The organism is Streptomyces sp. NPDC005811 (assembly GCF_040630405.1).
GTDB lineage: Bacteria > Actinomycetota > Actinomycetes > Streptomycetales > Streptomycetaceae > Streptomyces.
Genome location: NZ_JBEXXK010000003.1, coordinates 227,453 through 282,807 on the forward strand (window position 1 = coordinate 227,453; position 55,355 = coordinate 282,807).

53 protein-coding genes and 1 riboswitch (1 of these 54 cut by a window edge) are annotated in these 55,355 nt (G+C 73.9%); of the genes, 35 read left to right on the plus strand and 18 right to left on the minus strand.

Annotation, left to right across the window (positions count from 1 at the left end):
- The 3 genes in view from ABZ490_RS04740 to ABZ490_RS04750 are tightly spaced (at most 10 nt apart) and all read left to right on the plus strand, a layout consistent with a single transcriptional unit that may run on beyond the window.
- Positions 1-79, plus strand: the final stretch of a protein-coding gene (locus ABZ490_RS04740; protein ID WP_358984096.1) for a hypothetical protein. The gene continues 251 nt to the left of window position 1, outside the view; only the last 79 of its 330 coding nucleotides appear in the window; its start codon lies off the left edge, out of view; the stop codon is at positions 77-79.
- On the plus strand, positions 79-1,326 hold the full coding sequence (locus ABZ490_RS04745) for an amidohydrolase family protein (protein WP_358984099.1): 1,248 nt from the start codon (positions 79-81) through the stop codon (positions 1,324-1,326). The genes ABZ490_RS04740 and ABZ490_RS04745 overlap by 1 nt, the downstream gene beginning before the upstream one ends.
- Before the next feature lie 10 nt (positions 1,327-1,336).
- Positions 1,337-2,935 (plus strand): GMC family oxidoreductase N-terminal domain-containing protein, encoded by a 1,599-nt coding sequence (locus tag ABZ490_RS04750; protein ID WP_358984102.1) that lies wholly within the window; start codon positions 1,337-1,339, stop codon positions 2,933-2,935.
- Here ABZ490_RS04750 and ABZ490_RS04755 read toward each other — a convergent pair.
- Genes ABZ490_RS04755 through ABZ490_RS04765 form a run of 3 tightly spaced genes read right to left on the minus strand, consistent with a single transcriptional unit; the run spans position 2,916 to position 5,362 of the window.
- Complete coding sequence (locus tag ABZ490_RS04755; RefSeq protein WP_358984105.1) at positions 2,916-3,650, minus strand: alpha/beta hydrolase fold domain-containing protein; 735 nt, start codon at positions 3,648-3,650, stop codon at positions 2,916-2,918. The two genes, ABZ490_RS04750 and ABZ490_RS04755, sit on opposite strands and share 20 nt — an antisense overlap.
- Positions 3,640-4,359, minus strand: a complete 720-nt coding sequence (locus ABZ490_RS04760; protein WP_358984108.1) for an enoyl-CoA hydratase/isomerase family protein — start codon at positions 4,357-4,359, stop codon at positions 3,640-3,642. Before ABZ490_RS04760 ends, ABZ490_RS04755 begins: the two co-directional genes overlap by 11 nt.
- Before the next feature lies 1 nt (position 4,360).
- A complete protein-coding gene (locus ABZ490_RS04765; protein WP_358984111.1) occupies positions 4,361-5,362 on the minus strand; it encodes a ferredoxin--NADP reductase in 1,002 nt (333 codons plus the stop codon).
- Positions 5,363-5,455: 93 nt separating this feature from the next.
- Here ABZ490_RS04765 and ABZ490_RS04770 point away from each other — a divergent pair, with 93 nt between their 5' ends.
- From ABZ490_RS04770 to ABZ490_RS04800, 7 genes are read left to right on the plus strand one after another with little or no spacing between them, the layout of a single operon-like run.
- Complete coding sequence (locus ABZ490_RS04770) at positions 5,456-7,018, plus strand: AMP-binding protein (protein WP_358984114.1); 1,563 nt, start codon at positions 5,456-5,458, stop codon at positions 7,016-7,018.
- A gap of 37 nt (positions 7,019-7,055) precedes the next feature.
- Positions 7,056-8,234: an amidohydrolase family protein gene (locus ABZ490_RS04775; protein WP_358984117.1), complete on the plus strand. Its 1,179-nt coding sequence runs from the start codon at positions 7,056-7,058 to the stop codon at positions 8,232-8,234.
- A gap of 5 nt (positions 8,235-8,239) precedes the next feature.
- Positions 8,240-9,682 (plus strand): FadD3 family acyl-CoA ligase, encoded by a 1,443-nt coding sequence (locus tag ABZ490_RS04780; protein ID WP_358984120.1) that lies wholly within the window; start codon positions 8,240-8,242, stop codon positions 9,680-9,682.
- Positions 9,679-11,256 carry a methylmalonyl-CoA mutase family protein gene (locus tag ABZ490_RS04785; protein ID WP_358984123.1) on the plus strand — a complete coding sequence of 526 codons (1,578 nt, stop codon included), beginning with the start codon at positions 9,679-9,681 and terminating at the stop codon, positions 11,254-11,256. The genes ABZ490_RS04780 and ABZ490_RS04785 overlap by 4 nt, the downstream gene beginning before the upstream one ends.
- Positions 11,256-11,678 carry a cobalamin-dependent protein gene (locus ABZ490_RS04790; protein ID WP_358984126.1) on the plus strand — a complete coding sequence of 141 codons (423 nt, stop codon included), beginning with the start codon at positions 11,256-11,258 and terminating at the stop codon, positions 11,676-11,678. Before ABZ490_RS04785 ends, ABZ490_RS04790 begins: the two co-directional genes overlap by 1 nt.
- On the plus strand, positions 11,663-12,619 hold the full coding sequence (locus ABZ490_RS04795) for a TIGR03564 family F420-dependent LLM class oxidoreductase (protein WP_358984129.1): 957 nt from the start codon (positions 11,663-11,665) through the stop codon (positions 12,617-12,619). Before ABZ490_RS04790 ends, ABZ490_RS04795 begins: the two co-directional genes overlap by 16 nt.
- A complete protein-coding gene (locus tag ABZ490_RS04800) occupies positions 12,616-13,653 on the plus strand; it encodes a CoA transferase (protein ID WP_358984131.1) in 1,038 nt (345 codons plus the stop codon). The genes ABZ490_RS04795 and ABZ490_RS04800 overlap by 4 nt, the downstream gene beginning before the upstream one ends.
- A gap of 4 nt (positions 13,654-13,657) precedes the next feature.
- Here the strand turns inward: ABZ490_RS04800 and ABZ490_RS04805 are convergent, their stop codons facing one another.
- Positions 13,658-14,425, minus strand: a complete 768-nt coding sequence (locus ABZ490_RS04805) for an SDR family oxidoreductase (protein ID WP_358984134.1) — start codon at positions 14,423-14,425, stop codon at positions 13,658-13,660.
- 47 nt (positions 14,426-14,472) lie between these two features.
- Here ABZ490_RS04805 and ABZ490_RS04810 point away from each other — a divergent pair, with 47 nt between their 5' ends.
- Positions 14,473-15,858, plus strand: a complete 1,386-nt coding sequence (locus tag ABZ490_RS04810) for an acyl-CoA dehydrogenase family protein (RefSeq protein WP_358984137.1) — start codon at positions 14,473-14,475, stop codon at positions 15,856-15,858.
- The gene (locus ABZ490_RS04815; protein ID WP_358984140.1) at positions 15,855-16,913 is read left to right on the plus strand and encodes a phosphotransferase family protein; all 1,059 of its coding nucleotides are present in this window, start codon (positions 15,855-15,857) and stop codon (positions 16,911-16,913) included. Before ABZ490_RS04810 ends, ABZ490_RS04815 begins: the two co-directional genes overlap by 4 nt.
- A gap of 52 nt (positions 16,914-16,965) precedes the next feature.
- On the opposite strand, the gene ABZ490_RS04820 is transcribed toward ABZ490_RS04815, so the two are convergent.
- Positions 16,966-17,733 (minus strand): SDR family oxidoreductase, encoded by a 768-nt coding sequence (locus ABZ490_RS04820; RefSeq protein ID WP_358984143.1) that lies wholly within the window; start codon positions 17,731-17,733, stop codon positions 16,966-16,968.
- A 54-nt stretch (positions 17,734-17,787) separates the two neighbouring features.
- Here ABZ490_RS04820 and ABZ490_RS04825 point away from each other — a divergent pair, with 54 nt between their 5' ends.
- Both ABZ490_RS04825 and ABZ490_RS04830 read left to right on the plus strand, forming a co-directional pair.
- On the plus strand, positions 17,788-19,218 hold the full coding sequence (locus ABZ490_RS04825; protein WP_358984146.1) for an AMP-binding protein: 1,431 nt from the start codon (positions 17,788-17,790) through the stop codon (positions 19,216-19,218).
- On the plus strand, positions 19,211-20,341 hold the full coding sequence (locus tag ABZ490_RS04830; RefSeq protein ID WP_358984149.1) for a thiolase family protein: 1,131 nt from the start codon (positions 19,211-19,213) through the stop codon (positions 20,339-20,341). The genes ABZ490_RS04825 and ABZ490_RS04830 overlap by 8 nt, the downstream gene beginning before the upstream one ends.
- 15 nt (positions 20,342-20,356) lie before the next feature.
- On the opposite strand, the gene ABZ490_RS04835 is transcribed toward ABZ490_RS04830, so the two are convergent.
- From ABZ490_RS04835 to ABZ490_RS04855, 5 genes are all read right to left on the minus strand, one after another.
- A complete protein-coding gene (locus tag ABZ490_RS04835) occupies positions 20,357-21,157 on the minus strand; it encodes an acyl-CoA thioesterase domain-containing protein (RefSeq protein WP_358984152.1) in 801 nt (266 codons plus the stop codon).
- 11 nt (positions 21,158-21,168) lie between these two features.
- Complete coding sequence (locus tag ABZ490_RS04840; RefSeq protein ID WP_358984155.1) at positions 21,169-21,939, minus strand: acyl-CoA dehydrogenase family protein; 771 nt, start codon at positions 21,937-21,939, stop codon at positions 21,169-21,171.
- 2 nt (positions 21,940-21,941) lie between these two features.
- Complete coding sequence (locus ABZ490_RS04845) at positions 21,942-23,084, minus strand: acyl-CoA dehydrogenase family protein (RefSeq protein WP_358984158.1); 1,143 nt, start codon at positions 23,082-23,084, stop codon at positions 21,942-21,944.
- Positions 23,081-23,491, minus strand: a complete 411-nt coding sequence (locus ABZ490_RS04850) for a nuclear transport factor 2 family protein (protein WP_358984161.1) — start codon at positions 23,489-23,491, stop codon at positions 23,081-23,083. Before ABZ490_RS04850 ends, ABZ490_RS04845 begins: the two co-directional genes overlap by 4 nt.
- Before the next feature lie 72 nt (positions 23,492-23,563).
- The gene (locus ABZ490_RS04855) at positions 23,564-24,028 is read right to left on the minus strand and encodes a pyridoxamine 5'-phosphate oxidase family protein (RefSeq protein WP_358984164.1); all 465 of its coding nucleotides are present in this window, start codon (positions 24,026-24,028) and stop codon (positions 23,564-23,566) included.
- Positions 24,029-24,109: 81 nt separating this feature from the next.
- Here ABZ490_RS04855 and ABZ490_RS04860 point away from each other — a divergent pair, with 81 nt between their 5' ends.
- The 16 genes from ABZ490_RS04860 to ABZ490_RS04935 all read left to right on the plus strand — a co-directional run bounded on the left by ABZ490_RS04860 (position 24,110) and on the right by ABZ490_RS04935 (position 39,056).
- Positions 24,110-26,218: an ABC transporter permease gene (locus ABZ490_RS04860; RefSeq protein ID WP_358984167.1), complete on the plus strand. Its 2,109-nt coding sequence runs from the start codon at positions 24,110-24,112 to the stop codon at positions 26,216-26,218.
- Positions 26,199-26,909 (plus strand): ABC transporter ATP-binding protein, encoded by a 711-nt coding sequence (locus tag ABZ490_RS04865; RefSeq protein ID WP_358984170.1) that lies wholly within the window; start codon positions 26,199-26,201, stop codon positions 26,907-26,909. Before ABZ490_RS04860 ends, ABZ490_RS04865 begins: the two co-directional genes overlap by 20 nt.
- Complete coding sequence (locus tag ABZ490_RS04870; RefSeq protein WP_358984173.1) at positions 26,906-27,610, plus strand: ABC transporter ATP-binding protein; 705 nt, start codon at positions 26,906-26,908, stop codon at positions 27,608-27,610. The genes ABZ490_RS04865 and ABZ490_RS04870 overlap by 4 nt, the downstream gene beginning before the upstream one ends.
- Before the next feature lie 55 nt (positions 27,611-27,665).
- Positions 27,666-28,151 (plus strand): hypothetical protein, encoded by a 486-nt coding sequence (locus ABZ490_RS04875; protein WP_358984176.1) that lies wholly within the window; start codon positions 27,666-27,668, stop codon positions 28,149-28,151.
- A complete protein-coding gene (locus ABZ490_RS04880) occupies positions 28,114-28,434 on the plus strand; it encodes a hypothetical protein (protein WP_358984180.1) in 321 nt (106 codons plus the stop codon). The genes ABZ490_RS04875 and ABZ490_RS04880 overlap by 38 nt, the downstream gene beginning before the upstream one ends.
- A gap of 146 nt (positions 28,435-28,580) precedes the next feature.
- Complete coding sequence (locus tag ABZ490_RS04885) at positions 28,581-28,703, plus strand: putative leader peptide (protein ID WP_358984183.1); 123 nt, start codon at positions 28,581-28,583, stop codon at positions 28,701-28,703.
- Between the two features lie 145 nt (positions 28,704-28,848).
- A complete protein-coding gene (locus tag ABZ490_RS04890) occupies positions 28,849-29,745 on the plus strand; it encodes a glutathione S-transferase C-terminal domain-containing protein (protein WP_358984185.1) in 897 nt (298 codons plus the stop codon).
- Positions 29,746-29,810: 65 nt separating this feature from the next.
- Positions 29,811-29,920: riboswitch (SAM riboswitch) on the plus strand.
- Between the two features lie 368 nt (positions 29,921-30,288).
- Positions 30,289-31,266, plus strand: a complete 978-nt coding sequence (locus ABZ490_RS04895) for an amino acid ABC transporter permease (protein WP_358984188.1) — start codon at positions 30,289-30,291, stop codon at positions 31,264-31,266.
- Positions 31,267-31,367: 101 nt separating this feature from the next.
- Positions 31,368-32,132, plus strand: coding sequence for an amino acid ABC transporter ATP-binding protein (locus ABZ490_RS04900; protein ID WP_358984336.1), 765 nt, complete (start codon positions 31,368-31,370; stop codon positions 32,130-32,132).
- 88 nt (positions 32,133-32,220) lie between these two features.
- Positions 32,221-33,246: an ABC transporter substrate-binding protein gene (locus ABZ490_RS04905; RefSeq protein WP_358984191.1), complete on the plus strand. Its 1,026-nt coding sequence runs from the start codon at positions 32,221-32,223 to the stop codon at positions 33,244-33,246.
- Positions 33,247-33,287: 41 nt separating this feature from the next.
- The gene (locus ABZ490_RS04910; protein WP_358984194.1) at positions 33,288-34,037 is read left to right on the plus strand and encodes a GNAT family N-acetyltransferase; all 750 of its coding nucleotides are present in this window, start codon (positions 33,288-33,290) and stop codon (positions 34,035-34,037) included.
- A 77-nt stretch (positions 34,038-34,114) separates the two neighbouring features.
- Positions 34,115-34,180, plus strand: a complete 66-nt coding sequence (locus ABZ490_RS04915; RefSeq protein WP_322724904.1) for a putative leader peptide — start codon at positions 34,115-34,117, stop codon at positions 34,178-34,180.
- A 72-nt stretch (positions 34,181-34,252) separates the two neighbouring features.
- The gene (locus ABZ490_RS04920; RefSeq protein ID WP_358984197.1) at positions 34,253-35,443 is read left to right on the plus strand and encodes an LLM class flavin-dependent oxidoreductase; all 1,191 of its coding nucleotides are present in this window, start codon (positions 34,253-34,255) and stop codon (positions 35,441-35,443) included.
- A gap of 22 nt (positions 35,444-35,465) precedes the next feature.
- The gene (locus ABZ490_RS04925; protein WP_358984199.1) at positions 35,466-36,839 is read left to right on the plus strand and encodes an NtaA/DmoA family FMN-dependent monooxygenase; all 1,374 of its coding nucleotides are present in this window, start codon (positions 35,466-35,468) and stop codon (positions 36,837-36,839) included.
- The gene (locus tag ABZ490_RS04930) at positions 36,836-37,918 is read left to right on the plus strand and encodes an LLM class flavin-dependent oxidoreductase (protein ID WP_358984202.1); all 1,083 of its coding nucleotides are present in this window, start codon (positions 36,836-36,838) and stop codon (positions 37,916-37,918) included. Before ABZ490_RS04925 ends, ABZ490_RS04930 begins: the two co-directional genes overlap by 4 nt.
- Complete coding sequence (locus tag ABZ490_RS04935) at positions 37,911-39,056, plus strand: LLM class flavin-dependent oxidoreductase (protein ID WP_358984205.1); 1,146 nt, start codon at positions 37,911-37,913, stop codon at positions 39,054-39,056. Before ABZ490_RS04930 ends, ABZ490_RS04935 begins: the two co-directional genes overlap by 8 nt.
- Here ABZ490_RS04935 and ABZ490_RS04940 read toward each other — a convergent pair.
- The 5 genes from ABZ490_RS04940 to ABZ490_RS04960 form a co-directional block, all read right to left on the minus strand.
- Positions 39,038-40,117: a phosphotransferase gene (locus ABZ490_RS04940; protein WP_358984208.1), complete on the minus strand. Its 1,080-nt coding sequence runs from the start codon at positions 40,115-40,117 to the stop codon at positions 39,038-39,040. The two genes, ABZ490_RS04935 and ABZ490_RS04940, sit on opposite strands and share 19 nt — an antisense overlap.
- The gene (locus ABZ490_RS04945; protein WP_358984211.1) at positions 40,114-40,875 is read right to left on the minus strand and encodes an ABC transporter ATP-binding protein; all 762 of its coding nucleotides are present in this window, start codon (positions 40,873-40,875) and stop codon (positions 40,114-40,116) included. Before ABZ490_RS04945 ends, ABZ490_RS04940 begins: the two co-directional genes overlap by 4 nt.
- A complete protein-coding gene (locus ABZ490_RS04950) occupies positions 40,872-41,633 on the minus strand; it encodes an ABC transporter permease (protein WP_358984214.1) in 762 nt (253 codons plus the stop codon). Before ABZ490_RS04950 ends, ABZ490_RS04945 begins: the two co-directional genes overlap by 4 nt.
- The gene (locus ABZ490_RS04955) at positions 41,630-42,667 is read right to left on the minus strand and encodes an ABC transporter substrate-binding protein (protein WP_358984218.1); all 1,038 of its coding nucleotides are present in this window, start codon (positions 42,665-42,667) and stop codon (positions 41,630-41,632) included. Before ABZ490_RS04955 ends, ABZ490_RS04950 begins: the two co-directional genes overlap by 4 nt.
- A gap of 109 nt (positions 42,668-42,776) precedes the next feature.
- Positions 42,777-43,697, minus strand: coding sequence for an ABC transporter substrate-binding protein (locus ABZ490_RS04960; RefSeq protein ID WP_358984221.1), 921 nt, complete (start codon positions 43,695-43,697; stop codon positions 42,777-42,779).
- Positions 43,698-44,075: 378 nt separating this feature from the next.
- Here ABZ490_RS04960 and ABZ490_RS04965 point away from each other — a divergent pair, with 378 nt between their 5' ends.
- Positions 44,076-44,960 (plus strand): rhodanese-like domain-containing protein, encoded by an 885-nt coding sequence (locus ABZ490_RS04965; RefSeq protein ID WP_358984224.1) that lies wholly within the window; start codon positions 44,076-44,078, stop codon positions 44,958-44,960.
- Here ABZ490_RS04965 and ABZ490_RS04970 read toward each other — a convergent pair.
- Positions 44,866-46,368, minus strand: coding sequence for an MFS transporter (locus tag ABZ490_RS04970; protein ID WP_358984227.1), 1,503 nt, complete (start codon positions 46,366-46,368; stop codon positions 44,866-44,868). The genes ABZ490_RS04965 and ABZ490_RS04970 overlap by 95 nt on opposite strands.
- 193 nt (positions 46,369-46,561) lie before the next feature.
- Complete coding sequence (locus ABZ490_RS04975; RefSeq protein WP_358984230.1) at positions 46,562-47,647, minus strand: M12 family metallopeptidase; 1,086 nt, start codon at positions 47,645-47,647, stop codon at positions 46,562-46,564.
- A 96-nt stretch (positions 47,648-47,743) separates the two neighbouring features.
- Here ABZ490_RS04975 and ABZ490_RS04980 point away from each other — a divergent pair, with 96 nt between their 5' ends.
- Positions 47,744-49,879 carry a LuxR C-terminal-related transcriptional regulator gene (locus ABZ490_RS04980; RefSeq protein WP_358984233.1) on the plus strand — a complete coding sequence of 712 codons (2,136 nt, stop codon included), beginning with the start codon at positions 47,744-47,746 and terminating at the stop codon, positions 49,877-49,879.
- A 13-nt stretch (positions 49,880-49,892) separates the two neighbouring features.
- Here the strand turns inward: ABZ490_RS04980 and ABZ490_RS04985 are convergent, their stop codons facing one another.
- Positions 49,893-52,457: a CHAT domain-containing tetratricopeptide repeat protein gene (locus tag ABZ490_RS04985; protein ID WP_358984340.1), complete on the minus strand. Its 2,565-nt coding sequence runs from the start codon at positions 52,455-52,457 to the stop codon at positions 49,893-49,895.
- Positions 52,458-52,724: 267 nt separating this feature from the next.
- Between ABZ490_RS04985 and ABZ490_RS04990 the strand changes: the two genes are divergently transcribed.
- From ABZ490_RS04990 to ABZ490_RS05000, 3 genes are all read left to right on the plus strand, one after another.
- Positions 52,725-54,137: a S8/S53 family peptidase gene (locus ABZ490_RS04990; protein ID WP_358984236.1), complete on the plus strand. Its 1,413-nt coding sequence runs from the start codon at positions 52,725-52,727 to the stop codon at positions 54,135-54,137.
- 82 nt (positions 54,138-54,219) lie between these two features.
- Positions 54,220-54,795 (plus strand): sigma-70 family RNA polymerase sigma factor, encoded by a 576-nt coding sequence (locus ABZ490_RS04995; RefSeq protein WP_358984239.1) that lies wholly within the window; start codon positions 54,220-54,222, stop codon positions 54,793-54,795.
- A 5-nt stretch (positions 54,796-54,800) separates the two neighbouring features.
- Positions 54,801-55,346, plus strand: coding sequence for a hypothetical protein (locus ABZ490_RS05000; protein ID WP_358984242.1), 546 nt, complete (start codon positions 54,801-54,803; stop codon positions 55,344-55,346).
- The last annotated feature ends 9 nt before the right edge of the window (positions 55,347-55,355 follow it).

A 55,355-nucleotide genomic window follows, 5' to 3' on the forward strand; every position in this document is an offset into this window, starting at 1 on the left:
GGTGGAGGCCTGGGGCCAGCCGCGCGTCCCCGACAGCGGCCCGTCGAGCATCGACGCCGTCGTCGAACCGGCCGTGTGATGAAACGGCCCCCGGAGCCACCGGTCCTGCTGCGGGCCGCCCGTCTCCTCGACGTCGACAAGGGGGAACTGGTCGAGCCCGGCGAACTGCTGGTGGTCGGCGACCGGATCGCCGAGGTCGGCCGGCCCGCCAGGCTCCCCGAGGGCACGGTGGTGCGCGACCTCGGGGACGTCACCCTGCTGCCGGGCCTGATGGACATGGAGGTCAACCTCTTCCTCGGCGGCCCCGACCACCGCAGCCCCCTCATCCCGGTCCAGGAGGACCCCGCCGTACGGACCCTGCGCGCGGTCGCCAACGCCCGCCGCACCCTCCACCACGGCTGGACGACCGTACGCAACCTCGGTCTGTTCGTGCAGACCGGGGGCGTGCTCCTGGACGTGGCGCTGAAGAAGGCGATCGACCTGGGCTGGGTCGACGGACCGCGCATCGTGCCCGCCGGACACGCCATCGCACCGACCGGCGGCCATCTCGACCCCACCATGTTCCAGGCGTTCGCGCCGGGCGTGCTGCCGCTGACCGTCGAGGAGGGCATCGCCAACGGCGTCGCCGAGGTCCGCAAGGCGGTCCGGTACCAGCTCAAGTACGGCGCCCGGGTGATCAAGGTGTGCGCCTCCAACGGCGTCATGTCGCACACCGGACCGGCCGGCGCCCAGCAGTACTCCGACGAGGAACTGCGCGCGATCGTCGACGAGGCGCACCGCGCCGGGGTGAAGGTCGCCGCGCACTGCATGGGCGACACCGCGATCCGCGCCGCCGTCGAGGCCGGCATCGACTGCATCGAGCACGGCTTCCTCGCGAGCGACGCCACCCTCGACCTGATGGCCGAACGCGGCACCTTCCTGGTCGCGACGACCTATCTCACCGAGGGCATGGACACCGCCCACGCCGACCCGGAACTGCGGGCCAAGGCCGCCCAGGTCTTCCCGCGTGCCCGGGAGTCCACCGCCCGGGCGATCCGGCGCGGCGTCAAGGTCGCCCTCGGCACCGACGCCCCGGCGATCCCGCACGGCCGGGGCGCCAAGGAACTGCTCGCCCTCGCCGACCGGGGCATGCGGCCGCTCGACGCGCTGCGCGCCGCGACCGCCGTGGCGGCCGAGCTCATCGACGCCGACGACCGCGGACGGCTCGCCGAGGGACTCCTCGCGGACGTCGTCGCCGTCCCCGGCGACCCGCTCGCCGACCTCTCGGTCACCGAACGGGTGTGCTTCGTGATGAAGGACGGGCGGGTGTACCGCGACGACCAGTGAGGAGAGACGGATGTACGACTACGTCGTCGTCGGCGCCGGATCGGCGGGCTGTGTGCTCGCCGACCGGCTCTCGCGCGACCCCGGGACCAGCGTGCTGCTCGTCGAGGCGGGCGGCACCGGCCGGCACCCGTATCTGAGGATCCCCAAGGGCGTCGGGAAGCTCTTCGGCGACCCCGCCTTCTCCTGGCACTACCGCACCCGCCCGCTCCGGGAGGGCGGGAACCCGGAGGTGTGGGTGCGGGGCAAGGTGCTGGGCGGTTCCAGCGCCGTCAACGGCATGGTCTACAACCGGGGGACCCGCGCCGACTGGGACGGCCTGGCGGAACTCGGCAACCCCGGCTGGGGCTGGGACGAGATCCTGCCCGTGTTCCGCGCGCTGGAGGACAACGCGTTCGGCGCCACCACCACCCGGGGCGCGGGCGGCCCCCTGCATGTGTCGGGGGTGCGCGACCCGGATCCCCTGTGCGACGAACTCCTCGCCGCCGGCGCCCGGTTCGGCCTGCGGACCGTCCCCGACGTCAACGAGGAGGACGGCGAGCGCATCGGGTACGCCATGGCCACCATCAAGGCCGGCCAGCGCTTCAGCGCCGCCCGCGCCTTCCTCGGCCCGGCCCGTTCCCGCCCCCAGCTGACCGTCGCCCACCGCACGACGGCCCTGCGCGTGCTGTTCGACGGCGACAAGGCCGTCGGCGTACGGGTCCGCACCGCCGAAGGGCACGAGGAGGACGTCCGGGCCCGGCGCGAGGTCGTCCTCGCCCTCGGCAGCCTCGGCACCCCCCGGCTGCTCCAGCTGTCCGGCATCGGCCCCGCCGAGACGCTCCGGCGGGCCGGAGTCGACGTCCGCCTCGACCGGCCGCACGTCGGCGCCCGGCTGCGCGAACACCGCTGCCTGGCCCTGCGGTTCCGGCTGAACGCCCCCCTCGGCGTGAACCACCTCCTCGCCACGCCGGCCGCCCAGGCCCGCACCGGCGCCGGCTACCTGCTCACCCGCAAGGGCCCGCTCGCCCGGCCCGCCTACGACGTGATCGGCTTCCTGAAGACCCGCCCCGAAGCGGCCCGCCCCGACGCCGAGATCCTCCTCGCCCCCTGGTCGCTCGGCGCGCTCACGCCCGGGAAACCCGCCGGGGTGGAGCGGGAACCGGGCCTGTCCGCCTGCGCGATGGTGCTCCGGCCCACCTCCGAGGGCTCCCTCGCGATCACCTCCGCCGACCCCGACGCCGGCCTGGACATCGACCCCGGCTACTGGCGGTCGGCGTACGACCGCGAGGTGGGCGCCGCACTCTTCCGGCGGCTCCGGGAGTTCTTCGCCACCGAGCCGATCGCCTCGCGGATCCGGCGGGAGACGTTCCCCGGACCGGGGACGGGCACCGACGAGGAGATCATCCGCAGCTCGCTCGACGGCGGCTACTGCGGGTTCCACGCGATCGGCACCTGCGCGATGGGCCCCGGCCCGGACGACGTGACCGACGCGCGGCTGCGGGTGCGGGGCGTCGACCACCTGCGGGTCGTCGACGCCTCCGTCCTGCCCGCGATGGTCTCCGGGAACCTCAACGGGCCCGTGATGGCCCTGGCGTGGCGGGCGGCGCGGTTCATCCTGGACGAAGACTGAGATTCCCCGACCGGCACCTGGACATCAGGTACTCCGCCGTCGCCCCCGCCTGCCGCAGCCCCAGCGCCGAGGCGTCCTCGTACACCCGCAGGTCCACCGCCACCCCCGAGTGCGCCGCCCGGGTCGCGAAGGACAGGGCGTCGTCCAGCAGGACCTCGGTGCCGGCCGCGTGCAGCTGTATCGGGGGCAGCCCGTGCAGATTGCCGTGCAGCGGGCTGAGCAGGGGAGTGGCGCGCGGGGTGGGCCCGGCGTACGCCGCCGCCCGGACCGGGAGCGCCTGCGCGTCCACGGTGCGGTCGGCGGCCGCGTTCAGCAGCAGGCTCGGCGCGTCCAGAGTGAAGTCCAGGAGCGGGGAGACGAGCACCGCGCACGTGGGCGGGGGAGCGCCCTCGTCGCGCAGCCGCAGCAGCAGACCGGCGGCCAGCGCCCCGCCGAGCCGTTTGCCGGCCACCGCCACGGCGCCGCCCCGGGCCCGGCAGTGCTCCCAGGCGTCGTACACGTCCTGGAGCGCCTGCGGGAACCGGGGCCGGTAGCGGGCGCAGAGCACGGCGTACCCGGTGGAGCGCGCCAGTTCACGGGCGGTGGGCAGGGCGTCCTGCGGGGTGCCCGCGAGCCGCGGGTCCCCGTGCAGATACAGCACCGTCTGCTCCACCGGTCCGTCCGGGCGGACCTCCGGCCCGAACGGACCCTCCTCGACGCGGACTTCACTTGCCACGGGACATCACCCTCTCGGCCGCTTCCCAGTGCTCGTCAGCCACCCACAGCCGGGCGAAGGCCGCGGCGGCCTCCTCCGGCGTTCTCGTGCGGGTGGTCAGCTCCTTGATCTCTCCGGCCTGCGCGGTCGCCAGCGCGCGGGCCACCTCCCGCCAGGCGCCCGTGAATCCGGCGCGCGGCAGGACCAGGTCGACCAGGCCGAGGCGTTCGGCCTCGGCGGCGTCGAGGGTCCGGCCGGTGCCGGCCAGCAGCAGCGCCCGCCCCGGGCCCACCAGCCGGGCCAGCCGCTCGGCCCCGCCCCAGGCCGGCACGATCGCCAGCCGGGACTGGTTGAAGCCGATGCGGACGTCCTCGGCGGCGATCCGGAGGTCGGCGGCGACCGCGACCTCCGCGCCCCCGCCGAACGCGTGCCCGTTCAGGGCGGCGACGACCGGGCCGCGGAAGGCGGCGATGCGGTCGCAGACGGCGCGCATCCTGAGCGCCATCTCCGCCGCCTCCGGCTCGGTGCGCAGCCGCGCCAGCTCCTTGAGGTCGCCGCCGGACACGAACGCCTTGTCGCCGGCCCCGGTCACCGCGAGCGCGCGGGCGCCCCCGGCCGCGTCCAGGGCCTTCTCCAGCTCGCCCATGGTCGTGAGGTCGACGGCGTTGCGGGCGTGCGGCCGGTCGATGGTGACGACGGCGAGCCCGTTCTCGATCTCCAGCTCGACCATGTCAGTCCTCGTACTCCACCGTCACGTCCGGCGAGGCCGGCTCCGCCTGGCAGGTGAGCACATACCCCTCGGCGACTTCGTCGGCGTCGAGGGCGTTGTTCACCCGCATCTTTGACTCCCCCGCGGTGACCCGGGCCATGCAGGTCGCACAGTCGCCCGACTCACACGAGAAGGGCGGGGTGAACCCGGCGCGGCGGGCGCTCTGGAGCAGGGTCTCGCCCGTCCGCCGCGGCACGGAGCGCCGCTGACCTCGCAGAACGACGGTGACCGTGCCGTCGGCCGGCCGGGCGGGCGGGGCCGCCGTGCCGTGCGCCGCGCCGTTCACCGGGGTGAAGCGTTCGACGACGATCCGCTCCCCGGGGACCCCCAGTGTGAGCAGTGTCTCCTCGACCAGGGTCATGAACGGCGCCGGGCCGCAGAGGTAGAAGTCGGCCGAGCCGTCGCCCGCGAGGTCGCGGACCCGCCCGGCGGTGACCAGGCCGTCGCGGTCGTCGAGGTGCTGCCGCACGGTGAGCCGCCCCGGGTGGCGGTCCGCCAGCTCCGCCAGCTCGGCGCGGAAGATCGCGGCCGGTGCGTCGCGGTGGGCGGTGAGCAGCCGCACCGGCCGTGCGGTCGTCGCCAGCGCGCTCTTCACCAGGGAGAACACGGGAGTGATCCCGCTGCCGCCGGCGAACGCGACCAGTGGCCGGCCGGCCGCGTCGGGGCGGAGGCAGAACGTTCCGCTCGGCCGGGTGGCCTCCAGGACGTCCCCGGGCCGCAGCGCGTCGTGCATCCAGCCGGACACCAGCCCGCCCGGCACCCGTTTGACGGTCACGCACACCTCGCCGTCGGTGTCGGGGGAGCTCGACATCGAGTAGCTGCGCAGGGTGCCGCGCAGCCGGAACGTCAGGAACTGCCCCGCGCGGTAGGGGAATCCGGCGTCGAGGGCGAATGTGCGCACATCCGGCGTCTCGTCGACGATCCGGGTGATCCGCACCGGATGGAAGCCGTGGTCGCGTGCCATGTATGGAAGTTACCTTCTCGTTGTGCGAGAGTGCAATTCTCGCGACTGCAGTTCTCCTGCGGTTCTCCCGCAGCAGAGGAGGCGATCCCCTTCATGCCGACCTTCCCTTCCGGTGCCCTGCGTCCGGTCCCGCCCGAACTGGCCGCGCGCTACGAGGCCGAGGGGTGGTGGACCCATGAGACCCTCGGCGACCTGCTGACGAAGGGGCTGGCCGCGGCGGGGGACACCGAGTTCCGGGTCCACTCCGAGGTGCGGCCCTGGGCGGGCACGTTCGCGCAGGTCGAGCGGACGGCCCGGCGGCTGGCCGGCGGACTCGCGGCGCGGGGCGTCGGCCCCGGTGACGTGATCGTCATGCAGCTGCCCAACTGGAGGGAGGCGGCCGCCGTCTTCTGGGCCTCGGCCTTCCTCGGCGCGGTCGTCGTCCCGGTGGTCCACTTCTACGGCCCCAAAGAGGTCCGGTACATCGTCGAGGCCACCCGCCCGAAGGCCTTCTTCGCCGCCGAACGCTTCGGACGCCTCGCCTTCGACCCCGGGCTGTGCGCCTCGGTGCCGGTCGTCGGTGTCGTCGGCCGGGACTTCGACGAGCTGCTCGCCGACGAGCCGCTGCCCGGCACCCTCCCCGTCGACCCGGACGCCCCCGCCCTGATCGCCTTCACCTCCGGCACCACCCGCGACCCCAAGGGTGTCGTCCACAGTCACCGCACCCTCGGCTTCGAGACCCGCCAGCTCGCCGGGAGCTATCCGCCCGACCGGGGCCGCCAGTTCACCGTCGCCCCGGTCGGCCACTTCATCGGCATGGTCAACGCCTTCCTCATCCCCGTGCTCGACGGCACCCCGGTCCACCTCGGCGACACCTGGAACCCCGCGCGGGCGCTCGCCCTGATGAAGGACGAGGGGCTGACCGTCGGCGGCGGTGCGACGTACTACATGACGAGCCTGCTCGACCACCCGGACCGCACGCCCGAGCATCTCGCCCGGCTGCGGTACGCCGGCCTCGGCGGCGCGTCCGTCGCCTCCGCCGTGACCACCCGGCTGGAGGACCTGGGCATCACGGTGTTCCGGGCGTACGGCTCCACCGAGCATCCCTCGGTGACCTGCACCCCGTACGACGGACCGGCCGAAAAGCGCCTGCACACCGACGGACTCCCGCTGCCCGGGGTGGAGGTGAGGCTCGACGACGACGGCGAGATCCTCACCCGCGGCCCCGACCTCTGCCTCGGCTACACCGACCCGGCTCTGACCGCCGCCGCCTTCGACGAGGACGGCTGGTACCGCACGGGTGACATCGGGGTCGTGGACGACGACGGCTGGCTGTCCATCACCGACCGCAAGGCGGACGTCATCATCCGGGGCGGCGAGAACATCAGCGCCCTGGAGGTCGAGGAGGTCCTGCTGGGCCTGCCGGGGGTGGCGGAGGCGGCGGTCGTCGCCGCGCCCGACCCGCGGCTCGGCGAGCGGGCCGCCGCCGTGCTGCGGATGCTGCCCGGCTGGTCGGCGCCGGGCCTCGCCGAACTGCGGCTGCACTTCGGGCGTTCCGGCATGGCCCGCCAGAAGTGGCCCGAACAGGTGCACACCGTCGACGACTTCCCCCGCACCCCGAGCGGCAAGGTCAAGAAGTTCGTGCTCCGACACAGCATTGCCACTCCACCCAAGTGAGAATACGATTCTCGCTATCGGCGAAGGAGGATCTCTCATGCCCTCTCGTGATCTCGCGTATCCGCTGTTCGACGCGGACAACCACCTCTACGAGACGCAGGAAGCGCTCACCCGGTACCTCCCGAAGGAGTACGACGGGGCGATCGAGTACGTGAACGTCCGCGGCCGCACGAAGATCGCGATCCGCGGGCAGATCAGCGAGTACATCCCGAACCCCACCTTCGACGTGGTCGCCCGCCCGGGTGCCATGGAGGAGTACTTCAAGGTCGGCAACCCCGACGGCAAGACCCGCCGGGAGATCTTCGGCGAGCCCATGCGCGCGGTCCCCGCCTTCCGCGAACCGGCCCCGCGGCTCGCCCTCATGGACGACCTCGGCATCCAGCGCAGCCTGATGTTCCCGACGCTCGCGAGCCTCATCGAGGAGCGGATGAAGGACGACCCGGAGCTGATCCACGCGGTCGTCCACGCCCTCAACCAGTGGCTCCACGAGACCTGGGGCTTCACCTACAAGGACCGGATCTTCACCGTCCCCGTCATCACGCTCCCGATCGTCGAGAAGGCGATCGACGAGCTGAACTGGGTGGTGGAGCGCGGCGCCCGCGCGATCCTGATCCGTCCGGCCCCGGTGCCCGGCTTCGGCGGCACCCGCTCCTTCGCGCTCCCGGAGTTCGACCCGTTCTGGAAGCGGGTGGTGGAGACCGGCGTCCTGGTCGCCCTCCACTCCTCCGACTCCGGCTACGCGCGCCACGCCAACGACTGGGAGGGCAACCGGCGCGAGTTCCTGCCGTTCAAGCCCAACGCGTTCCGGCAGGTCACCGAGTGGCGGCCGATCGAGGACGCGGTGTCCTCGCTGATCTGCCACGGCGCGCTCTCCCGCTTCCCCGAACTGAAGGTCGCCGTCATCGAGAACGGCGCCTCCTGGGTGCTGCCCGTCCTGGACCGGCTGGCCGACGTGTACAAGAAGATGCCGCACGAGTTCCGGGAGGACCCGGTCCAGGTCTTCCGGCGGAACATCCACATCAGCCCGTTCTGGGAGGAGGACATGGCCGCCCTCGGCGATCTCATCGGCATCGAGCGCGTCCTGTTCGGCTCCGACTACCCGCACCCCGAGGGCCTGGCCGACCCGGTCACCTACGTCGACCACCTGGTGAAGCTCACCGAGGAGGACAAGGCGAAGGTCATGGGCGGCAACCTGGCCCGCCTGATCGACGGATGAGACGGATGAGCACGACAGTGCGGTGGCCGAGCATTCCCGCTCTGGTGCGGGACGCCGCCGAGCGCTTCGGCGACGCCGAGGCCGTGGTCGACGGCGAGCGGCGGCTGAGCTTCGCCGAACTGGCCGACCAGGTCCGGCGCACCGCCGGGGCGTTCGCCTCGGCGGGCGTCGGCCCCGGCGACCGGGTGGCGCTGTGGGCGCCCAACTCGGCCGAGTGGATCGTCGCCGCGTTCGGCCTGCTCACGGCCGGCGGGGTCCTCGTCCCGGTCAACACCCGCTTCCGCGACGAGGAGGCGCACGACATCGTCGTGCGCAGCGGCGCCAAGCTGCTGCTGGTGCAGGGCGGCTTCCTGGACCGGGAGTTCACCGGCCCGCCCGGGGTCCCCGTGATCGACCTGCGCACGGACGGGTTCCTCGGCTCGGGCGAGCCCCTGGAGCGCGAGGTCGGCCCGGACGACCTGGCGGACATCGTCTTCACCTCCGGGACGACGGGCCGCCCCAAGGGCGTGATGACCACCCACGGCCAGACCCTGCGGCTCTACGCGGAGTGGTGCGACCTCGCGCAACTGCGCACCGGAGACCGCTACTTGATCGTCAACCCGTTCTTCCACATCTTCGGCTACAAGGCGGGCCTGGTGGCCTCGATGATCCGGGGCGCGTGCGTGCTGCCACTGGCCGTGTTCGACACCGACCGGGTGCTGGAGCTGGTGGAGAAGGAGCGGGTGACGGTCCTCCCGGGCCCGCCCACCCTCTATCACTCCCTCCTTCAGGCGGACGGTGGCCGCGACCTGTCCTCCCTGCGGGTCGCGGTCACCGGCTCCGCCGACATCCCCGTCGAGCTGGTCCGCCGGATCACCGCCGAACTGCCGTTCCGCCATCTGATGACCGGCTACGGCCTCACCGAGGCCGGCACCGTCACCGCCTCCCGCCCCGGCGACCCGCACGAGGCCGTCGCCACCACCGTCGGCCGCCCCTGCGAGGGCTTCGAGATCCGCGTCGCCGACGACGGCGAGGTCCTCGTGCGCGGCTACGGCGTGATGCGCGGCTATCTCGACGACCCCGCCGCCACCGCCGAGGCGATCGACCCGGACGGCTGGCTGCACACCGGCGACCTCGGAGAACTCGACGCCGACGGCCGACTCAGGATCGTCGGCCGCAAGAAGGACATGTTCGTCGTCGGCGGCTTCAACGCCTACCCGGCCGAGATCGAGGGCTTCCTGATGCGCCATCCCGCGGTCGCCCAGGCCGCCGTGATCGGGGTGCCCGACGAGCGGCTGGGACAGGTCGGCAAGGCGTTCGTGGTGACGCGCGGCCCGGTCACCGAGGCCGAGCTGATCGCCTGGGCGAAGGAGCGCATGGCCGGCTTCAAGGTGCCCCGCCGCATCGAGTTCCGCACCGGACTGCCGCTGAACGCCACCGGCAAGGTCATGAAGGACGAGCTGTCATGACGTACGACGACACCACGGCCTCCGGGATCCCCCTGAAGCCGGTCTACGGCCCCGGCGACCGGCGCGCCGAGCCGCCCGCCCCCGGCGTCCACCCCTTCACCCGCGGCAACTACCCCACCGGCTACCGGGGCCGCGCCTGGACCCTGCGTCAGTACTCCGGCTTCGGCACTCCCGAGGAGTCCAACCGCCGCTACCGCTACCTCCTCGACCAGGGCGGCACCGGTCTGTCCGTCGCCCTCGACCTGCCCACCCAGTGCGGCTACGACTCCGACGACCCCGAGTACACCGACGAGGTCGGCCGGGTCGGCGTCGCCGTCGACACCCTCGCCGACGCCGAGATCCTCTTCGACGCCATCCCGCTGGACCGCATCAGTACGAGCTTCACCGTCAACGGCACGGCGGCGATCCTGCTCGCCCTGTACGTGGCCGCCGCCGAGAAGCGCGGCATCCCGCGCGCGAGGCTCACCGGGACCATCCAGAACGACATCCTCAAGGAGTACGCCTCGCGCGGCACCTGGATCTGGCCGCCCGAGCCCTCGCTGCGGCTGATCGCCGACACCGTCGAGTTCTGCGCCGCCGAGGTGCCCCGCTTCAACGCGGTCTCCGTCGCCGGCGCCCACTTCCGCGACGCGGGCGCGACCGCCGTCCAGGAGATGGCCTTCACGCTCGCCGACGGGGTGACGTACTGCGAGACGGTCCTCGCCCGCGGACGCCTGACCATCGACGAGTTCGCCCCGCAGATCTCCTTCTTCTTCTACACCCACGGCGAGTTCTTCGAGGAGATCGCCAAGTACCGTGCGGGCCGGAGGCGTTGGGCGACCCTCGTACGCGAGCGGTTCGGCGCGAAGACCGAGAAGGCCGGCATGTTCCGCTTCGGCTGTGTCGCGGGCGGCGCCTCGCTGTACGCGCCGCAGGCCCGCAACAACACCGTCCGGGTCGCCTACGAGGCGCTCGCCTCCGTGCTCGGCGGGGTGCAGTCGATGTTCACCGCCGCCTGGGACGAGCCGTTCGCGCTGCCCAGCGAGGAGTCCGCCACCCTCGCCCTGCGCACCCAGCAGATCCTCGCCCACGAGACGGGCGTGACCAAGGTCGCCGACCCGCTGGGCGGTTCGTACTTCGTGGAGGCGCTGACGGACGCCACCGAGGAACGCATCGAGCGGGTCATGGCCGACCTGGAGGCGCACGGCGGCATGGTCCGGTGCATCGAGGACGGGTATCTGCAAACGCTGATCGCCGACGAGGCATGGCGGCTGCACCGGGCGGTCGACTCGGGGGAGCGTCCGGTGGTCGGGGTCAACCGGTTCACCGTCGACGAGCCGCCGCCCGACCTCGCCACCTACGAACTGGACGCCGAGGGCCGCGACCGGCAGTTGAAGAGGCTGGCACGGGTGAAGGCGGAGCGGAACCCGGCCGGCGTACGGGCCCGGCTCACGGAGCTGCGCCGCGCCGCCGAAGGAGACGCCAATCTGATGGAGCCCTTGATCGACTGCGCCACCTCCTACTGCACGGTGGGGGAGATGGCGGGGGCCCTGCGCGAGGTGTGGGGCGAGTTCCGGCAGCCGGTGGTGTTCTGATGCCCGGCACTCCCCTCAGGGTCCTGGTCGCCAAGCCCGGTCTCGACGGTCACGACCGGGGCGCCAAACTGGTCGCGCGCGGGCTGCGCGACGCCGGGTTCGAGGTCGTCTTCACCGGCATCCGGCGCCGTGTCGACGACATCGCCGCCACCGCCGTACAGGAGGACGTGGCCCTCGTCGGGCTGTCCATCCTGTCCGGCGCCCATCTGGCGCTGACCCGGCGCACGGTCGAGGCGCTGCGGGCGGCCGGCGGGGAGGACATCCCGGTCGTCGTCGGCGGGACCATCCCCGCGGGGGACGTCGCGAGGCTGCGCGCGGCCGGAGCGGCCGCCGTGTACCCGACCGGCACCCCGCTCGACGTCATCGTCGCGGACATCCGCGCCCTCACCGACAGGACGGAGCCGACATGCGAGTCGGAGTGATGAGCGGCCCCGAGCGGGGCGACGCCGCGCACAAGGCGGCACGGATGGTCGACGACGCCCGCTGGGCGGAGGAGGCCGGCTTCGACACGGTGTGGGTGCCCCAGGTACCCACCGACTTCGACGCGCTGACCGCCGTCACCCTGATGGGACGGGCCACGTCGCGCATCGAGCTCGGCACCGCTGTCGTCCCGGTGCACGCCCAGCACCCCGTCGCCCTCGCGCGGCAGGCCCTGTCCGCGCACGCGGCGGCGGGCGGCCGGCTCGCGCTCGGCGTCGGTGCCTCGCACCACTGGATCGTGCGGGACATGCTCGGCGTGCCGTACGAGAAGCCCGCCGCGTACACCCGCGACTACCTCGAGGTGCTGGGCGCGGCGGTGAGCGGGACGGCCTCGGTGGACGTCGAGAACGAGCGCTTCCGGGTCCACAACCCGCTGACGATCGCCCCGGTCGCCCAACTCCCCGTGCTGATGGCCGCGTTGGGGCCGGTGATGCTGAGGGTCGCGGGGGAGCGTACCGACGGCACGATCCTCTGGATGGCCGACGAGCGGGCGGTCGCCGACCATGTCGTGCCGGTCCTCACCAAGGCGGCGGAGTCGGCGGGCAGGCCCGCCCCGCGGATCGTCGCGGGCATCCCGGTCTGCCTGTGCGCGCCCCACGAGGTGGACGCGGCCCGCGAGCGCGCCAACCGCATCCTCGGCGAGGCCGAGATCTCGCCCAACTACCAGCGGCTGCTGGAGTACGGCGACGCCCGTGACGTCGGCGACCTGTGCGCGGCGGGCGACGAGGCGGCCATCGAGGCCCGGTTCCGGCGGTTCGCGGACGCGGGGGTGACGGACCTGTCGGTCCGCCTGCTTCCGATCGGCGACGGCCGGGAGGAACTCGTCGCCTCGAAACTGCGCACCCGGGACGCGGTGGCGGCGCTCGCGGCGGCGTTCCGGTGACCGGACCCCTCGCGGGCCTCAGGATCCTGGAGGTCGGCCACATCCTCGCGGGCCCCTACGCCACCATGCTCCTGGCCGATCTGGGCGCGCGGGTCACCAAGGTGGAGCCGCCCGGCGGGGACCTCTCCCGGCAGGTCTCGGACGCCTACTTCGCCAGCCTCAACCGGGGCAAGCGCTCGGTGCGCGTGGACCTGGCGACCGCGCGGGGCCAGGGGCACCTGCGCGAACTGGTCCGGGACGCCGACGCCCTGCTGGTCAACCTCAAGCCTTCCGCCGTCCACCGCTTCGGCCTCACCTACGAGGCGCTCGCGCCCTGGAACGAGCGGCTGGTGTGCGTGATCCTCACCGGCTGGGGCCTGGACGCGGGCGACGCGCCCGCCTTCGACTACGTCGTGCAGGCCGCCACCGGCATCGCGGCCCTGACCGGCGCCCCGGACGGCCCGCCCCTGCTGCCGGGCTACTCCTCGGCGGACAACTCCGCCGGTCTCGCGGCGGCCCTGGGCCTGCTGGCGCAGGTGCACTCCGGGCGGGGCGGCCAGCTGGAGGTGTCGCTGCGGGACGTGATGCTGTCCCAGCTCAACTACCACGCCGCCGCCTGGCTGGGCGAGGGCCGCGCGCCCCGCCGCCTCGGCGGCGCCCACGCCCACTACGTCCCCGCCCAGCTCTTCCCCACCGCCGAGGGCCACCTCGCCCTCTTCATCACCCACGACCGCTTCTGGCGTTCCTTCGCCACCGAGGCCGGCATCGAGGGCTACCCGACGATGGCCGAGCGCGCGGCCCACCGCGAGGAGGTCGTCGCCGTCGTGACGCAGGCCCTCGCCGCCGACTCGGCGACCGGCTGGGAGGCCCGGCTACGGCCCCTGCGGGTGCCCGCGGCCGCCGTGCGCACCCTGCCCGAGGCCCTGGCCGCCACACCGGGCGCGGTCGTCGAGGCGGGCGGCCACCGTCTGGTGGGCAGCCCGTTCCGCATCCCCGGGCACGCGCCGTCGTACGGCCCGCCGCCGCGCCTCGGCGAGCACGGCGACCTCCTCTGATCCGCTACGGCATCCCGCCGTCCACCCGCAGGGTCGCCCCGCTCGTGTACGAGGACGCGTCCGACAGCAGATAGAGCGCCGCGCCGACGATCTCGTCCGGGGCGCCGATGCGCCGCAGGGCGTGCGGACGGACCCCCTCGGCGAGCTGCTCCGGGTCCTCCTGCCAGCCCCGGGTCGCCCAGGTCGCGAACGGGCCGCACATCAGGGTGTTGACCCGCACGGCCGGGCCGAGGGCGTGGGCGAGACCCTCGCCCAGCGCGTTGAGCCCGGCCTTCGCCGCCGCGTACGGCACGATCGCCGGGCGGGGCCGCACGGAGCCCGTGGAGCTGACGTTGACGATCGTGCCGCCGCCCGCCCGTGCCATCCGGGTGCCCGCGAGGACCGACAGCCGGAACGGGCCCTTGAGGTTGAGGTCCAGCACCGCGTCGAACATCCGCTCCGTCACGGTGCCGAGGTCGTCGTAGACCGGGGACATCCCCGCGTTGTTGACCAGCGCGTCCAGCCGGCCGAAGCGGTCGTACACCGCGTCGACCAGGCCCGGCAGTTCGTCCCAGCGGCCCACGTGGACGCCGTACGGCAGGGCCGAGCGTCCGGTCTCCTTCTCGATCTCCTCGCTCACGGCCGCGCAGACCTCGCGCCTGCGGCTGGCCACCACCACGTCGGCGCCGCAGCGTGCCGCGCCGAACGCCATGGCCCGCCCGAGCCCCCGGCTGCCGCCGGTCACCAGCACGACCCGGCCGGTGAGGTCGAACAGCTCGTCCGCGTATCCCATCCCGCCGCCTCCTGGAGTGTTCTCGCGAGTGAGAGTATCGTTCTCGCTTGCGCAGAATAGCATTCTGGGCAGGTGTCGACGAGGGCGTCAACGTGGGAGGGTGCGTCATGTGGGACTTCAGTACCGACGACGCGTTCCAGGAGAAACTCGACTGGGCCGCGCGACTCGTCCGTGAGGAGATAGAGCCGCTGGACGTGCTGTTCCCGGGCCACGCCGAGCCCTACGACCGGGGGAGCGAGGTCTTCCGTGAGGTCGTACGGCCATTGCAGCGGCGGGTGCGCGAACAGGGGCTGTGGGCCGCCCATCTGCCGCCCGCGCTCGGCGGGATGGGCATGGGGCAGGTGCACCTCGGCCTGCTGAACGAGATCCTCGGCCGGTCGAGCTGGGCGCCCATGTGCTTCGGCACCCAGGCCCCGGACTCCGGCAACGCGGAGATCCTCGCCCACTACGCGACCGAGGAGCAGCGCAAGGAGTACCTCGAACCGCTCCTCGACGGGCGGATCGTCTCCACCTTCGCGATGACCGAGCCGACCGGCGGCGCCGACCCCGGCGGCTTCACCTGCACGGCCGTGCGGGACGGCGACGAGTGGGTGATCGACGGCGAGAAGTGGTTCGCCTCCAACTACCCGCTCGCGGCCTTCGTCATCGCCATGGTGGTCACCGATCCGGAGGTGCCCGTCCACCAGGGCGCCTCGATGATCCTGATCCCGGCCGGGACACCCGGCATGGAGATGGTGCGCGGCACCGGCATGGGCGGCGAGCCGCTCGGCGAGGGCGTGCACGGCTATCTGCGCTTCACCGGCTGCCGGGTCCCCGCCGAGAACCTCCTCGGCGAACCAGGCTCCGGTTTCCTCATCGCCCAGACCCGCCTCGGCGGCGGCCGGCTGCACCATGCGATGCGCTCGGTCGGGCAGTGCAGGAAGGCGCTGGAGATGATGACCGAGCGCATCGCCTCCCGCCGCACCCGCGGCGGGCCCCTCGCCGACCAGCAGGCGGTGCGCCATCAACTCGCCGACACCTGGATCCAGATCGAGCAGTTCCGGCTCCAGGTCCTGCACGCCGCCTGGCACATGGACAAGGCAGCCCGCACCGGCGACCGCGCCGACGCCCGCCGCGCCCGCCTCCATGTCTCCGGGGTGAAGGTCGCCACCCCCAGGGTCCTGGTCGACGTCGCCTACCGCGCCCTCCATCTGCACGGCGCCCTCGGCGTCTCCAACGAACTGCCGCTGACCAAGATGTGGCACTCCGGCCCCACCCTGGGCGTCGCCGACGGCCCCACCGAGGCCCACCAGGACGTCGTGGCCCGGCTGTTGCTCAAGGGTGTCGAACCCGCCGACGACCCGCTCTTCGGCTCCGCCCATCTGCCCACCCGGCTGGCCGCGGCCCGCGCCCGGTACGCGGACCGCCTTCCCGAGACGGCGGTGACCTGGTGACCGGCAGCGACCCCACGGCCGGCCTCGAGGCCGACCTCGACCGCCTCAACGCCTGGACGGGCCTGGACGGCCTCCCCGGCGACGGACCCGTGGCCGCCCTCGAACCGCTCACCGGCGGCGCCCAGAACCTCCTCTTCACCCTCCGCCGCGCCGACGGCACCGAACTCGTCCTGCGCCGCCCCGGCCGCCATCTGCGCTCGGGCGCCTCCGACGCGTTCCGCCGGGAGAGCCGCGTCCTCGCCGCCCTCGCCGGCACCGACGTGCCGCACCCCCGGCTGCGGGCGAGCGTGCTCGACGACGACGTGCTCGGCGGCCCCTTCTCCGTCCTGGAGAAGATCGACGGCTTCGCCCCGCGCGGCACCCTGCCCGGGCGGTACGCGGAGGACGCCGACTGGCGCCGTTCGCTCGCCCTCGCCCTCGTCGACGGGGCCGCCGAGCTCGCCGCCGTCGACCCGGCCCGGCACGGCCTCGCCGATCTCGGCCGACCCGAGGGCTGGCTGGAGCGCCAGACGCCCAAGTACCTGAAGATGCTGCACGGTTACCGCGACACCCCCGGCTACCGCGAGGGCGAGTCCCCCGAGGTCGACCGGGTCGCCGACTGGCTGGCCGCGCACACCCCGAAGGAGAGCGCCACCGGGATCGTGCACGGCGACCTCCAGTTCGCCAACGTCATGTTCGCCCATGACGCCCCCCGCCTCGCCGCGATCGTCGACTGGGAGATGGCCTCCCTCGGCGACCCCCTCCTCGATCTCGCCTGGATCCTCACCGCCTGGCGCGAGAAGGGCGACCCGCCCGGCAGCGACCCCCAGTTCCAGCCCTGGGACGGGGTGCCGGGGCGCGCCGAACTCGTCGCCCGCTACGGCGAGTCCACCGGCCGGGACGTCTCCGGCTTCCGCTGGTACCAGGTCCTCGCCTGCTTCCGCCTCGCCGCCCTCCTGGAGGGCAGCTACGCCCGCGCCCTCGCCGGAAAGATGAACCGCGGGCTCGGCGAGGGGCTGCACGGCTACGCGGGCTGGCTGTGGGCGAAGGCGCGGCAGGAGATGGACGCCGACTGAGCCGGCTGAGCCGACTGAGCCGACTGAGCCGACTCAGCCGGCCGGGGCGGCCCTACTTGGGCGGGAACCTCAACGCGCCGTCCAGGCGCACCACTTCACCGTTCAGATAGTCGTTCTCGCACAGGTGCCGGACCAGGGCCGCGTACTCCTCGGGGCGCCCCATCCGGCGCGGGTGGGGCACCTGCGGCCCCCAGTACGCCTCCAGCTGCTCGCCCGCCTTGCCATAGGCGGGGGTGAGGATCGTGCCGGGCGCCACCGAGACGACCCGGACGCCGAGCGGGGACAGGTCCCGGGCGGCCACCAGGGTCATCGCCGTCACCCCGCCCTTGGCCGCCGCGTAGGGGAGCTGGCCCACCTGCCCCTCGTAGCCGGCGATGGACGAGGTGGTGACGATGACGCCCCGCCCGCCGTCCCCGTCGAGGGGCGCGGTGCGGGCGATGGCCGCGGCGGCCAGCCGCAGGACGTTGAAGACGCCGGTGAGATAGACGTCGACCGTCGTGCGGAAGCCCTCCAGCGGGAGCGGCGAGCCGTCCTTGCCGACCAGCCGGCCGCCGCTCGCCGGGCCGCCGTGACAGTCCACCGCGATCCGGAACGGCCCCGTGTCCGCCGCTTCCCGCACCGCCGACGCCACCGCCTCCTCGTCGGTGGCGTCGGTGCGCACGTACCGCACCCCGAGCTCGTCCTGGAGCGCCTTGCCCTTGTCGTCCGCGAGATCGGCGACCACGACCCGGGCCCCGGCCGCGTGCAGACGCCGTACCGTCGCCTCGCCGAGACCGCCCGCACCGCCGACCACCAGGGCCGAGGAACCTTCGATCAGCACCGTCATTCCCCTCTCTTGCAAGTCGGCCTCTGAGTGTATGAGAATGGCGTTCTCATGAACATAGCCGTGATCCTGGAAATGGCCGCATCCGCGGGGGACCGGCCGGCCGTCACCGAGGGCGGCCGTTCGCTCTCCGCCGCCGGACTCCAGCGCCTCGCGCACCACGCGGCCGACCGCTTCCGTGACCGCTCCGCGGTCCTGTACCTGGGGACGAACCACCTCGCCTACCCCGTCGCCCTGTTCGGCGCGGCGCTGGCGGGAGTCCCCTTCGTGCCCCTCAACTACCGTCTCGCACCTGAGCAGTCGGCGGAGCTCACGGCCCGCCACCCGGGCGCCGAACTCCTGCGCCCGGAGGACCTGGACACCCTCCTCGACCCGCCCGGCGACCCCGCCCCACGGCCCGCCCCCGACGACCGCGACGCCACCGCCGTCGTCCTCTACACCAGCGGGACGACGGCCGCCCCCAAGGCGGCCCTGCTGCGCCACCGCCATCTCCTCTCCTATGTCTTCAACACCCAGGACTTCGGCTCCGCCGACCCGTCCGACGCGACCCTGGTGGCGCTCCCGCCGTACCACGTCGCCGGCCTGATGAACCTCCTCACCAACCTCTACGCGGGCCGCCGCATCGTCTACCAGGCGTCCTTCGACCCGGCCGGCTGGCTGGCGACCGTACGGCGCGAGCACGTCACGCACGCCATGCTCGTGCCGACCATGCTCGCCCGGATCACCGCCGAACTGGGCGACGCGCCGGCCGGGGCGCCGAGCCTGCGCAGCCTCGCCTACGGCGGCGCCCGCGCGCCCCGGCCGGTGGTGGAGCGGGCGCTGCGGCAGTTCCCGGACACCGGGTTCGTCAACGCCTACGGACTGACCGAGACCGCCTCCTCGGTGTGCGTGCTGGGCCCCGACGACCACTGGCGGGCCGTCGCCTCCGACGAACCGGCCGTCCGTGAGCGGCTCGGCTCGGTCGGCCGGCCGCTGCCCGGCATCGAGGTCGAGATCCGCGATGAGGACGGCAAGGTCCTTCAGGCGGGGGCCACCGGGCTCGTCTTCGTCCGCGGGGACCAGATCTCGGGCGAGTACGCGGGCGCCGAGGACGGCGTCAGCGACGGCTGGTTCGCCACCCGGGACCGGGGGCGGCTCGACGCCGACGGCTACCTCTACATCGAGGGCCGCGCCGACGACACCATCATCCGGGGCGGCGAGAACATCGCCCCGGCCGAGATCGAGGACGTCCTCCTCGAACACCCGGGCGTGCGGGAGGCCGCCGTGCTCGGGGTGCCGGATCCGGAGTGGGGGCAGCGGCTCGTCGCCGTCCTCGTCGGAGCGGGCGACCCGGAGGAGATCCGGGCCTACGCCAAGGCCCGCCTGCGCTCGGCCAAGACCCCCGACACCGTCGTCTTCCGCCCCGAACTGCCCCGCACCGCCACCGGAAAGCTGCTCCGCCGCACCCTCGTCGCCGAACTGGAGGAGGCCGCCGATGCCTGAAGCCGTGATCGTCGCCGCCCTGCGCACCCCGATCGGCACCGCGTTCAAGGGGACCCTGCGCGACACCACCGCCCATGAGCTGGCCGAGCGGGTGGTCGGCGCGGTGGCGGAGGGACTCGACCCGGACCGGGTGGACGACGTCGTCCTCGCCGAGTCGCACTACGGCGGCGGAGTCGTCGCCCGCCACGCCGCCCTCACCGCCGGCCTGCCGCACGTACCGGGGCTGGCCCTCAACCGGCACTGCGCGGGCGGTCTGGCCGCCGTCCAGACCGCCGCCGCCTCGATCCGGGCCGGCATGGACCGGCTGGTCCTCGCGGGCGGCGTGCAGTCCCTGTCCACCGCGCCCCGGCTGACCTTCCGGGGCGCCGAGCGCTGGGTGCCGCCCTCCCACCCCGACCGCCCCGACGCCCCCAACCTGGACATGTCGGTCACCGTCGGCTGGAACACGGCCGTCCGGGCCGGCATCGGCCGCGCCGAGATGGACGCGTGGGCGCTGCGGTCGCACCGCAACGCGGTCCGCGCGCTCGACGAGGGCCGCTTCAAGGACGAGACCGTGCCCCTGGACACCCCCCACGGGGTCTTCACGGCCGACGAACACCCGCGCCGTGACACCAGCGCCGAGAGACTGGCCCGGCTGAAGCCGCTGCACCCGGAGATCGAGGGCTTCTCGATCACGGCCGGGAACGCCTCCGGCGCCAACGACGCGGCGGCGGTCCTCGCCGTGGCCGACGACCGCTCGGGCCTGCCCGCGCTCGCCACCGTCCGCGCCTGGGCGTCGGTCGCCGCCGATCCGGCGGAGACGGGCCTCACCCCCGTCCAGGCCATCCCCAAGGCCCTCGGCCGGGCCGGGATGTCCGTCGCCGACGTCGACCTCTTCGAGATCAACGAGGCGTTCGCCTCCGTCCCCGTCGCCGCGGTCCACCGCCTCGGCCTCGACGCCGACACGGTCAACGTCAACGGCAGCGGCTGCTCCCTGGGCCACCCGGTCGCCGCCTCCGGCGCGCGCATGCTGGTCACCCTCGTCCACGAACTCCGCCGCCGGGGCGGCGGAGTGGGGGTGGCGTCGATGTGCGCGGGCGGGGGGATGGGGTCCGCGGTGGTGGTGGAGGTGGCGGCGCCCTGAGCGGCGCCGGGCGGCTCACAGGAACCGCAGCAGGGCCTCCTGCGCGTACGACGCGATCAGGGTTCCCCCGCCGGTCAGTACGTCGCCGCGGCCGAAGCAGCGGCCGTGCGCGGTGACGGGGCTGTGCTGGCGCAGGAGGAGCCAGTCGCCGAGTTCGGCCGGGCGGTGGAACCACACCGTGTGCGAGGTGACCGCCGAGACGAACACCCGCCCCGAGTCGGTCTGGGTCACCCCGGCCACCGGGCGCAGCGCGGTGCCGATCGGGGTGAGGTCGGTGGCGTACGCGAGGAGGGCCGGCGCGAGGGGCCGGCGCACCTTCGGCACCCGGGTCCACAGCTCGAAGACGGGCGGCTCGGACTTCTCGGTGTCGAGGTCGGTCGCCGCCCGTGACTCCCAGGGGAGCAGCGGGAGTTCGGCGGCCCGCTCCGGTCCGGGCACGGAGGGCACGGGGTCGACGGTCTGCCGGTCCGGGCCCTCCTCCCACACATGCAGGCTTGCGTCGGCCACGGCGATGATCCCGTGCGACTGACGGGCGGTGAGGCGTGCGGCGGCGAACGTCCGCCCGTCCTGCGGGAGTTCGGCCGTGTAGCGCACCGGCTCACCGGTCCGGCCCTCCCGCAGGAACTGGGTGTGCAGGGACTTCAGGCCCTTGCCGGGGGCGGCCAGGGTCGCGGCGCGGGCGAACTGGGCGAGCAGCTGGCCGCCGAACAGGCGCCGGTACTCCAGTTGTTGGGAGCGGCCCTCGTGGACGCCCGGCTCGCGCGGGGTGAGGTCCAGGCAGTCGAGCAGGTCGGGCCAGAGATCGACGGTGGTCATCCAGAGGCTCCTCAGAGGTCGACCAGACGAGGGGTACGGCCCTCGCGCAGCAGCAACGCACCCGCCTCGCGGGTGAGTTCGCGGGTGGAGCCGAGGAGGCCGTCGAGGACGAGAGCCCGCCGGACATGGCGGTGCAGCTCGTGCTCGGCGGTGAACCCGATGCCGCCCAGGGCCTGCTGGCAGTGCCGGGCGGCGGTGAGCGCGGCCCGTCCGGCGGCGGCCTTGGCGAGCAGCGAGCCGGTGTCGTCGGCCGCCGCGCCGAGCGCCGCCTCCGCGCCCTCCAGGGCGACGTACGTCTCCGCCAGCCGGTGCCGCAGCGCCTGGAAGGAGGCGAGCGGGCGCCCGAACTGCTCACGGTCCAGGACGTGCCGGCGCGCGAGGGCGAGCATCGCGTGGCCGGTGCCCAGCAGCCACCAGCCCAGCGCCCGGCGTCCGGCGGCGAGGGGGAGGAGCGGTGCGTCGGCCGGGGCGCGGCGCAGGGGCAGTTCGGGGTCGAGCGGGCTGTCGTACGACGATCCCTCCCCGAGCCAGACCAGCCGGGTGCCGCCGGTGAAGGAGAGGGCCGGGGTGCCCGTGAGGGGGAGGCCGGCGGCGTGCAGGAGGACGTCGTTGAGGACCGGGGCGTGCCGGCCGGTCTCGCCGAGCAGCCGGAACAGCAGCGGGACGACCGTCTCCGGCTCCTCGACGAGCATGTCGGGCCAGCCCAGGTCGGTGAGGTCGGCGCCCGAGGTGAGCGTCTTGCGCAGGGTGTCGCCCAGCAGGGCGCGTTCGGCCGGGTCCACGGTCACTCCTTTCCGAGGTCCAGCAGCCGGCGGGCGACGATGTTGCGCTGGATCTCGGCCGTGCCGCCGTAGATCGTCGCGGCCCGTGAGTAGAGGTACTCGGTGCGCCAGGCCGGGGCGCCGAACTCCACCGCTCCCGGCAGCAGGTCGCGGGCGGTGTCGAACAGCCGTTGCTCGGCGCCGGCCAGCAGGATCTTGTCCACGGAGGTCTCCGGGCCGAGCCGCCCGCCCCCGGCCAGCCGTGCCTGGGTGGCGGCCGAGCGGCAGCGGGTGGTGTGCAGGTCGAGCCAGACCGATCCGAGCGCGTCCGGGTCGGCCTCGCAGCCGTCGGCGAGCAACCGGTCGAGACGGCTGTAGAGATGGGCGATCCGGTGCCAGAAGCAGGTGGAGCGCTCGTGCGGCAGCAGGTCCATCGCGAGCCGCCAGCCGTCGCCGGGGGCGCCGAGCAGCCGGGACGCGGGGACCGGGACGTCGTCGAGGAACACCTCGGCGAACTCGTCCACGCCGTGCATCGTGCGCAGCGGGCGGACCGTGATCCCGGGGGAGTCCATGTCGACGAAGAACGCGCTGATCCCGGCGTGTCCGGGGCCGCCGGTGCGGGCCAGCAGGACACAGCGGGCCGCGTACTGGGCGAGGCTCGTCCACACCTTCTGCCCGGACACCCGCCAGCCGTCCCCGTCGGCCGACGGGACCGCCCGGGTGGACAGGGACGCCAGGTCGCTGCCCGAGCCCGGCTCGGAGAAGCCCTGGCACCACTGCTCCCGCCCGTCCAGCAGCCGGGGCACCATCTCGGCGGCCAGCGCGGGCGGCGCGTAGTCGATCAGGGTCGGGACCAGCACCTCCACCATCGACCAGATGCCGGGCTCGGTGAGGCCCCGGGCGGCGACCTCCTCGCCGAGCACCGCGCGCAGGCCGCTCGGCCCGCCGAGCCCGCCGACCTCGGCCGGCCAGCCGTAGCGCATCCAGCCCGCCGCCCACAACGCCCGCCGCACCCGCGCGAGTTGCCCGACCTGTGCGTCCAGTCCGCCGTCGTCGCCGACCGGGGACAGATCGTGGTCGTCGAGCCAGTCGCGCAGCTCGCGGCGGAAGGCGCCGAGGCCGGTGAAGGGGGCGGCGGAGGAGCCGGTGAAGGGGGAGACCCTCATGACCGGGTGAAGGCGTGCGGCCGCCCGGAGTCGTGGGCGCCGCTGCGCCGGATGAAGGTCATCGCCCGGGTGCGCAGCCGCCAGCCGTCGGCGGTGCGGGCGTAGGTGTCGGTGTAGTAGCCGATCCGCATCTCGTGCCGGGCGTGCTCGACGAAGCACAGCGGCTGGGTGCCGGTCGCCGTGTCGCCGTCCAGCTCGATCACCGGGGTTCCCACGAGGAACAGCCCCTTGGGCGCGGCGGCGACCAGCGCCGGGAACGCGTCGAGCGGACAGGTGTCGCCGAACGCGCTGTACGTGCCGTCCGGGGTGAAGACCGTGAGCACCCGGTCCACGTCGCCGCGGGTCATCGCCACCGCGTAGCGGCCGAGGAGCTGCTCGATCTCCACCAGGTCGTCGGTGTCGCTCAAGAGACCTCCCGAGAATATGATTCTCCAAAAGCGATTATCAAGCTTCCATGTCCGGTGGCGTCCGTCAATCCGTCAACGCCGCAGCTTCCCGAAGTCCCAGCTGACCACCTCGTCCGGCACCAGGCGCAGCCACCCGTGCCGCCCGTCGTGGCGGAACCTCCCGCCCGCGTACTTCTCCCCGAACAGCCGCTCCGGCTCGGCGAGTCCGTCGTACGGCTCACCCGTGCGCGGGACCTCCCCGACCACCTCCGCCGGACCGCGCAGCTCCACCCCGCGCAGCGCCAGGAAGTCGAAGCCGCCCTCGTCCACCACGACCGCGAGCCGCCCCTGTCTCCGCACGTCGGCCCAGCGGCGGCTGCGCACCAGCGAGTTGAGCCACAGCGCGGTGCCGTCCCAGACGAACCACAGCGGGCTGAGGTGCGGATGGCCGTCGGAGGCCGTCACGGCGACCCGGCAGACCGGCTGGGTGCGCAGGAACGCGTCGACCTCCGCGGCGTCCATCGCGATCGCGGTGCCGCGCTTCTGTGTTCCGGCCATGGATCCTCCCTCTGCCCCATGTCTGTCTTGCCTCTGTCCGAATGGTTGATTCTCCAATAGTGAGAAGCTAGTTTCCAGTCCATGGATCAGTTCCTGGCCTTCACGGTGGTCGGCCTGAGTACCGCCGCGATCTACGCCGTGATCGGCAGCGGTCTGGTGCTCACCCACACCACGGCCGGTGTCTTCAACTTCGCCCACGGCGCGGCCGGGATGCTCGCGGCCTTCGCCTACTGGCAGCTGGCCGTCGGCTGGGGCTGGCCGGTGCCGCTGGCGCTCGCCGCCGTCCTCCTCGTCCTCGCGCCCGCCTTCGGCCTCCTCGTCGAGCGGGTGCTGATGCGCCCGGTGCAGGCGCTCGGCGAGGCGGAACGCCTGGTCATGACCGTCGCCCTGCTCACGGGGTGCATCGCGCTGGCCCGCTGGGTCTGGGACCCCAACACCGCCCGCCCCCTCGTCCCCTTCTTCGCCGACCGCCCCGCGCTGCGGCTCGGCCCGGCCGCCGTCACCTGGCACCAGGCCGTCACCACGGCCGTCGCCGTCGCGGTCGCCGCCGGCCTGTGGTTCCTGCTGCACCGCACCCGGGCCGGTACCGAGATGCGCGCCTGCGTCGACGACCGGGCCCTCGCCGGGCTCACCGGCGCCGATCCGCTGCGGGCCGGACGGCTCGCCTGGGTGCTCGGCATCCAGCTCGCCGCCGTCGGCGGCATCCTCATCGCGCCGACCGTCGCGCTCGACGCCCAGCAGCTCTCCCTGCTCATCGTCAGCGCCTACACCGCCGCCGTCTTCGGCCGCCTGCGCAGCCTGCCGCTCACCTTCCTCGGCGCGGTCGTCGTCGGCCTGCTGGAGGCCTACCTCGCGGGATACCTCCCGCAGAACGCCTACCTCCCCGGCCTGCGGCTGGCCGCCCCCGCCCTGCTGCTGCTCCTCGCCCTGCTCGCCTTCCCGCACCGCCGGCTGCGCGGCCGCGACCGGCGCCTGGTCCCCGTCCCGCTGCCCGGCCGGCGCGGTGCCGCGCTCCTCGCGGCCGCGATCCCCGGCCTCGCCCTGGTCCTGGTGACCGTCCTGTCCGAGGACTCCCTCGTCCCGTACGGCGCGGTCTTCTCCCTCGGCGTGGTCGCGCTGTCGTACGTCCCGCTCGCCGGGTTCGCCGGGCAGGTCTCCCTGTGCCAGCTCTCCATCGCCGGGATCGGCGCGGTGGTCTGGGGCCATCTCGGGGCGCACGGCGAGCTGTGGGCGCTGCCGGCCGCCGTGCTGGTCACCGCGGCCGTCGGCGCGCTCGTCGCCGTACCGGCGCTGCGGCTCTCCGGGATCTACCTCGCCCTCGGCACCACCGCGTTCGCCGTGATCCTCGACCGCTGGATCTTCACCCTGCCCGCCTTCGACGTCCTCGGGGTGCGCATCGCCCTGTTCGACCAGGGCTCGGTCAACGTCACCGGCCCCGACCTGTTCGGACTGCGTCTCACCAGCCCGGCCCAGCTGCTCCTGCTGGCCGCGGTCTGTCTCGCGCTCGCCTCCCTGGGGGTGGCCGCGCTGCGCCGGGGCCGGTTCGGGCGGCGGCTGATCGCGCTGCGCGACAGCGAGGCCGCCTACGCCACCCTCGGTGGCCGGCTCCTCGGCGCCAAGGTCGCCGTCTTCGCCCTGTCCGCCGGGATCGCGGGGCTGGGCGGTGCCCTGTACGGCATGCAGCTGCAGACCGTCACCGCCGACCAGTTCAACCTGGTCGCCGGACTGCCGATCTTCCTGATCGCAGTCATCGCCGGACTGGGCTCGGTCGGCGCGGGCCTGTTCACCGGGGTCGCGTTCGTCGTACCGACCCAGCTGCTCGGAGAGGTCGGCACCTGGGCGCAGGATCTGTCGGCCCTGCTGATCGCCCTCGCCGGCATGGGGCTGGCCCACAGCCCCGGCGGGATCATCACCCGGCTGCGCACCGCATGGGCACCGCTCGCCCGGGACCGGCCGCTGCTCGGCGCCGCGGGCGCGGTCCTCGGCGCGTGCTGGCTGCTCGCGGCGCTGGACGCGGTGAACGGATGGCTGTCGCTCGCCGTCGCCCTCGCCGCGGCCACGGCCCTGCGGCTCCGGGCCACGGCACGTCAACAGGGCCCGGGGGAGACGCCGTTGGAATGGTGGGGAGTACACCGGCCCTGGCGGCCCGAGGACGGGGAGGTGCTGAGCCGTGCCACTGCTGCGGGCTGAGGAGGTGACCGTCGCCTTCGGCGGACGGCGGGCCCTCGACTCCGTGTCCCTGACCGCCGAGGCCGGCCGGATCACCGGGCTCATCGGGCCCAACGGGGCCGGCAAGAGCACCCTGTTCGACGTCCTGTCCGGGCTGCGCCGGCCCCGTACCGGACAAGTCCGGCTGGACGGCCGGGACATCACCCGCGAGGGGCCCGCCCGGCGTGCCCGGCGCGGCATGTCCCGCACCTTCCAGCACCTGGAGCTCTTCGGCCGGCTCTCCGTCCGCGACAACCTCCTCGTCGCCGCCGAGCTCGGCCCCGAGCGCCGGCACGCCGCACGGACCGCCGACGCCGTCCTCGCACGGCTCGGGCTGACCGCCCTCGCCGACGACCCGGCCGACGCCCTGCCCACCGGTATCGCCCGGCTCGTCGAGGTCGGCCGCGCCCTCGTCCTGCGGCCGCGCGTCCTGCTCCTCGACGAGCCCGCCGCCGGCCAGGACGCCGAGGAGACCGAACGGTTCGCCGCGCTGCTGCGCTCCCTCGCCGCCGACGGCGCCGCCGTCCTCCTCGTCGAGCACGACATGAGCCTGGTGATGGGCGTCTGCGACGAGGTGTACGTCCTCGACCTCGGCCGGGTCGTGGCCTGCGGCCCGCCCGCCCTGATCCAGCGCGACGAGACGGTGCTGGCGGCCTACCTGGGGGAAGCATGAGCCTGCTCGAACTCGTCGGCGTGCGCGCCGCGTACCACGGCATCGCCGTGCTGCACGGAGTGGACCTCTCGGTCGCCGCCGGACAGGTGGTCGCCCTCCTCGGCCCCAACGGGGCGGGGAAGACCACCGTGCTGAAGGTCGCCTCCGGGGTCCGTCCGCCGAGCGGCGGGCGGCTGCTGCTCGGCGGACGGGACGTCACCGGCATCCGCCCCGGCGACCTCGCCCGCGCCGGGGTCTGCCTCGTCCCCGAGGGCCGGGGCGTCTTCCCCAACCTCTCGGTCCGCGACAACCTCCTGATGATGACCTTCACCGGCCGTACCCGGGAGGAGATCGAGGAGATCGCCTACGCCCGCTTCCCCGTCCTCGGCCGACGCCGCACCCAGCACGCGGGCACCCTCTCCGGCGGCGAGCAGCAGATGCTCGCCCTCGCCCGGGGCCTGGCCACCGACCCCGCCGTCCTGCTCCTCGACGAACTCTCCATGGGCCTCGCCCCGCTGGTCGTCGCCGAGCTGTACGAACTCGTCGCCGGGATCGCCCGGCAGGGCGTCGCCGTCCTCGTCGTCGAACAGTTCGCCACCGCCGTACTGAAGATCGCGGACCACGCCGCCGTCCTGGTCCGCGGCCGTGTCCAGTGGCAGGGACACCCGGACAGCTCCCTGCACGCCGAGCTGTCGTCGTACTACCTGGGGAGCGCCACATGAGCCCACTGAGCCGGCTGACCCGGCTGACCCGGTTGAGCCAGTTGAGGAGTGCCAGATGACCACCACCTCCGTGACCTCCGTGACCTCCGTGACCGCCGTGCCGGGGCCGCCCGACGACCGGGCGGAGCGGTTCGTCCGGGAACTCGCCGCCCTGAGGATCCCCGATCCGGCCGCCGCCCGCGCCGCTCTCTGGCTGCGCCTCGGCGGACTGCTGATGTGCGCCGGCCTGGTCCTCGGCGGGCTCGCCTTCCCGCTCGCCCACGCCACCGACTCGGACCTCGGCCAGGGCGACGCCCTCGCCCTCGGCCTCGGCGGCGTCACCGCCGCGGTGGTGGGCGGCGCGCTGTTCCTGCGCTACTCCCTCACCGGCTTCCTGCGCTTCTGGCTGGCCCGTCAGTCCTACGACCTGGACCGGCTGGGAGACCGCCTGACCGGCTCCGCCGTCGCGGCGGAACCCGCGGCCACCCCCGTACCCGCCTCCGCACCCGAAGGAGAACAGAGCCATGGCGACCTCCCCCGCACCGGCCCCGCGCCCCGGTGACCAGCTCGCCGCGGCGACCGGCACCACCCGGGTGATCGTCATCCGGGTCCCCGTGGACACGGCCGGCCCCATCGAGTGCGACGGCACCGCGATGGTCCCGGCCGGGCAGGCGCCGGCCGCCCCGGCCGCCGCGGCGACGCCCGGCACCCTCATCGGCAAGCGGTACGTCGACGCCGACGACACCCTCGAACTCCTCTGCACCGCCTCGGGTGCGGGACCCCTGACCTACGGAGGACAGCCGCTCACCGTCAAGGCGCCCAAGGCACTGCCCGCCTCGGACTGATCCGCCTCGGACCGATCAGCCGCGGACCGATTCGCCTCGGACTGTTCCGTCTCACCCGCCGTACTCACCTGGTGGACGCCCCCTTGACGTCCGCCGGGGGTGGATCGACACTCGATTCGGGAATCCTAGTGAACAGGTAGGGAAACATGGGGCGCCTGCATCCGGCCACCGGCCGCACGAGCCGCACGACCTGGTCGTCGCCCCTGCTCACCTCCCGCCGTCACATCGACCTGCAGCGCGTCTGCAGCGCCATCAGCCACCACGGCTGAGCCGGGCCCCTCCCGCGCCGGACCCAGCGGCGGTGTCCACCGGACACCGCCCCGTCCCGCGTGTGTGGACGAAGGGCCGTCTCCCTTTTCGCCGTCGCATCCGCCGCGCGCACGTCCGCCCGTGCGCCCGCCCCCGGGGAGAAGCATGTCCGTCACACCGCTGGCCGCCCACCCGTCCGCGCGCCCCGCCCCCGCCTTCCGGGGCCGCATCGGCCGGGACGCGCGGAGCGGGCACTACGCCGTGCCGCGCCGCTACCGGCTCCATCTGTCCACCGCCGACCCGGACGGACTGCGCATCGCCGTCACCCACGCGCTCCTCGGCCTCGACCGGGCCTGTCCGGTGACCTTCCTGCCCGCCGTCCCCGACTGTCCCGACGGCGGCCACACGCAACTGCGCCCGCTCTACGACGCCAGCGCCCACCGCTACACCGGCCCGGCCCTCGCGCCGGTGCTCAGCGACGACTGGTCGGGCCGGATCGTCTCCACCCACGGCCCCGACATCGCCCGCGACCTGGCCCGGCGGTTCGCCGGCGGCCGGGCGGTGCTGTACCCGTACGGCTCGGAGTCGGAGATCGAGGCCGTGGAACGGATGTGCGCCCAGGGCATCGAGCGGGCGGCCCAGTGTGCCGGGGAGGCGGGCGCCGACCCGGCCGGGCGGACCGCCGCGCTCGACGCGTTGCTCGCCACGCTCGACGTGCTGGAGCAAGGGCTCGGCGTGCAGCCGTACCTGATCAGCGATCAGATCACTGCGGCGGACGTCGAGTTGTGGGTGGCGCTGGTCCGGCTGGACACCGTGCACCGGCACCACCTCGACGCCGACGCCGTGCGCCGCATCGCCGGACACCCCGCCCTGTGGGCCTACGCCCGCCGGCTGGCCGCCCACCCGGCCTTCGGCGCGCACCTCGACCTGGACGGCATCGCCCGCCGCCACCACGCCCGTTGCCAGGGGCTGGAGGCCGCCGGAGCCGCTGTCCAGATCCTGGACTGGGCAGCCCACGCGGCGGACGGAAACAGCCTTCCTCCGCAGGTCAACCGGCCTTGAGGGAGTCCATCCCTCGGACGGCCGTTGACATTTGATCGGTCGACTGCCTTACTTGCGGGCAGAACGGTCATGAGCGTCAGCGACAAGCCCTGGCTTGCTGACCGGCAACCCTCGCTCCGCGGTGGGGTGCCCCAGGTGACGACCGGACCGGATGACGTTTCGGTAAGCGCGAGGCCCACAGGGCCGGAACAGAGATGGTGACGAGATGTACGCAGCTCCCAGGACGGCCGCACGCCGTCCCCAGGGCTGCGTACAGCCGTACGCGAACCTGTCGAACCTGTTCGCCGCCAACCGCGCCGTCGATCTGCTCCGCGTGAACAGCGCACTGTGTACCGCACCGGGCCGTGCCCGCTGTCGGGGCTGAACCTTCTTCTTCTGGCCCTTCGCCCCGACTCCGCGTTCCTGACGGACACCGCCGCAGCGGTGTGCCGCCCACCGCCCCACCCCGGTCCCCCCGTACGCACCCGTGCGCCGTGCGCTGATCCGCAACGGCTCCTCACGTCTGCGTCGGCCCGGGGTGCCCGACTCCCGCCGGAGCCCACCATGAGTGAACCCCCAGGCGCCGTGACCCTCGCCGAGGCACCCGCCGCCGACACCCCGTCAGAGAAGCTCACCGCACAGCGCGTTCAGCCACTGCGCCGCCCGGGACGCTGGATCGCCACCGCCGTGGTGCTGGTCCTGGTGGCCCAGTTCGCGCACGGCCTGGTGTCCAACCCGTTCTACCAGTGGGACCGCTTCGGCTACTGGTTCCTGCGCCCCGTGATCCTCGACGGACTGCTCATCACCCTCGAAGTCACCGCCTACAGCGCGGTGTTGGGCCTTCTCGGCGGAGTCCTGCTCGCCCTCGCCCGGCTCTCGAAGTCCCCGGTGCTGCGGGCCGTCAGCTGGACCTACGTCTGGGCGCTGCGCTCCATCCCGCTGATCGTCGTCCTGCTGTTCCTGTACAACTTCAGCGCCCTGTACCAGACGCTCAGCGTGGGCGTCCCCTTCGGCCCCGCGTTCTTCACCTTCGACGAGTCCCGGCTCGCCACCGACATGGTGATCGCGGTCGTCGGTCTCAGCCTCAACGAGGCCGCCTACGCCGCCGAAGTGGTCCGCGGCGGCATCCTCTCCGTCGACCAGGGCCAGCACGAGGCGGCCGCCGCCCTCGGTCTGCCCAAGGGCTACCAGTTCCGCAGGATCGTCTTCCCGCAGGCCCTGCGCTCGATCGTGCCGAACTACGTCAACCAGCTCATCGGCCTGGTCAAGGCCACCTCGCTGGTGTTCTACGTGTCGCTGCTCGACCTGTTCGGCACCGCGCAGACCATGGGCGCCACCTACCCCGGCGACATCGTGTCGCTGCTGCTGGTCGTCACCGTCTGGTACCTGATCCTGACCAGCCTCGTCTCCGTCGTCCAGTTCTACGTCGAGCGGTACTACGCCCGGGGTGCCACCCGCTCCCTGCCGCCGACGCCGTTGCAGCAGCTGCGGACCGGTCTCACCGACCTGCGTGCCCGCATCCGCCGGGAGGCCGCCGTATGACCGCCGAGACCACCGCCGCGACCGTCACCACCGAGACCGTCGAGACCACCGCCACCACCGAGACCGTCGAGACCGTCGAGACCGAGCAGGCCGCCACCGCGGTGGTGCCCGCCGCCGTCGAGGTGCACGACGTGCACAAGTGGTACGGCGCGCACCGCGTCCTGGACGGTGTCAGCCTGACCGTCCGGCCCGGCGAGGTCACCGTCATCCTCGGCCCGTCCGGCTCCGGCAAGTCCACCCTGCTTCGGGTCATCAACCATCTGGAGAAGCCGGAGATCGGCCATGTCAGCATCAACGGCGAACCGATCGGCGTCCGCCGGCACGGCGGCCGGCTGCGCGAGGTCAGCGAGCGCGTCATCCTCGCCCAGCGCAGCCGCATCGGCTTCGTCTTCCAGAACTTCAACCTCTTCCCGCACCTGACCGTGCTGGACAACGTCGCCGCCGCCCCCGTGGCGACGGGGCGGCTCGGCAAGCCCGAGGCGCAGGAGCTCGCCCGCGAACTCCTCGGCCGGGTCGGCCTCGCCGACAAGGCCGGCGCCTACCCCCGCCAGCTCTCCGGCGGCCAGCAGCAGCGCGTCGCCATCGCCCGCGCCCTCGCCCTGCGCCCCGGCGTCATCCTCTTCGACGAGCCCACCTCCGCCCTCGACCCCGAACTGGTCGGCGAGGTCCTCGCCGTCATCAAGGACCTGGCGACCAGCGGCACCACCCTCGTCATCGTCACCCACGAGGTCGGCTTCGCCCGCGAGGTCGCCGACAAGGTCGTCTTCATCGACGGCGGCCGGATCGTCGAACAGGGCCCGCCCCACGAGGTCCTCGACAAGCCGCAGCACGAGCGGACCCGGGACTTCCTCAGCAAGGTCCTCTGACCGAGCCCACGACTTCCCCCCACGCACGGCAACACCCCTTTCACCCCCTCTCCCTCTCTCTCATCTCACCCAGTCACAAAGGACGGCCATGGCCACCCACTTCACCCGACGCAGCCTGATTCGCGGCATCACCGCGGCGACCGCGGTCGCCACCCTCGCCACCGGGCTCGCCGCCTGCGGTGGTGAGAGCGACGCCGCCACCACGGCCGGATCCGCCGCCTCCGGCAGCGTGACCATCGGCCGGGTCTCCAACGGCGCCGCCAAGGAGACCACCCTGAAGGTCTCCGAGGTCAAGTCGATCAGCGCCGAACTGCCCGCCGCCGTCAAGAAGAGCGGCAAGCTCACCATCGGCATCGGCGCCCTGCCCTCCGGCTTCGCCCCGCTCGCCTACGTCGGCGACGACCAGAAGACCCTCACCGGCGCCGAGCCCGACCTCGGCCGCCTGGTCGCCGCGGTCCTCGGACTGAAGCCCGAGACGAAGAACTTCACCTGGGAGAACCTCTTCGTCGGCATCGACAGCGGCAAGGTCGACGCGGCCTTCTCCAACGTCACCGACACCGAGGAGCGCAAGAAGAAGTACGAGTTCGCCTCCTACCGACAGGACAACCTCGGCTGGGAGGTGAAGAAGTCCAGCACCTGGAACTTCGACGGCAAGTACGAGAACCTCGCCGGCCTCACCGTCTCCGTCGGCTCCGGCACCAACCAGGAGAAGATCCTCCTGGAGTGGAAGAAGAAGCTCGAGGCCGAGGGCAAGAAGCTCACGATCAAGTACTACCCGGACCGCAACGGCCTCTACCTGGCGCTCAGCAGCGGCAAGATCGACGCCTACTTCGGGCCCAACCCCGGCATCGCCTACAACGTCTCCCAGACCGCCGGCACCGCCAACGCGACCCGCAACGCGGGCACCTTCTCCGGCGCCGGCGAGACGCTCCAGGGCCTGATCGCCGCCACCGCCAAGAAGGACAGCGGTCTCGCCAAGCCGCTCGCCGACGCCATCAACTACCTCATCGAGAACGGGCAGTACGCCAAGTGGCTGGCCGCCTACAACCTCTCCAACGAGGCCGTCACCAAGTCCGAGATCAACCCGCCCGGCCTGCCGCTGGACAACTCCTGACACATTCCTGACCCACCGTCACAGGAAGGGACTCCGTCTCCGTGGCTTCCCCGCTCGACCTCCGCGGAGGCGGAGCCCCCGCCGTCACCCCACCGCACCCCCTCGACAACGCCGTCTGGGCCGCGCTCACCGGCCCGCACGCGCACCTCGCCGAACGCGTCGGCCGCGCCGCCCGCTACCCGGCCGACGTCTACGCCTTCGCCGCCCTCGCCGATCCCCGTGACCCGGCCGCCTGGGCCGACCTGCGCACCCTCGCCGGGGACGGCGCCACCGTATGGATCAAGCCCGTGGCGGGCGTTCCCGACGGCTGGCGGGTCACCGGCGGCGGCGAGGGCGTCCAGCTCGTCTCCACGGGGGAGTTCCGCACCGAGCCCGCCCCCGAGGCCGTACGCCTCGGACCCGACGACGTGCCGGAGATCCTCGACCTCGTCGCCCGCACCCGCCCCGGCCCGTTCCTGCGGCGGACCGTCACCCTCGGCACCTACCTCGGCATCCGCGAACAGGGCCGGCTCGTCGCCCTGGCCGGCGAGCGGCTCCGCATCGACGGCTGGACCGAGATCAGCGCCGTCTGCACCGACCCGGCCCACCGGGGCAGGGGCCTGGCCACCCGGCTGGTCCGCGCGGTCGGCCACGGCGCCCGCGCCCGCGGTGACATCCCGTTCCTGCACGCCGCCGCCGGCAACACCACGGCGATCCGCCTCTACGAGTCCCTCGGCTTCCGGCTCCGCCGCCGCTCCGCCGTCGTGTCGGTGCGCACCCCGGGAACACCCCGCGCGGCAGAGGCGTTGTGACGGATGACGAGGTGTGGACGGCGCCGCGGGGCGCCCGACAGGGGAAGGGGCCGGCCGTGACGCTCATATGCCAGGCCGTGCGCCTTCACTCCCGGCCCCACATCGACCTCCAGCGCGTGGCCGGCGCGCTCTGTTGCTCCTGACCGGTTCCCCTCCCGCCGCACCCCCGCACGGGTGACGCGCGCCCTCGTACGGACCTCCAGGAAGGCACCCCCGTGTCCTCGAACCCCGTCTCTCCCCTCCACCTCGCCGTCGCCCTCGACGGCACCGGCTGGCACCCCGCCTCGTGGCGCGAGCCGGTCGCCCGCCCCCGGGAGCTGTTCACCGCCGGCTACTGGGCCGACCTCGTCGCCGAGGCCGAACGCGGCCTGCTCGACTTCGTCACCCTCGAGGACGGCCTCGGCCCCCAGTCCTCCCACTTCCTCGACCCGGACGACCGCACCGACCAGGTCCGCGGCCGCCTCGACGCCGTGCTCGTCGCCTCCCGCGTCGCCCCGCTCACCCGGCACATAGGCCTGGTGCCGACGGCGGTGACCACCCACACCGAGCCGTTCCACATCTCCAAGGCGATCGCCACCCTCGACTACGTCAGCACCGGCCGCGCCGGACTGCGCGTCCAGATCACGGCCCGGCCGAGCGACGCCGACCACTTCGGCCGCCGTACGATCCCGCGCATCGACGACTACCACGGCCCGGTCGTGACGGAACTCTTTGACGAGGCCGCCGACTACGTGGAAGTGGTGCGCCGCCTCTGGGACAGCTGGGAGGACGACGCCGAGATCCGGGACGTGGCCACCGGCCGCTTCATCGACCGCGACAAGCTGCACTACATCGACTTCGAGGGCCGCCACTTCAGCGTCAAGGGCCCCTCCATCACCCCCCGCCCGCCGCAGGGCCAGCCCGTGGTCGCCGCCCTCGCCCACGCCACCGTCCCGTACCGGCTGGTGGCCCGCGCCGCGGACGTCGGCTTCGTCACCCCGCACGACACCGACCAGGCCCGCGCCATCGTCGCCGAGATCCGCGCCGAGCAGCAGGCCGCGGGCCGCGCCGCCGAACCCCTGCACGTCTTCGGCGACCTCGTCGTCCTCCTCGACGACGACCCCGCCGAGGCCGCCGCCCGCCGCGACCGCCTCGACACCCTCGCCGGCGAGGCGTACACCAGCGACGCCCGGATCTTCGCCGGCACCCCCGCCCAACTCGCCGACCTCCTCCAGGAACTGGCGCAGACCGGCCTGACCGGCTTCCGGCTGCGGCCCGCCGTCGCCGGCCACGACCTGCCCGCCATCACCCGGGGCCTGGTCCCCGAACTCCAGCGCCGGGGCGTCTTCCGCCACGCCTACGAGGCCGACACCCTGCGCGGACTGCTCGGCCTGTCCCGCCCCGCCAACCGCTACGCCGCAGCCTGAGCCGGACGGAGAGCCGACCACCATGAGCAAGCCCCTGAAGCAGATCCATCTGGCCGCCCACTTCCCCGGCGTCAACAACACCACCGTGTGGAGCGACCCGAAGGCCGGCAGCCACATCGAGTTCAGCTCCTTCGCCCATTTCGCGCGCACCGCCGAACGCGCCAAGTTCGACTTCCTCTTCCTCGCCGAGGGCCTGCGGCTGCGCGAACAGGGCGGCAGCATCTACGACCTGGACGTGGTCGGCCGCCCCGACACCTTCACCGTCCTCACCGCGCTGGCCGCCGTCACCGACCGCCTCGGCCTGACCGGCACCATCAACTCCACTTTCAACGAGCCCTACGAGGTCGCCCGCCAGTTCGCCAGCCTCGACCACCTCTCCGCCGGCCGCGCCGCGTGGAACGTGGTCACCTCCTGGGACGCCTTCACCGGCGAGAACTTCCGGCGCGGCGGCTTCCTCCCGCAGGACGAGCGCTACTCCCGCGCCAAGGAATTCCTCGGCACGGTCACCGAACTCCTCGACTCCTGGCAGGGCGACGAGATAGTCGCCGACCAGGTCACCGGCACCTTCCTGAGCGACGCCAAGGCCGGCGCCTTCGTCCACGAGGGCCACCACTTCGACATCCACGGCCGCTTCAACGTCCCGCGCAGCCCCCAGGGCCGACCGGTGATCTTCCAGGCCGGCGACTCCGACGAGGGCCGCGAGTTCGCCGCGTCGAGCGCCGACGCGATCTTCAGCCGGTACGCCCGGCTGGAGGCCGGCCAGGCGTTCTACACCGACGTCAAGTCCCGCCTCGCCCAGTACGGCCGCCGCCCCGACCAGCTGCTGATCCTGCCGGCCGCCAGCTTCGTCCTCGGGGACACCGACGCCGAGGCCGACGAGATCGCCAAGGACGTGCGCCGCCGCCAGGTCAGCGGCGCCACCGCCCTCAAGCACCTGGAGTTCGTCTGGAACCGGGACCTCTCCTCGTACGACCCCGAAGGCCCCCTCCCCGACGTCGACCCGGTGGTCGGAGAGGAGCACATCTCCCGGGGCCGCGCCCAGGTCCGCATGTACCGGGACCCGCTGGCCGTCGCCCGCGAGTGGCGCGAGCTGGCCGAGGCCAACAACTGGTCCATCCGCGACCTGGTCATCGAGACCGGCAACCGGCAGAACTTCGTCGGGACGCCCGAGACCGTCGCCCGGACCATCGACGCCTACGTCCAGGCGGACGCCGCCGACGGCTTCATCCTCGTCCCGCACCTCACCCCCACCGGCCTCGACGAGTTCGCCGACAAGGTCGTCCCGCTGCTCCAGGAGAAGGGCGTCTTCCGCACCGAGTACGAGGGCACCACCCTGCGCGACCACCTCGGCCTGACGCACCCGGACGAGACGGCCGGCGAACGGGCCGCGTCGTGAGGTTCCTCGCCATCACCCTGATCGTGCACCGCCCGGACCCGGTCACCGGCGTCCTGAAACCCACCCAGGACCGCTTCCGGGAGGTGCTCGACAACGCCCTGCTCGCCGAGGAACTCGGCTTCGACGGCTTCGGCGTGGGGGAGCGGCACGAGCGGCCCTTCATCTCCTCCTCGCCGACCGTCGTCCTCAGCCACGTCGCCGCGCTGACCCGGCGCATCCGGCTGTTCACCGCCGTGACCACGCTCAGCCTCCTCGACCCGGTCCGCGCCTACGAGGACTACGCCACCCTCGACCACCTCTCCGGCGGCCGCCTGGACCTCATCATCGGCAAGGGCAACGGCGCCGCCCAGCGCGAGCTGTTCCACGTCACCCCCGAGGACCAGTGGGAGCGCAACGCCGAGAGCTACGAGGTGTTCCGGCGGATCTGGCGTCACGACCGGGTGACCGCGCACACCCGCTTCCGGCCCGGGCTGAAGGACGCCGAGGTGTGGCCGCGGCCGTACCAGCGGCCGGTCCGGGTCTGGCACGGCAGCGCCACCAGCAAGGAGTCCGTCGACCTGGCCGCCCGCTACGGCGACCCGCTGTTCTCCGCGAACGTCACCCACCCCGTCGAGCCCTACGCCGAGCTGGTCCGCCACTACCGGGAGCGCTGGGAGCACTACGGCCACGACCCGGCCGCCGTCGCGGTCGGCGCCGGCTCCGCCGGGCTCCTGGTGACCCGCACCTCCCAGGAGGCGCTCGACGTGTACCGGCCGCTCTTCGAGGCGAACCTCGCGTTCCAGCGGCAGACCGGCCTGCCGGTGGTCTTCGAGACACTGGAGGACTTCGTGGAGCGCAGCTCCGCCCTGATCGGCAGCCCGCAGCAGATCGTCGACAAGGTCCACCGCTACCACGAGCGGCTCGGCCACACCGTGCTGCATCTGCACGCGGACGCGGGCGGCCTCACCGACAGCCGCCACCGGGACTCCCTGGAACTGTTCCAGTCGGAGGTGGCGCCGGTGCTGCGCGCGGAGATCCCGGACCCGCCCTTCCCGTGGGCGCCCGTACGTCCGGCCACCGGGGAGCCGGCCCATGTCTGAGATCCCCCTCGGCGTCCTCGACCTGGTCCCGGTCTCCTCCGGCGCGACGGCCGCGGACGCCCTGCGCAACTCCGTCGACCTGGCCCGGCACACCGAACGCCTCGGCTACGCCCGCTACTGGTTCGCCGAGCACCACCTCAACCCGGGCGTCGCCGGCACGTCCCCCGCGGTCGTCCTCGCCCTCACCGCCTCCGCCACCTCCACGATCCGGCTCGGCTCGGGAGCGGTGCAGCTCGGCCATCGCACCGCGCTGTCCACGGTGGAGGAGTTCGGGCTGCTCGACGCCCTGCACCCCGGCCGCTTCGACCTCGGCCTCGGCCGCTCGGGCGGCCGTCCGCCCGGCGGGACGGCGTCCGAGCCGCCCACGGCCACCCCGGTCGTCGACGGCCGCGCCCCGAACGGCCTGCTCATCCCGCCCCGCTTCTCCTTCGAACGCCTCCTCGGCTCCCCCCGGATCGCCCTCCAGCGCAGGCTCCTCCTGCTGCCGAACGCCGCGTCCCAGGACTACGCCGAGCAGATCGACGACGTCCTCGCCCTGCTGGCCGGCACCTACCGCTCCCCGGAGGGCGTCGAGGCACACGTCGTGCCGGGCGAGGGCGCCGAACTGGAGCTGTGGATCCTCGGCAGCAGCGGCGGGCAGAGCGCCGAGGTCGCGGGCGGCCGCGGCCTGCGTTTCGCGGCGAACTACCACGTCAGCCCGGCCACCGTCCTGGAGGCCGTGGACGCCTACCGGGCCCGCTTCAAGCCCTCGGCCACGCTGGAGCGGCCGTACGTCAGCGTCTCCGCGGACGTCGTCGTCGCCGAGGACGACACGAGAGCCCACGAACTCGCCACCGGCTACGGCCTCTGGGTGCGCAGCATCCGCACCGCCGAGGGCGCCATCCCGTACCCGACCCCCGAGGAGGCGCACGCCCACCCCTGGACCGACGAGGACCGCGCCCTCGTCCAGGACCGCCTCGACACCCGGTTCGTCGGCACCCCGGCATCGGTCGCCGACCGGCTGGAACAGCTCCAGGAGGCCACGGGCGCCGACGAACTCCTCATCACCACGATCACCCACGGCCACCCCGACCGGGTCCGCTCCTACACCCTCCTCGCCGAGGAGTGGCGTCGGCGCGGTCACGCCCCGGCGGCGTAGGCCACGACCTCCAGCAGACGCCGCCCGTCCCCGCCGGAGAACCACTCGGCGTGCCGTACGTAGTAGTCGTAGGCCAGCCGGGTGTTCTCCGAGGACCGGGTGACACCGTGGAAGTAGCCCAGCTCGGACAGCGCGAACTCGGCGTGCACCAGGGGCAGCAGCGCGGGGAGGGCGGCCGACTCGGCGGGGGTGAGCGGGCGGACGGACCGGTAGCCGGTGACGAGGGCGATCACGTCCTCCTCCCGCACCGGGTGGCCGGGCCGCAGCCACTGCACCGTGTTGCGCTCGATCGCCGTGGCCAGGTCGTGCACGGCGGTCGTCCGGTCGCTCATGCCGAAGTCGAGGACGGTGGCCACCCGTCCTTCGCGGTCCCACAGGAGATTGGAGGCGTGCCAGTCGTTGTGGGTCCACAGCGGGGACAGCTCCGCCAGGTACGGGACGAGCCGCTCGTGGAGCGGCAGGAGCACGCGCCGGGTGTCCTCCCGCCACGGGAAGCGCGCGAGCCCCTCGGCCAGCGGCGGGCGGTCGGCCACGTACCGCTCCAGGGCCGCCCACGGGTCTTGGGCGGCCGAGAACACCGTGAACGAGGCCACCAGCGGCTGGACCCGGCGCCGGGGCGCGTCGAAGCCCTCGGCCGCCAGGTGCAGCCGGGCGAGCGCCTCGCCCGCCGCCCGCGCGTGGACAGGGGAGCGGAACGGCGACCAGGACAGCGCGTCCCGGTACAGGTCCTCACCCGCCCCGGGCGAGTGCACCTCGTACGTCCACTCGCCCCGCGCCGTCGCGTCCAGCACCTCCACCACCGGCGCGCCCCGCTCCCGCAGATGACGCAGGAACGCGTGTTCCTCGGCCAGGCCCGCGGGGGACCGTACGGCGGCGTGGTGCCGCTTGACGAACAGGCGCCGCCCGTCGCGCTCGACGACGGCCGCCGCCGACAGCGGGCGCGGACTGCGCCACACCACCCGGGCCGGACCGACGACATCCGTGACCTCGGCGTCGGTGAGGGGCGCCCAGTCGGGGGCGGCCGGCTCGCTGCCGAGGCCGTGGACCAGGTGGGAACTCACGCCGTCCTCACCGCCGTGGTGCCCCGCAGCGCCTCCAGGATCCGCCGCTCGGTCGCCGTGAACGGGGCAGCGGTGAAGTCGTCGGCGCCGCGGGGGCGCTCCAGCGGGACCTCGACGCGTTCCACGACCGTGGCGGGGCGCGTCGACAGGACGTGCACGGTGTCGGCGAGCAGCACGGCCTCCCGGATGTCATGGGTGACCAGCACCACCGTCCACCGGTGGCGCTGCCACATCTGCGCGAGCCACAGCTGCATCTCGGTGCGGGTCAGCGAGTCCAGCGCGCCGAACGGCTCGTCGAGCAGCAGCACCGGCCGCTCCAGCACGACCGTCCGCAGCAGCGCGGCCCGCTGCCGCATCCCACCGCTGAGCTGGGAGGGGTACGCCTTCTGGAAGCCGTCGAGGCCGAAGTCGGCGAACAGCGCGCCGGCCCGGGCCCGTGCCTCCTTCTTCCCGACCCCCTGGGCCTCCAGGCCGAGGGCGGTGTTGTCCAGCACGGTCCGCCAGGGGAACAGCAGGTCCTTCTGCGGCAGGTAGGCGACCTTGCCGGATTCCACGCCGGCGGGCTCGCCCTCCACCAGCACCTGCCCGGCGGTCGGCCGGTCCAGCCCCGACACCAGGTTGAACAGCGTGCTCTTGCCGCTGCCGCTCGGTCCGATGACGGCCGCGAACTCCCCTGGTTCCACACTGAGTTCCAGGTCCCGCAGCACCTCGAGCGAGCCGAAGGACTTTCCGACACCCGTGATCCGCAGACTGCTCATCGCCCGGCCTTTCGTCCCCACGGCAGCACCAGCCGCTCCAGCAGATACGTCGCCCCGAAGAGCGCCACGGACAGCGCCGCCGTGACGCCCACGGCCGCGAACACCAGGTCCGTGCGGAACGCGCTCTTCTGCGCCTGCATATAGATCCCGAGCCCTGCCTCGGCGCCCGCGTACTCGGCGAAGACGGCGCCGACGACGGCGTACGTGATGCTCACCCGCAGCCCCGCGAAGAAGTACGGCATCGCGCTCGGCACCCGGACCAGCCGGAACGTGCGCCACCGGCCGGCGCCCAGCGAGCGCAGCAGCCGCATCGCCTCCCGGTCGGTCGCGGCGAACCCGGCGGCGAGGTTGGCGGCCAGCGGGAAGAACGTCGTCAACGTCACCACCAGCATCTTCGGCAGCAGCCCGAAGCCGAACCAGATGATCAGCAGGGGTGCCACGGCGACGATCGGGACGGTCTGCGAGGCGACCAGGAGCGGGTACAGGCCCCGCCGGGCGGCGGCCGAGAAGTCCAGCAGGACGGCCACCGCCCAGGCGGCGGTGAACGACAGCGCGAAGCCGAGCAGGGTCTCCTGGAGGGTGGGGACCGTCTGGTCCCACAGGTCCGCGCGGTTGGCCCAGCCCTGCTCCAGGACCCGGGCCGGGGACGGCAGCGTGGTCGGGTCGACGCCCACCGCCCTCACGTACAGCTGCCAGCCGCCGATCACGACGGCGAGGACGAGCAGCGGCGGCCACGACGACCGCAGGACGGCCCTCACTTCGTGTCCGGGAGGTAGGCGTTCGTGAAGAACTCCGAGGCGTCCGGGGCCGCGGTGAGCTTGTGGCCGTCGGCATCGCTCAGCAGTCCGGCCCGGTACTCGAAGTCGGCGAAGGCCTGCCAGCGTGCGGCGCTCTGGGTGCCGATCGTGCCGTCGGCGCCCTTGTAGTACTCCTTCGCCAGCAACCGCTCGCTCTTCTCGACCAGTTCGGTGTGGGTGAGCACGCTCTTGTTGGCGGCGACGAGGAGGCCCGCGGCCCGGTCGGGGTGGGCGGCGGCGTAGCGGTAGCCCCGGTCGACGGCGGCCAGGAACTTCCGCGCGAGGTCCGGATTCTTCTTCAGGTACTGGTCGGAGGACGCCACCAGTGTCGAGTAGATCGCCGGGAAGCCGTAGTCGGACAGCTGGAAGTTCTTCAGCGGCTTGCCGCTCAGCTCCGCCTCCAGCCCCTCCCAGGTCGGCATCGGCATCGCGAAGTCCGCCTTGCCGGCGTAGAGCGCCGCGTACGCCGAGGTGTTCAGGGTGACCTGCTGGAAGTCCCCCTTGCCGCCCGCGTTCCGGATCACCTTCTCCAGCAGCGGCTTCTCGTAGGGCGCGCCGAATCCGGCGTACGTCCTGCCGTCCAGGTCCTTGGGGGAGGAGATGTCGTCGCGGTCCGCCCGCACGGCGATGGTCACGTCGGTCTTCTGTGTGACCGCGTACACGGAGGTGATGTCCTGGCCGGCGGCGCGGGCCGTGGTCACGCCCTCCTGGTAGGAGATCCCGAAGTCGGCCTTGTGGTTGGCGATCAGGGTCTCGGGGGCGGTGGAGCCGTAGGGCACGATCCGCAGATCGATCCCGGCGTCCTTGAACCAGCCCTTCCGCAGGGCCACGTAGATCCCGGTGTGGTTGGTGTTCGGGGTCCAGTCCAGGGCGAGGGTGACGGTGGTGGTGCCGTCCTTCGCGGTGGCCGAGGAGCCGGCGCCCGTGGCGCAGGCGGTGGTGAGGGTGAGCAGGGAGAACGCGGCTGTGGCGGACAGGAGGGTGCGGCGGCGCATGCCAGGGTCCTTCGTACGGAGGGGAGTCGGGCGGTGAGGGGCGGTCAGGCCCGACACAGCGCGCTGTCCACCCGCTTGAAGTCGACGGCGAGCCGTCGGGTCAGCAAGGTCACGCGGTCACGTCCAGCAGGGAGTTGGTGAAGGACCGGTCCCAGTCCCCGTCGTCCGCGAGGGCCCCGTTCTCCGCGAGCCAGTGCGCGTAGGGACCCATGCGGTCCGTGTCGATCACGCCCCAGCGGCCGTCCTCGGCCGTCCAGGTGGGCGCGACGAGAGCGAGGGAACGCGCGATGAGGGGGCGGGGGAAGTACGGGATGACCCGCTCCAGCAGCTCCAGTGTCCGGTCCGGTTCCCGGGCGGCGGCCGTGTAGCCGCGGGCCGTCACGGCCAGGAAGTCCCGTACGAGCGAGGGCCGTTCCGCGAGCAGCCGTTCGCTCGTGCCCAGCAGGTAGCTGTGGTAGCGGGGCGCGCCGATCTCGTCCACCGGCCAGGTCACCCGCCGGTCCTCCGGCAGGTCGCCGCGCAGTGCGTCCCAGGACCAGTAGTTCCCGAACGTCGCGTCCGCCTCGCCGGCCTCGATGTCGTCGACGGTCAGCTCACGGCTGCCCGCGTCCACGGTGATCACGGTGTCCGGGTCGCCGCCGTCGGCCGCGACCAGATGACGGACCATCGCCCGGCCGCGCGGTGTCGGGTTGAAGGCGATCCGCCGGCCGGTGAGGTCGCGGGGGCGGGTGATGCCGGTCGATGCGGTGGTCTGGATCGCCTCCAGCCCCCGGTGGTTGACGGCGGCCACGGCGATCAGCGGCTGCCGGTGCCGGGCCCGGCGCTCCAGCAGTCTGTTCGGCGGGAAGATGCCGAAGTCCACCTCGCCCCGCGCCAGATACTCCAGCGTGTCGCCCCGCCCCGGGTCCTGCACCACCAGTTCCACGTCCAGACCGGCCTCGGCGAACCAGGCACGGGCACGGGAGACGTACAGACCGGCCGCATTGGGCCACGGGTGGAAATAGTCGAGCATGACCCGTATGTGAGGCATGGAGGTACTCCGGGAACTGCGCGCGGACGCGGCGGGGAGGGAGACGAGAGGGTGGGGCGTGTCAGCGGGAGCGGCGACAACAACAGGAGCGGCACACCGGGGCACAGGCCACCGGAGGCTTCGGCTCTACTGCTGCGGACACGTGAACTCCTACGCGGGGCACCTGGTTGGTGCGGTTGGTGCGGTCGGCGTCCCCATGGGGACCGTGCTCGGCGCACGGATCCCAGACGCCCTCTCAGCCCGGTCGGGGAGGGGCTCCCGCGTAGATGGCCGAACCATAACGGCAGCCGACCCGCGCCGCGCAAGCATGATCCGAAATGTGAGACGAGGCCGCCCGACGGGCAAGACGCCCAGGTCGCGGGCGTAGCATCGGCCGCCATGACCCCCTCCCCGCTGCCCGGTCCCCTGGTCGACGACGCGTGGCTGGCCGCCCGTCTCGGCGATCCGCGTCTGGTGGTGCTGGACGCCACCGCGCTGCTGCCCTCGCCGCGGCACGACGGCGACCACCGCTCGGCGAGCGGTCGCGACGGCTGGCGGGAGCGTCGTCTTCCCGGCTCCCGGCACGCCGATCTGACCGGCGACTTCTCGGACCCGGAGGCGCCGTACCACTTCGCGGTGCCGTCCCCCGGGGCGCTGGCCGCCGCCCTCGCCCGGGTGGGGGTGGGCGAGGGCTGCTCGGTGGTCGCCTACGACACCGGGGGCGGGATCTGGGCCGCGCGGCTGTGGTGGATGCTGCGCGCGATCTCGGTGCCCGCGGCCGTGCTCGACGGCGGCCTGGAGACCTGGGCGGCGGCGGGCCGGCCGGTCGTCTCCGGCGAGGTGGCGGAGCCGGTGCGGCCGGTCGCCCCGGTCACCCCGCGACCGCGTCCCGAACTGTGGACCGATGTCCACGAAGTGGGCGCGATCAGCCGGGGAGAGCGCCCGGGGACACTCGTCTGCGCCCTGCCCGCGGGCGGGTACGACGGCTCCGTCCCCACGCGCTACGGCCGCCGGGGACACATCCCCGCGAGCCGCAGTCTTCCCGGTCGCGAACTGCTCGACGCGCAGGGCCGGATGCTGCCCCCGGACGACCTCGCCGCTCGCGTCGGCGCCGTGCTCGGCACCCGGGACACCCCGGTCGTGCTGTACTGCGGCGGGGGCATCTCGGCCGCGGGGACGGCACTGGCCCTCACGCTGCTGGGTCGTGCGGACGTCTCGTTGTACGACGGCTCGCTGGAGGAGTGGTCGCAGGATCCGGCGCGACCGCTGGAGACGGGCGCCTGACCGCGGCGGGCTCCCGCCGCAGCACCGCGCTCAGCACCAGCCCCACCCCGAGCAGCCCCGCGCACACCACCGACGCCACGGCGAACGCCGTCCTCGGCGCTCCCGCCACGCCCTCCGCCCCCGTCGACCCCCGCAGATAGATCCCGGACACCGCGCTCAGGCACACCGCCGCCGCGATGCGCTGGGCCATCTGCAGGATGCCGCCCGCCACCCCCGCCGCCTCGGCGGGCGCGTGCCGGAGCACCCGGGTCTGGTTGGGGGAGACCGCCAGACCGCCCGCGACCCCCGAGCCCAGCTGGACCACGGCCAGCGCCACGGGCAGCACGGCCGGCGGCAGACGCGTCGCCGCCAGCGCGCCGGCCAGCAACGCGAGGACCCCCAGAGCCAGTCCGGCGGTGACCGTGTGCGCGCCGATCCGGCGCACCACCCGCCACGCCACCGCCGAGGACACGCCCATGGCGACGGCCGACGGCAGGGTCACCGCCGCCGTGGTCAGCGCCGACAGGCCGAGCCCGCTCTGGAGGAACAGCGCCAGCACGAGACTCGCCGCCATCGACGCGCCGAACTGCGCCATCGCGACCACCGTGCCGAGCACGTACGGCGCCGACCGCACCAGCGACGGATGCACCAGCGGCACCCGGTCCCGCCGTACCCGCCACCACTGCCCCAGCACCAGACCGCCCGCCGCCGCCAGTGCCGCCGCTCCCCACAGCGCGATCCCCCGGCCTCCGTCGGGCGTCCTGATGAACGGCAGCATCAGCGACAGCGCCAGCGCCGCGACGCACACCAGTCCCCACACGTCGAGGCGGCCGGGCGCGGCGACCCGCCGGGGCGGGGGCAGCCGGCGGGCCGCCAGCCACAGGGTGAGCACCCCGCACGGCGTGCTCAGCAACAGGCACAGCCGCCAGCCCGTGTCGGCACCGCACAGGGCGACCAGGGCGCCGCCGAGCGCCGGACCCAGCGCCGCCGCCACCCCGCCGGTGACCGCGTACAGGCCGAGGGCACGCGCCCGGTCCAGGCCCCGGAAGACGTCCTGGAGGGTGCCGATCACCTGGGAGTTCACCAGACCCGCACCCGCGCCCTGCACCAGCCGGGCCGCCACCACCGTGCCGGGCCGGGTCCCGGTGGCGGCGACCACACCGCACACCACGAACGTGGCGAGGCCGACGAGGAACAGGTGTTTGCGGCCGCGCACATCCCCCAGACTGCCGCCGGGCACCAGGGCCAGTCCGAAGGCGAGCGAGTAGCCGGAGACGATCCACTGCACGTCCATGGCGCCGGCGGACAGCGACTGACGCAGCGCCGGCACGGCGATGGTGAGGACCGACTGGTCCAGCAGGGTCGTCGCCCCGGCCGCCAGACAGACCGTCAGCACCCGCCGGGCCGCGCGATCCTCTCCCGGGAGCATGGCCTCATGATCACACCGTCCGGACGCGGGAGTCCCGCCGCCGGTCCACCTGTTCGCACGACGGAAACACCCCGTTCGCACAGGGCCCGACGGCGGGCGCGGCCGGGGACGGCATCTCCCTCCCCCGAAGGAGACGTCGTCCCCGGCCCTTCCCCCGGCGCCGGACAGTGGTCTGCACGCGGTCCCGTGCCGCTCACCAGCACATGACCGCCGTCTCGCCCGAACCCCAGCCGGAGTACAGGCGGACCCGCACGAAGTAGCGGCGGCCCTTGACGAGCCGCGCCCCGATCGTGGCGTTGCGCGGGGTGCCGCCGTCGTCCCGGCCGGCGAGGAAACGGGGTTCGCCGTCCCGTTCCTCGAAGACCACCACGACCGCGTCACCCTCCCCGAAGGTGCCCACCGTGTACTCCCGGGTCTCCCGTGGCTCCACGGTGAAGTCGGCCTGCTCACCGGGGCCCAGCGACAGCGCCACCGAGCGGAACGGCACCAGCGCCGGCGGCCGCGGTGCGGCGAGCGGCGGGTACCAGCGCAGCACGAACTCCTCGTCCAGCGGGGAGAGCGCCCCCGGCGGGTGGATCCCGCCCCGGAACTGCTCCGGCTCCAGGATCAGCCCCGCCGCGAAGGGGTACTCCATCACGGACTGCGGATCCCACACCGAGCCGTTGACCTCGGCCGGATCCAGCTTGCGCAGGACGTTGAAGTACGTGCGGTCCCGGCTCCAGTGGTTCGGCGGGCCCGCCAGATCGGCGTAGACCGCCTCGTCGTCCCAGTGGATGCCCGCGAACGGGCTCTGGTGCTCGTGCTGCATGCCGAGCGCGTGCCCGATCTCGTGCAGGGCCGTCGCCCGCTCCCCGGGGGCGGTCAGGTCCCAGCCGAAGTTCATGGTCCGCTCGTTGAGTCCCGCGAACAGCGCGTCCCGGCCCACCGCCGACCAGGACCCGTCCCCCTGCTGGAAGCCGATGCGCAGCTCCGCCTCCGAACGGTCCGCGACCTCGGCGAACGACACCCCGATCCCCAGCCCGGCCCACTCGCGGAAGCAGTCGCGCACCACGTCCCGCTGCTCCTCGCCGCCCACCCACGACACCCGCCGGGTGCCCCCCGAACCCGGCACCGGTATCACCGAGGCATCGCTCTCGCCGGTGCAGAAGTGGTAGTGCAGGACCGTGCCGTTGACCCACATCCGGCGCCCGCTCAGGAGCGCGCCCAGCCGCTCGGCGGCCAGCCCCGGCGCGAAGGCGGGGACCGGCTGCTGCGCGAGCGAGCAGTAACGGGCGGTCATGGGCACCAGCGTGCCGTGACGGCCGGGCCGAACGCCTGAGTCGGGGGCTACTCAAGTCGCCCTGTATCAGACCTGAGCATCCGGGCTCCTGATGACGTGACGACGATCGAGACGCGTACCGGGGCCCTGCGCCTGCCGCTGCCGTTCACCGGTCGGGAGGAGGAACGGGAGCTGGTGCGCAGTGCGCTGGCGGCGGGCCGGCCGGGCATCGTGCTGACGGGACCGCCGGGCTGCGGCCGCACCCGGCTGGCGGCCGAGGCGGTCCGCTCCACCGACTGCGTCCGCGCGGCCGGCACCCCCGGCGCCCGGGGCACCGCCTTCGCCGCGTTCGCCCATCTGCTCCCCGAGCGCGTCACCCTCCACCGGGCCGTCCGGCTCCTGTCCGGCGTCAAACTGCTGCTGGTCGACGACGCCCATCTCCTCGACGACGCCTCCGCCGCGCTGCTGCACCAGCTCGCCGTCCGGGGCCGCACCCGGCTGCTGGTCGTCGTCACCGAGGGCGTCCGCGCGCCCGACGCCGTCACCCGGCTGTGGACCGGCGAGCTGCTGCCCCGGCTGGCCCTGGAGCCGCTCCCCGCCGAGGACGTCGCCCAGGTGCTCACGGCCGACGCGGGCGGCCCCCTCGCCCCCCTCACCGTCGGCCGGCTGCACCGCCTGTGCCGGGGCGATCTGCGCCTGCTGCGCGACCTCCTGGCCGCCGTACGCGACGAGGGCCTGCTCATCCCGGCGCCCGGCACCGAGGAGCCGGCCTGGCGCGGGCCGGTCCCGCTGACCCCCACCCTGCGCGAACGTGCCGCCCCCGTCCTGACCCGCCCGTGCCCGGAGGAACGCGAGACCCTCGACCGGCTCGCCTTCGCCGAACCCCTGCCGCTGCCCGTGGACACCCTCGACCTGAGGGTCCTCGAACGCCTGGAGGCGGACGGCCTGATCGCGGCGGAGGACGGCGAGCCCGCGACCGTACGCCTCGCCGACCCCCTCCACGGTCCCGTGCTGCGGGCCGCCGCCGGCCGGCTGCGCACACGGCGCCTGACCGCCGGCCGCCGGCCCCTGGAGGACGCCCTCGACGCCGAGGCGGCCGCCCTGGCCCACGGCATCGCCCGGGCCGACCTCCGCGCCGGGCGGGCCCCGGTGGGGGAGTGGCTGGTCGCCGAGGGGGAGACCGTCCCGCCCGGGTACGCGGCCGTCCGCGCCCGCCACGCACGCCTGCGCGGACAGCCCCGCGAGGCCGCGGCCTGGGCGAGGGAGGGCCTGGCGAGCACGACGGCGAACACCGCCCGCGGCCACGAGACCGGCGGCGCGGCGGCCAACTCCGCCCGCCGCGACGAGACCGGCGGTGCGGTGGCGGGCAGCGCGTGCCGTGACGACGACGGTGCCGGTGCGGTGGCGGGCGGCGCGTGCCGTGGCGGCGAGACCGGCGGTGCGGCGGCGAACACCGCCCGCGGCCACGAGACCGGCGGCGCGGCGGCCAACTCCGCCCGCCGCGACGAGACCGGCGGTGCGGCGGCGGGCAGCGCATGCCGTGACGACGACGGTGCCGGTGCGGTGGCGGGCGGCGCGTGCCGTGGCGGCGAGACCGGCGGTGCGGTGGCGGGCAGCGCGTGCCGTGGCGGCGAGACCGGCGGTGCGGCGGCGGGCAGCGCGTGCCGTGGCGAGGGCGTCGGTGCGGCGGCTGTCCTCGCATGCCGTCGCGAACTTGCCCTGGCAGCAGTCGAGTTGGGCGAGTCGGAGCCTGCCGGGGACGGGGGCGGTGACCCCTACGCCGCCGTACGCCTCGGCGCCCCCGAACGCGCGCTCGGTCTGCTTCCGCCCGGCGGTGTCTTCGCCCGGCACGCCCAGGCCCTCGCCGACGCCGACGGTCCCGCCCTGAACCGGGTCGCGGAGGAGCTGGCGGAGCGCGGGTTCCTGCTGTTCGCGGCGGAGGCGCACGCCCAGGCGGTACGGGTCCACCGCGACCCCACGGCCGCCCGCACCGCCCGCACCCGGGCCGTCGCCCTGGCCCGCCGCTGCCCCGGCGCGCGCACCCCGGCCCTGTCCGGACCCGCCCTGGGCGAACTCACCGCCCGGCAACGGCAGATCGTCACCCTCGCCGCCGCCGGTCTGAGCAACCGTCAGATCGCCGAGCGGCTCACCCTGTCCGTCCGCACGGTCGGCAACCACCTCTACGGCGCCTACACCCGCCTCGGCGCCGGGGACCGGGCGGCCCTGCCCTGCCTGATGGAACAACCCGCCTAGCGGTCAGGGGTGTTCACGCCGCGCCGAACGCCGTGAACGCCCACCCCGTCGCCTGGTGCAGCGCGTCCCCCGGCAGTGCGGCCCGGGCGTCGCGCAGCGCCTCCGCGAGACCGGCGCCGTCGCTGAGGCCCTTGTGCAGCGCCAGCATCAGCGGCACCACCGCCGCGTCGTTCACCGGAGCGCTGCTCGCCACCACGCCCGCCGTGCCCAGCGGCAGCAACGCGGCGACCAGGCCGAGGAGTTCGTCGGCGCCGACCGAGGCCAGCCGGGCGGTGTCACAGCTGGAGAGGATGATCCGGTAGGGGCTGCGGGAGAGCCGCTCGAAGTCATGGACGATCAGCGGGCCGTCGGCCATCCGCAGCGCCGAGAACATCGGGCTGTCGGCGCGGAAGGTGCCGTGCGCGGCGATGTGCGCCAGCCCGGCCCCGTCCAGCTCCCGCAGCACCCGGTTGCCGTGCGCGTCGTCCTGCTCCAGCACCGTGGGCCTGCCGTACCGCCCCGCCACCTCCGGCACCTCGGCGCCGCCGGTCGCCAGCCCCGGCCCGCGCACCAGGACCTGCCGGCCGCCCGGCGGCGGCTCGGTGTCCCGGGCCCGCAGCCAGGCGCTCGCCGACGGCGACACGCTCACCACCCGCTCGCGCAGCGACGGCAGCAGCGCCCACGGGACCCGGTGCAGCCGTGCCGGGGGCACCACCACCACCGGCCCCGTGCCCAGCCGACCGGCCGCCTCGCCCAGCAGCAGCTCCTCCAGCCGCCGCCCCGCCGTCTCGGCCAGCGGCAGCCGCGCCTCCCCGCCCGGGTGGGCCAGCCGGCGCAGCGCCGACTGCACGTACTCGGCCTCGCGCTCCGCCTCCGCCAGCAGCCCGCCGGTGAACCTCCGCACCCGCCCCCCGCCGCACAGCAGCACCTGCACCCGCCCGTCCAGCACGGCGAGTTCGACGAGGTGCCCGTCCCCGAGCCGGTCCAGGAGCCGGCCCGCGTCGAACCGGCCGCCGTACCCCGGCGCATGACCGCGGATGTGCAGGGTCCGGGAACGGATCTCCCGCTCCAGCCGGCGCTGCTCCCGCTCCAGGGCGGGCACCGGCCGCCCGTCCATCCGGGCCTCCTCCGCGCGCGCCGCGATCACCCGGAACGCGGTCAGCCCGCTCAGCAGCGCCGGATCGGCGGGCGGCCGGGTCGGCGGGGTGGACAGGGCCGTCGCCCGCCAGCGCTCGCTCCACTCCAGCAGCCGGCGGGGCCCGCCCCGCTCCAGGCTCACCTGCTGGGCCAGCGCGGCCAGTTCGGCCCCCTGCGCGGTGGCCCGGGCCCGCAGCTCCGAGGCGCCCAGCGTCGTCCGGTGGTCGTCGAGGACGGCGAGTCCGCGCCGGCAGGCCTCCAGCACCCCCCGGTCCGACCCGGTGGCCCGGGCCCACAGCGCCTGGGCCGCCCAGCCCGTCATCCGCGCCAGCGGCGGCCCGCTGCGCCGGCTGCGCGCGGCGACCTCCAGATAGCGTTCGGCGTCCGCCGACCAGTCCAGGCCGAGGGCGATCCGGCCCGCCAGCAGCCAGGCCTCCGGTGCGGCCGGCGCCCCGAACGAGGACAGCCGCTCCGCCACCCTGACCGCGTCGGCGACCAGCCGTCCCGATCCCCGCCCGGCCGCCACCCGCGCGTCGATCAGCACGAGTTGGGCGTGCGCCTCCCACCAGGTGCGCCGCTGCCCGGCGAACAGCCGCACCGCGACCGCCGCCCGCGCGATCGCCGTCCCCGCGTCCCCCGCCAGCCGGGCGGCCTTGGCGGCGGCCAGCAGCAGTTCCGCCTTGCGGGTGGACTGGCCGCCGATGCCGTCCAGCACGGCTATGGCCGCGTCCGCCTCGGCGAGGGCCTCCGGCGCCAGCCCGGCCGCCATCAGCACCTCGCAGCGGCGGATGTTGAGCATGAAGGTGGGCGTGCCGAGCTTGGCGTACCGCTCCTCGGCCTCGTCGAGGAGCCGCAGCGCCGCCGGGACGTCCCCGGAGCGGAACGCGGCCAGCCCCCGGCTCTCCACCGCGTCCGCCTTGTCGTGCTCCTGGCCGGTGGTGTCCCACAGCGCCTCGGCCGCCGTGAAGTCCGCCTCCGCCCGCTCCACCGCCCCGAGCGCGAGGTGCACGGTGGCGCGCAGGGTCAGCGCACGCGCCGTCCAGATCACGTCGTCCGCCTGCCGCAGCACCGGGATCGCCCGCCGTACGTCCTCCAGCGCCTCCGGGTGGTGCCCGAGCACCCACCACGAATAGGCCCGCCGGTACAGCACGCGCGCGCGGGTGTGGCCGCTCCCGCGCGCGATCCCCCGCTCGAAGGCCGTCAGGCCCTGCCGGGTGCGGCCGGCGTGCACCAGCGCGACCCCGAGCGTGGCCAGTACGTCCGCCTCGCGCTCCGCGGAGTCCGCGCGGGCCGCCAGGTCGCGGGCGCGCCGCAGATGGTCCAGGGCGAGCCGCATGTCGCCCCAGTCGCGCTGCCAGATACCGATCACCTGATGCGCGACCGAGGCGCGCAACGGCGTCGGGTCGGCGTCGAGCACTCCCTCCGCCCGCGACAACGCGTCGTTGGGGGCGGCGAACACCATCGGCAGCAGTTCGAGAACCGGGTCGTTTCCCGCTGTCACTCCACGGATGGTAGTGCTCCGCACGGCAGGCCACACCGGTCGGGAGCCGTATCGGCCGGTATCGGCGGGCGGGCGGCGGGCCGGGGACGGCGAGGCAGGGGGCGTACGCACACAAGTACGCCACCCCGTTCCGCAACCGCACCACCGTCCCCGCCGTCGCACCACCTGTATCAGCGGACCGCCTCGCGGATCAGACTGACGACACACCGGCCAGGGGGAGGACACGGCATGGCACCACGGCGATTCCACGAACAGTTCGACCAGATCCAGCGCGCGCTGCCCGGCGTACCGCTCGCGATGGGGCCCGACGACTCCGCCGAGTTCATCTACGAGAAGGGCGTCGTGCTCGCCCGCGACGGAGAGGAGGCGCAGGTCGTCGAGGACACCGTCCGCGCCCACTTCACCGCGACCGACGGACTGACCGCCGACGACGTCAGCCGCGCGGGACCGCGCACCAACCGCTCCGGCATCACCCGCATCCGGGTCGGCGACCCCGGCCAGGGCGACCGCACCGCCGACCACGCCGTCGCCGGCGCCGTGCGCGCCCTGCGCGAGGCGGAGGGCCGTACCGGACGCCGCCTGGTCAGCCGCAACCACGTGGTGTCGATCTCCGTCAACGCCTGCCCCGGCGACGAACCCGTGCCCGCCCCGGCCACCGGCCTGCCCAACCCCGCCCCGGCCGAGGGCGGTCACGACCCGGACTCCGCCGTGGGCGTCCTGGTGATCGACACCGGCCTGATGCACGACTACCGCTCCTACCCGCCGCTCGCCCACACCGACGGCGACCTCCAGATCCAGGAGACCGACCAGGACGGCGTCCTCCAGCAGTACGTCGGCCACGGCACGTTCATCGCCGGACTGGTCGCGGCCGTCGCGCCCAACACCGACGTCACCGTGCGCAACACGCTCAACGACTGCGGCGCCATCCTCGAGGACGAGTTCGGCGAAAGGCTCTTCGACGCCGTGGAACAGGGCGGCTGGCCGGACATCCTCAGCCTCTCCGCCGGCACCTCCAACGGCCGGGTCGACGGCCTCCTCGGCCTCGACGCGTTCCTGCGGGCCCTGAGCGCACAGCGCACCCTGCTGGTCGCGGCCGCCGGCAACAACGCCAGCGCCACCCCCTTCTGGCCGGCCGCCTACGGTGCCCTGCCCGAGTACGCCGACGCCGTGCTGTCGGTCGGCGCGCTGCGCGCCGACGGCGAGTTCGGCGCCTGCTTCAGCAACCACGGCCCCTGGGTACGGGTCTACGCCCCCGGCGAGCGCCTCACCGGCGCCCTCACCGGGTTCTCGACACCCGTCCCGTACGTCTACCAGCACTCCACCTACGACAGCTGCCGCTACGGCTTCGGCTACGCCTGCACCTGCCGCTCCCCGCGCCACACCGGCGTGCTCAGCGACGGCGCGGGCAAGCCGGACCAGGTGATGTTCGAGGGGCTCGCCTCCTGGAGCGGGACCTCGTTCGCCACCCCCCTGGTCGCCGGGCTCGTCGCGGCCCACATGACCGTGAACAAGGAGACCGATCCCCGTGCCGCCGCCCGTCAACTGCTCGAGAAGAACACCGAGTTCGCCGAAGTGCGCGGGGCGCACGTCCCGGCGCTGCGCCCGTTCGGCTGGAGTGCGACCCCGGTCGGCCCGGCCTGAGCGCGCGGGCGGGAAGCCCGTGAGGTCCGAAGGAGCACCCGTCACGGCGTACGATGACAGGCCGTACACGAGGGGTGGGGCCGTGGACCGTACAGATGTCGGCGCGCTCGTCCGGTCGGCCGTCGACGGTGAAACGGCGGCCTGGAAGGCGCTCGTGGAAGGGCTGAGTCCGCTGGTGTGGTCGGTCGTGCGCGCACACCGGCTCTCCGAGGCCGACGGACACGAGGTCTACCAGACCGTGTGGTTCCGCTTCGCCCAGCACCTCGGCCGGATCCGCGAACCGGAGAAGGCGGGCTCGTGGATCGCGAGCACCGCGCGCAACGAGTGCCTGAAGGTGCTCAAGAGCTTAAGGCGGCTGACACCGACCGACGATCCCCAGCTGCTCGACCGCGCCAGCGAGGCACCGACGCCCGAGCAGTCGGTCCTCGACTCGGAGGAGGCGGCCGCGCAGAGCGAGCGCGTCCGCTTCCTGTGGCAGGAGCTCGAGGCGCTCGGCGACCGCTGCCGGCAGCTGCTGCGGGTGCTGGTCTCCTCGCCGCCGCCCAGCTACCAGGAGGTGTCGACCGCGCTCGGCATCGCCGTCGGCAGCATCGGACCGATGCGCCAGCGATGTCTGCGCCGTCTGCGGGCCCGACTCGACGCACGGGGAGCACTGTGAACGGCATGAGCGACGACAGGTTCCACGACCGGTTCCACGACAGGTCCGACGGCAGGTCCGACGACCGGGTGGACGAGGGGTTGAACGACGGCTTCGAGGAGGGCTTCGAGGACGACGAGTTCGACCTCGGGAGCCTGGAGGAGGAGCTCCGCCAGGCCGCCGCCATCCTCGATCCGGTCCCGGCGGAGCTGTGCCGGATCGCCGTCGAGGCGTACGCACTGCACGATCTGGACGCCCGGATCGCCGAGCTGACCTTCGACTCGCTGACCGACGCGATCCCCGTCAGGGGAGCCGGGGACGTGCCGCGGATGCTGACCTTCCACACCGGTGGCCTCACGGTCGACGTGGAGGTGTCCGAGGAGGGACTGCTGGGGCAGCTGCTGCCGCCGCAGTCCGCCTCGGTCGAGGTCCTGCACGGCCCGCGCGCGGGGGCCGCGCTCACCGCCGACGCCATGGGCCGCTTCGCCTGCCCCACCCCGCCCACCGGCCCGTTCGCCCTGCGGCTGCGGACCGGCGGCGAGGTGGTCGTCACCGAGTGGATGCGGGCCTGACCGCGGGCG

Excerpts from the sequence above, each read along its gene's own strand:
- ABZ490_RS04955 (WP_358984218.1), bottom strand. The coding sequence starts at position 42,667 with ATGCGCCGCCGCACCCTCCTGTCCGCCACAGCCGCGTTCTCCCTGCTC.
- ABZ490_RS04990 (WP_358984236.1), top strand. The coding sequence starts at position 52,725 with ATGGCACCACGGCGATTCCACGAACAGTTCGACCAGATCCAGCGCGCG.
- ABZ490_RS04985 (WP_358984340.1), bottom strand. The coding sequence starts at position 52,457 with ATGGTGTTCGCCGCCCCCAACGACGCGTTGTCGCGGGCGGAGGGAGTG.
- ABZ490_RS04830 (WP_358984149.1), top strand. The coding sequence starts at position 19,211 with ATGCCTGAAGCCGTGATCGTCGCCGCCCTGCGCACCCCGATCGGCACC.
- ABZ490_RS04750 (WP_358984102.1), top strand. The coding sequence starts at position 1,337 with ATGTACGACTACGTCGTCGTCGGCGCCGGATCGGCGGGCTGTGTGCTC.
- ABZ490_RS04965 (WP_358984224.1), top strand. The coding sequence starts at position 44,076 with ATGACCCCCTCCCCGCTGCCCGGTCCCCTGGTCGACGACGCGTGGCTG.
- ABZ490_RS04845 (WP_358984158.1), bottom strand. The coding sequence starts at position 23,084 with ATGAGGGTCTCCCCCTTCACCGGCTCCTCCGCCGCCCCCTTCACCGGC.
- ABZ490_RS04855 (WP_358984164.1), bottom strand. The coding sequence starts at position 24,028 with ATGGCCGGAACACAGAAGCGCGGCACCGCGATCGCGATGGACGCCGCG.
- ABZ490_RS04795 (WP_358984129.1), top strand. The coding sequence starts at position 11,663 with ATGCGAGTCGGAGTGATGAGCGGCCCCGAGCGGGGCGACGCCGCGCAC.
- ABZ490_RS04775 (WP_358984117.1), top strand. The coding sequence starts at position 7,056 with ATGCCCTCTCGTGATCTCGCGTATCCGCTGTTCGACGCGGACAACCAC.
- ABZ490_RS04945 (WP_358984211.1), bottom strand. The coding sequence starts at position 40,875 with ATGAGCAGTCTGCGGATCACGGGTGTCGGAAAGTCCTTCGGCTCGCTC.
- ABZ490_RS04760 (WP_358984108.1), bottom strand. The coding sequence starts at position 4,359 with ATGGTCGAGCTGGAGATCGAGAACGGGCTCGCCGTCGTCACCATCGAC.
- ABZ490_RS04890 (WP_358984185.1), top strand. The coding sequence starts at position 28,849 with ATGTCCGTCACACCGCTGGCCGCCCACCCGTCCGCGCGCCCCGCCCCC.
- ABZ490_RS04785 (WP_358984123.1), top strand. The coding sequence starts at position 9,679 with ATGACGTACGACGACACCACGGCCTCCGGGATCCCCCTGAAGCCGGTC.
- ABZ490_RS04860 (WP_358984167.1), top strand. The coding sequence starts at position 24,110 with ATGGATCAGTTCCTGGCCTTCACGGTGGTCGGCCTGAGTACCGCCGCG.
- ABZ490_RS05000 (WP_358984242.1), top strand. The coding sequence starts at position 54,801 with ATGAGCGACGACAGGTTCCACGACCGGTTCCACGACAGGTCCGACGGC.
- ABZ490_RS04880 (WP_358984180.1), top strand. The coding sequence starts at position 28,114 with ATGGCGACCTCCCCCGCACCGGCCCCGCGCCCCGGTGACCAGCTCGCC.
- ABZ490_RS04765 (WP_358984111.1), bottom strand. The coding sequence starts at position 5,362 with ATGGCACGCGACCACGGCTTCCATCCGGTGCGGATCACCCGGATCGTC.
- ABZ490_RS04790 (WP_358984126.1), top strand. The coding sequence starts at position 11,256 with ATGCCCGGCACTCCCCTCAGGGTCCTGGTCGCCAAGCCCGGTCTCGAC.
- ABZ490_RS04770 (WP_358984114.1), top strand. The coding sequence starts at position 5,456 with ATGCCGACCTTCCCTTCCGGTGCCCTGCGTCCGGTCCCGCCCGAACTG.
- ABZ490_RS04895 (WP_358984188.1), top strand. The coding sequence starts at position 30,289 with ATGAGTGAACCCCCAGGCGCCGTGACCCTCGCCGAGGCACCCGCCGCC.
- ABZ490_RS04970 (WP_358984227.1), bottom strand. The coding sequence starts at position 46,368 with ATGCTCCCGGGAGAGGATCGCGCGGCCCGGCGGGTGCTGACGGTCTGT.
- ABZ490_RS04825 (WP_358984146.1), top strand. The coding sequence starts at position 17,788 with ATGAACATAGCCGTGATCCTGGAAATGGCCGCATCCGCGGGGGACCGG.
- ABZ490_RS04975 (WP_358984230.1), bottom strand. The coding sequence starts at position 47,647 with ATGACCGCCCGTTACTGCTCGCTCGCGCAGCAGCCGGTCCCCGCCTTC.
- ABZ490_RS04780 (WP_358984120.1), top strand. The coding sequence starts at position 8,240 with ATGAGCACGACAGTGCGGTGGCCGAGCATTCCCGCTCTGGTGCGGGAC.
- ABZ490_RS04835 (WP_358984152.1), bottom strand. The coding sequence starts at position 21,157 with ATGACCACCGTCGATCTCTGGCCCGACCTGCTCGACTGCCTGGACCTC.
- ABZ490_RS04960 (WP_358984221.1), bottom strand. The coding sequence starts at position 43,697 with ATGCCTCACATACGGGTCATGCTCGACTATTTCCACCCGTGGCCCAAT.
- ABZ490_RS04875 (WP_358984176.1), top strand. The coding sequence starts at position 27,666 with ATGACCACCACCTCCGTGACCTCCGTGACCTCCGTGACCGCCGTGCCG.
- ABZ490_RS04935 (WP_358984205.1), top strand. The coding sequence starts at position 37,911 with ATGTCTGAGATCCCCCTCGGCGTCCTCGACCTGGTCCCGGTCTCCTCC.
- ABZ490_RS04805 (WP_358984134.1), bottom strand. The coding sequence starts at position 14,425 with ATGGGATACGCGGACGAGCTGTTCGACCTCACCGGCCGGGTCGTGCTG.
- ABZ490_RS04925 (WP_358984199.1), top strand. The coding sequence starts at position 35,466 with ATGAGCAAGCCCCTGAAGCAGATCCATCTGGCCGCCCACTTCCCCGGC.
- ABZ490_RS04870 (WP_358984173.1), top strand. The coding sequence starts at position 26,906 with ATGAGCCTGCTCGAACTCGTCGGCGTGCGCGCCGCGTACCACGGCATC.
- ABZ490_RS04885 (WP_358984183.1), top strand. The coding sequence starts at position 28,581 with ATGGGGCGCCTGCATCCGGCCACCGGCCGCACGAGCCGCACGACCTGG.
- ABZ490_RS04745 (WP_358984099.1), top strand. The coding sequence starts at position 79 with ATGAAACGGCCCCCGGAGCCACCGGTCCTGCTGCGGGCCGCCCGTCTC.
- ABZ490_RS04905 (WP_358984191.1), top strand. The coding sequence starts at position 32,221 with ATGGCCACCCACTTCACCCGACGCAGCCTGATTCGCGGCATCACCGCG.